The following is a 57,162-nucleotide window of genomic DNA, read 5'->3' as shown; positions in this document are numbered from 1 at the left end:
CGGGCCGCCGCGCCGGTAGGCGGCGGGGCCGGGATTGGCGCCGGCGGAATCCGGCCCGGCGCGGAAACGGCCGGCTTCGTAGTGCAGGATCGAGCCGCCGCCGGCAGCGACGGTATGGATGCGCATCATCGGCGCGCGGATGCGCACGCCGGCGACCTCGGTGTCGAAGGCGCGCTCATACTCGCCGTCAAAATGGGCGACATCGGTGGAGGTGCCGCCCATATCGAAGCCGATGACTTTCTCGAAACCGGCGAGTTTCGCCGTTTCGACCATGCCGACGACACCGCCGGCCGGGCCGGACAGCAGCGCGTCCTTGCCCTGAAACATGTCGGCGGCGGTGAGCCCGCCCGACGACATCATGAACATCAGGCGAGGGTTTTCCCTCCCCCTCGAGGGGAGGGTGGCGGCGGAGCCGCCGGGTGGGGTTGGATCGACCGGGCTCAGCGCATTGGCGGTGCCTTCCGAGAGGACCCCCTCTGGCCGCTTTGCGGACTGCCCTTCGCTATGGCTCCGGGCGTTCGTCGCTGAAAAAGCCAAATCGTTGGCTTTTTCTCGGCCTTTGGCCGACCGCTCCTCACCCTCCAGAAGTGGGGAGATTGGCGTCGCGCCCAGTTCTCCCGCTACTCTTTGCACATAGCGCGACAGGATCGGCGACAGATAGGCATCGACTACGGTGGTGTCGCCGCGGCCGACCAGTTTGATCAGTGGCGAGACTTCATGGCTGACCGAGACTTGGCTGAACCCGATCTTGCGGCAGACTTTCGCCACCGCCTTCTCGTGGTCGGGATATTTCCAGGCATGCATGAAGACGATGGCCACCGCATCGATGCCGTCGGCCTTCGCCTGTTCGATGGCGGGCCGGCAGGCGGCGATGTCGAGCAGGCGCTCGACCTCGCCATTGGCGCGCACACGCTCGTCGATCTCGATGACTCGCTCGTAGAGCTGTTCGGGAAGGATGATCTCCTTGGCGAAGATGTCTGGTCGCGCCTGATAGGCGATCTTCAGCGCATCGCGAAAGCCCTTGGTGATGAGCAAAAGCACACGGTCGCCCTTGCGCTCCAGCAGCGCATTCGTGGCAACGGTGGTACCCATCTTGACGTCACCGACCAGGCCCGGAGGAATAGCGGTGCCGGATTTCAGCCCCAGAAGCTCGCGGATGCCGGCTATGGCGGCGTCGGGATAGGCTTCGGGATTTTCCGACAGGAATTTCCTGGGATGCAAACCGCCTTGCGGATCACGTCCGATCACGTCGGTGAAGGTGCCGCCGCGGTCGATCCAAAAATCCCATTTCTTGTCCACGCAGAACTCCGGCATTTCATTTGGGTCCAGACTGTTAGTTCGGCATCGCCCGGCCCGCAATCGGTAGTGCGCGGATGTTACATCAGGAAACGCAACGTTACGAAACTCATGGCCGTTTGATGCATTTTGCCTTCGACCGTTCACCGCAACGTGAGCGTGTGTTGAAGGAGAGATGTCATGAAAAAGCTCATTCTTGCTTCCGTTTCCGCCCTGGCCCTGTTCGGCGTTGCCGCCTGCAGCGACAGCGCTACGGATAACACCACCACCCAGAGCACCAATCCGCCAGCCGCCGAGCCCATGAAGCCGGCGACGCCGGATGCACCGAAGCCTGCAGAACCGGCTCCGGCAACACCTGCTCCTGCCCCCGCGCAGTAGCAGCAGTCCCGGTCACTTTGACGTGACGAGAGAGGAGGCCGGCTTCGCGCCGGCCTTCCTGCGTTTAGGTCGATTCGGGGCTCAAGGGCCTTGAACCGGCTCTTTCCTACGGTTTGGGATCTGGCGCGTCGTTGCTTGCGTAAATCGATCCACTCTGCGGCGCTGTCTTGGCTTGATAGCAATGGCCGGCGGCCCTAATAAGCGCTCATGTCAATTTGGGATCGCCTCGGCGACTTCATCAACCGCGTTTCATCTTCAGCCACGTCCGGTGTAGCCGATGTGGTCGAGGCCGTGCGCACGGTTTTCTCCGGTGACGCCGATCTGCGCCGGCGCGTCGCCTTCTCTGTGGCAATGATTGCGCTGTCAGCCAAGATGGCCAAGGCCGATGGCATCGTCACCCAGGACGAGGTTCGCGCGTTCCAGGAAATATTTGAGGTGCCGCGAGAACAGACCCGCAATGTGGCGCGGCTTTACGATCTGGCCAAGCGCGACGTCGCCGGGTTCGAGACCTATGCCGAGAGTATGGCGCAGATGTGCGGCTCGGGCCATTCGAACTGCGTCATGCTGGAAGACATACTCGACGGTCTGTTCCACATCGCCAAGGCGGACGGGCTGGTGCATGAGCGCGAAGGCGTTTTCCTGCACCGTATTGCCGAGATTTTTCGCATCGACGAGGTGCACTACGAAGCCATCCTGGCCAGGCACGTCAATCTCGGGGCCGGCGATCCCTATATCGTGCTCGGCATTGAGCGCGGCAAGCCGTTCGAGGAGGTCAGGAAGCGGTACCGCAAGCTGGTCTCCGACAATCATCCGGACCGCCTGATCGCGCGCGGCCTGCCGCAGGAATTCATCAAGATTGCAACGACCAGGGTCGCGGCTATCAACGCGGCCTATGAAATGATCGAGCGGGGCCTCAGGCACGCATGACCGGCTTCTCGCCCGACGAGCCAAGCGCGGAGGTCAGGGTATCGCCGAATTTCGGCCCGCGGCGCGAAACGCTCAGGCCCGATATGATCGTGCTGCACTATACCGGCATGGCGACGGGTGCTGCCGCGGAAGCCTGGTTGTGCAACCCCAAAAGCGAAGTCTCGTCGCACTACCTCGTCCATGAGGATGGCCGCATCATCCAGATGGTGCGCGAAAGCGACCGCGCCTGGCATGCCGGTGCAAGTTCCTGGTTCGGTCGTCGCGACATCAACTCCTGTTCGGTCGGCATCGAAATCGTCAATCCCGGCCATTCGCTCGGCTATTCGGCCTTTCCCAAGCGGCAGGTGGAAGCGGTGATCGGGCTTTGCCTTGGTATCATCGAACGCCATTCCATTACGGCGCAAAGGGTGCTTGCCCATTCCGACATCGCGCCGGGGCGCAAGATCGACCCGGGCGAGAAATTCCCCTGGAATGCGCTGTTTGCGGCCGGGGTCGGCCATCTCGTGCCTGCGGCGCCGGTCCGGCGCGGCGCGGTGCTGAAAGCCGGCGATACCGGCGCCGAGGTCGAGACACTGCAGTCGATGCTGGCGCTCTATGGCTATGGCGTTGAGATATCAGGTGTCTTCGACCGCCAGACCGAAATCGTCGTCGAAGCTTTTCAGCGGCATTTCCGACCGCGCCTGGTGGATGGTGTCGCCGACGGCTCTACGTCTAGCACGCTGCAAAGCCTGCTGACTTCCCTTACGTCAGTTGCCTCTAAATAATCTTTTTCTGATATTCAAGTTACAGCCTGTCACTGAAAGTGAATTGCCTCGCCTTGTTCGACACAAATTCCGCCCTCAAAGGCGGTTCGTGCAAGTTATCGGACCTCCAGCCCCCCGGATGCTCCGATATTGATTAGGCGTTGCTGCGTGAAGATCTTCGCGCGGCCAAACAGAACGGGACCACATGCAGAAATTGACCGTTGTAACGGCAGCTATTGCTGCCGGCGTAATGACTTTTGCCTTCAGCACGGCCGATGCCGCACCACTGAGCCAGAGGGCGGACCAGGGCTTCATCGCCGCACCCGCCAAAGCCACCATGACGAAGGCAAACCCAACAGCAAAAAGGGCAATCACCGCGAAAGGGCGCAAAGCAGCCGTGGTGAAAGCCAGAAAAGCCACGGCCAAGAGGCATTTTAAGCGCAACAGGAAGAGCGTCGACCTGACGACGACCGCATCGATCCGCCCAAGCACCGCTGCGGAGTCGACTGCGGCAGCCGCGCTTGGCGGCCAGTATTCGGCAATCATTGCCCGCTATGCTGCGGCCGAAGGCGTGCCGGTGTCGCTGGCCCAGGCGGTCATCAAGATCGAGAGCAACTACCGGCCGAACATCGTCGGCAGCGCGGGTGAAATCGGCCTGATGCAGATCAAGCCGGCAACGGCGCGGATGATGGGGTATAGCGGCTCCGCCAAGGGTCTGTTCGATCCCGACACCAACATCAAATACGGCATGAAGTACCTTGCCATGGCGCGCAATCTCGGCGGCGGCACCACCTGCGGCACGATCCTGAAATACAATGCCGGCCATGCCGCGACGAGGATGAACCCGGTGTCGGCGGCCTATTGCGGCAAGGTCAAGGTGCAGTTGGCGGCATTGGGATCGCCGGCATAAGTCTGCTTTTTCATTTGCGTTTTGGAACGTGAACCCCTTTATACGCTCTGCCAGCTGGCCGGGCGGCCGCACCCGCAAAGCCGAAAGGCTGCGGGTGAGGAAAGTCCGGGCTCCATGGAAACACGGTGCCGGTTAATGGCCGGCGGGGGCGACCCCAGGGAAAGTGCCACAGAAAGCAAACCGCCACGATTTATCGGGGCAAGGGTGAAAGGGTGGGGTAAGAGCCCACCGCGCGACTGGCAACAGGAGCGGCACGGTAAACCCCACCGGGAGCAAGACCGAATAGGGACGGTGCGAGGGGAAACCTTCAGGGCTGTTTCCGGCTCACCGTCCGGGTAGGTTGCGTGAGGCGCATGGCAACATGCGCCCAAGATGAATGGCCGCCACGTTCTCGCCCCGAAAGGGGCGAGGGCCATACAAAACCCGGCTTACAGGCCAGCTGGCAATTTCTCCCCATATCGCGATTAATCCTTTGGGATCAGCAGTCTGCGCCTTCGGGCGCAGCTGACGATTCAGGTGCTTGAGCGATTGAATCAACTGCACCGGGTGGGTCGAGACAAACGCATTCTTGAAGCTGGTACGATTAATCGTACCATGATCGTCGTGGTTTGATCAGGAGCACGCCATGGGTCATGTCGACAAACGCAGCATCGCGCTTTCGCCGGAACTGGCGGGGGCGGTCGACGACGTCGTGGCCGCCGGCGAATATGCCTCGGCCAGCGAAGTGATCCGTGACGCACTGCGGCAATGAAAAGACCGCCGCGATCTTCTCGGCTACACGGTCGAGGAATTGCGCAGGCTGATTCAGGAGGGGATCGACAGCGGACCGGGACGATTTGCGTCGATGGACGAGATCAAAGCCGAAGCACGTAAGGACAGGTTGTCTGACGACCTTGAGAGCGGGAGGATAGACGGACATCTGTTCATGAAGCGCTTGCAAGCCAAATATGCCGCAGTGACTGAGGCAAGGGACTCGAAGAAGTGAGATCGCTTCAGAGGTTGACGCTGCCCCTCATCCCCCTGCCGGGACCTTCTCCCCGTACAGTGACGGGGAGAAGGGGCAAGCCGCCTCAGATGCCGATCTTGTCCAGCGATGCCTCGATCGCCTGCCAGAGTTCTTCCACCGGCTCGCAGCCCACCGACAGGCGCACGAAGCCGGGCGGAACCGAATCTCCTCGCTTGGCCCGCCGCTCGGCGGAGGTGTGGACACCCCCGAACGACGTTGCCGCCTGCATCAGCGTGCAGTTGTTGATGAAATCCTCGGCCTTCTCCTGGGAAGCGAGTTCGAAGGACACGAGGAAGCCGAAGCGCTCCATCTGCGCCCGGGCAAGGTTGTGCGACGGGTCGCCCTCCAGCCCGGGGTAGCGCAAGCCGCTAACGGCGCGATGGTCTTTCAGGCGCGTCACGATCACCTCGGCAGAAGAACACATGCGGTCGAAGCGTACGTCCAGCGTCTCCAGGCCGCGATGCACCAGCCAAGCCTCGAACGGGCCGGGAATGCCGCCCGCGGTCTCGCGCCAGCCGGTGACGGCCGCGATGATATCTGGATTGCGGCAGGCGACATGGCCGAACAGCACGTCGGAATGCCCGTTGGCCGCCTTGGTGTCGGCAGCAACGACGATGTCGGCGCCGAGATCGAGCGGACGCTGGCCGAACGGCGTCATCGTGGTGTTGTCGACGACGACGATCGCGCCCGCTTGGTGCGCGGCCTCGGTGACGGCTGTGATGTCGCAAATGTCCAATCGCGGATTTGACGGGGTTTCAACGTAGACAAGGCGGTAGCCGTCGAAGCCGCCGTCGAGGAATGTAGCTGTCGGCCGCAGATCATAGGCGACGCCGAAGGGCTTGAGGAAACGTTCGGCCAGCGCGCGTGTGGCATGGTAGCCGTCCGAAGGCAAAAGCACGCGGTCGCCGGATTTCAACAGGCCGAAAAACACCGCCGAGATTGCCGCCATTCCTGAGGGGAAGCCGACGCATGGCGCGTCTTCGAGATGCGCCAGCATGTGCTCGACTGCATCCCAGGTGGCGTTGCTGTAACGGCCGTACTGACTGTAGCCGGCGCCGTCGCCCGGGTTGTGGAAAATAGCGGCCATGGTCAGCGGCAATGGGATGGGGTCGCCTTTGGCAAGTCCGTCGCGACTCAGATGGGCAAGGGAGGCCGCGCGGGACCTGGCTGTTTCGGACATGGATTTCTGACCTTGTTGCTCAGCGAAAAGACTGACGACGCTATTCGCGGCAGTGATGCGCGGCAAGCCGCTTCCGCTTGGGCCAGCCCGCTCTAAACGGTTCGTTAGGCTTAATGGGAGATAAAGACGGGAGTGTTGTCAGAGCTGCTCTCACCGGTTGTGGCGCGCGCGTTTGTGAAGCCTGTTCCCGTTGACGCCCATAGTGCCCCATGATATCCCATTTCGATACCAAAGCCTTCGTTCCGCGTCAGGGTAAAGCGTACGCCAATCGGGCAGCCGCGGCGGCTGTGCGTTTGCGGGGTTTTGCCGCTGGGATCGAAGCGGATTTTCGGCAGGGGACGCGCTTCGGCGCGGACGAAAACATGGAGAGGGGTGCGGCGGCGGAAGCGGCTGCAGCGTGTCATGGACCGGTTTCTGTCAAGCGCGGTGAACAGGATCGATGCGAAGGGGCGGGTCTCCGTTCCGGCGCATTTCCGCGCGGTCGTGCAGAAGCGCGGCTATTCGGAACTCTATGCGCTGCGCGGCCTGGACGTGCCTGCGATGGATGTCGGCGGGCTCGATCTGCTCGACCGCTACGAGCAGCGCATCGCGCTGGAAGACCCTTTTTTGCAGACGGCGGACGATATGTCGTTCTTCTGCCATGGCGACGGGACGTTCCTGAAGCTCGATCAGGATGGCCGCATCACGATGAGCGATTTCATCCGCGAGCATACGGGCATCACGAGCGAAGTGGCCTTTGTCGGCCGTGGCAATTTCTTTCAAGTTTGGGAGCCTGGACGGCTGGCCGCCTATGGGGCGCAGGCGCGGGCTCGGCTTTTGCAGCTTCGGCAGGGGACGAAGGCTCACGAGGCCAAGGCTGGGGAGCGGCCGGAATGATGGCGGATCACGGCGATGATCTCAGCGCCGTTGGCGGACCGGTCCGCCACATTCCGGTCCTCCTCGCCGAAGTGCTGGAGGCGCTCTCACCCAAAGCCGGCGATGTGATCGTCGACGGCACGTTTGGCGCCGGCGGCTACACCAAGGCGATCCTGGCGAGCGGCGCCTCGGTGGTGGCGATCGATCGCGATCCCGATGCGATTGCCGCCGGGCGCGGCTTGGAACAGCAATCCGGCGGCAGGCTAAGGCTGGTGCAGGCGCCATTTTCGACGCTGGACGAGCAGGTCGAAAGCGCCGACGGCGTTGTCCTCGACATCGGCATTTCCTCGATGCAGGTCGACCAGCCCGAGCGCGGCTTTTCGTTCCGCACCGACGGGCCGCTCGACATGCGCATGGCGCAGGCGGGCTTGAGTGCTGCCGACGTCGTCAATTCGTTCAAGATAGGCGACCTTGCCCGCATCTTCGGCTTCCTCGGCGAAGAGCGGAATGCCGGCCGCATTGCCCGCATGATCGAGTCACGCCGCGAAAAACGTCCGTTCGAGCGCACGCTCGATCTCGCCGACGCCATCGAAACGCATATCGGCCGCGCGCCGAAGGACAAGATTCATCCGGCCACCCGCGTCTTCCAGGCGCTGCGCATTTTCGTCAATGACGAGCTGGGCGAATTGGCCAAAGCCCTAATGGCATCCGAGCGGGTATTGAAGCCCGGCGGGCGGCTTGCGGTGGTGACGTTCCATTCGCTGGAAGACCGCATCGTCAAGCGCTTCATCGCCGACCGCGCCGAGGTCGCCACCGGCTCACGTCATTTGCCCGAGGCGCACGCGCGCACTGCGACCTTCCGCAAGGCTGGTGGCGGCGTGACGGCAGGCGATGCCGAGGTCGCTGCCAATCCGCGGGCGCGCTCGGCCAGGCTGCGTACCGCCATCCGCACCGAGGCGCCGGCGCGCGCCGGTGATCTCACCATTTTCGGCCTTCCAAAGCTTCCCGGCATCCAGGCGCCGCGAGAGAGGTGAATACGTGTTTCGAACCAGCGACATAGTCCTGATCGCCGTCATGGTCTCGGCCGCGGCCCTGACCTACAAGGCCAAGCGCGAGGCCGAGGAACAGCTGGCTTCGGTGCAGAAGATCGAGGCGCAGATCCGCTATGAGGAGGACACGATCGACCTGCTCAAGGCCGACTGGAGCCTGCTGACCCAGCCGTCGCGCCTGCAGAAGCTGGCTAAAATCTACAAATCGCAGCTCGCACTCGAGCCGGTCATTGCGCGGCAGATCGTCGGGCTCGACGACCTGCCGGCAAAACCGCTCAACATCGAGGACCTGTCGTCGCAACGGCTTGGCGGCATGGCCGACAATTCCGGCAAAGGACCAGCCGACAAGGATCCCGTGGTCACCGGAGCCATCGTCCAATGATCGCTGGATTTCCAATGCGCGCCAAACTTCCGTCGGTCGGCAAATTGCTGAAGCGCCGCGCACGGACCGGCGAGGACGGCTCCATCGTGGTCGAAGGCGCGCGCAAGGCGACCGGCGGCAAGGCCAAGACCCGCATCGTGATGACGATGGCGGTGTTCTTCGGCATCTATTCGACCATCGCCGGGCGGCTGGTCTATCTCGGTTTCCAGTCCCCCGACATGTCGAATGGGCCGCAAAGCCGGGTGACGGCGTCGCGTCCCGACATCGTCGACCGCAACGGCGAGGTGCTGGCGACCGACATCAAGACGGCATCGCTGTTTGCCGAGCCGCGCCGCATCGTCGATGCCGACGAGGCGATCGAAAAGCTGTCGACCATTCTGCCAGATATCGACCCCGAGCAGACCTATCACAAGCTGAAGAGCGGCGCCGGCTTCGTCTGGCTGCAGCGGCAGCTGACGCCCAAGCAGCAGGCCGACATCATGCAGCTCGGCATTCCCGGAATCGGCTTTCGCACCGAAAAGCGCCGCTTCTATCCGGCCGGCGTGACCTCGTCCTACATTGTCGGCCTCACCAACATCGACAATCAGGGCATCTCCGGCATGGAGAAATACATTGACGAGCAGGGCCTGAGCGACCTGCAGGCCTCAGGCCTTGCGATCGCCAAGGATCTGAAGCCGGTTCAGCTGTCGATCGACCTGCGCGTCCAGCATGTGGTGCGCGACGAGATTGCCGCCGGCCTCGAGCGCTATCGCGCCATGGGCGCCGGCGCCGTCGTGCTCAACATCAAGACCGGCGAAGTGGTGGCGATGGCCTCGGTGCCGGATTTCGATCCGAACAATCCCTTCAATGCGCAGGACAAGGATCGGCTGAACCGCATGTCGGCCGGCCTCTACGAGATGGGCTCGACCTTCAAGAGCTTCACCTCGGCCATGGCGCTCGATTCCGGCAAGGCGAACATGAACAGCCGTTTCGACGCCTCGCACCCAATCCGGGTCGGCCATCAGGCGATCCACGATTTCCATGGCAAGAACCGCGTGCTGTCATTGCCGGAGGTGTTCCTTTACTCCTCCAATATCGGATCGGCCCGTGAGGCCGAAATGGTCGGCATCGAGGGGCACCGCGAGTTCCTGCATCGCCTTGGCCTTCTGGACAGGATGCAGACCGAACTGCCTGAAGTCGCCCGCCCGACCGAACCGAAGGTCTGGAAGCAGGTCAACTCCTTCACCATCGCCTTCGGCCATGGCGTGTCGACGACGCCGCTGCAGGCGGCCGTCGGCTGCGCGGCGCTGATGCAGGGCTACCTGATCCCGCCGACTTTCCTGGTCCGCAGCGAGCAGGATGCCATGGCGGTGGCCAAGAGAGTGGTCAGCGAAAGGACTGTGGAGGGCATGCGCTACCTCTATACGCTCAATGCCGAGAAGGGCTCGGCCAGAAACGCCAGGGCCCCCGGCTACCGCGTTGGCGGCAAGACCGGAACCGCCGAGAAGGTGATCAATGGCCGCTACTCGAAGGAACTGAATTTCAACACCTTCGTCGCTGCCTTCCCGATGGACGATCCGCAATATCTGGTGTTTACGATCGCTGACGCTCCGCACCCGGAAAAGCCCGGGATGACCGACGTCGCCGCCAACAATGCGGGTGTCATGGCCGGAAACATCATCAGGCGGGCAGCCGCCATGCTTGGCGTGAAGCCAGATTTCAGCCATGAAAATGGCGCAACGCTGGTTTCCTATCAGTGATTCTTAGGGCGCGCCGGCAACTGCGCGCCATTTTGTTGAGATAAACGGGGTTCGATGCACCTGAGAGATTTAGCCGGTATCCTGCCTGTCGAGGGAACATCTTCCCGCGATGTGGAGGTAACCGGGATTTCGTCGGATTCCCGCACGGTCAAGACCGGCGTGGTCTTTTTCGCGCTCGCCGGCAGCAAGGCGGATGGTTCGGCCTATGCCGCCGATGCGGCAAAGCGCGGCGCAGCGGCGGTTGTCGTGGGCAAGGCCAGCGCCGTTTCCGGCCTGTCCGTCCCGGTGCTCAGCGTCGACGACCCACGCCTGGCGCTGGCGCTGAGCGCGGCACGTTTCTTCGGCAGCCAGCCGGAGACCATGGTCGCGGTTACCGGCACCGCAGGCAAGACCTCGGTCGCCGCCTTCACCAGGCAGATCTGGGAGCAGGCCGGCTTTGCCGCCGCGTCCATTGGCACCACCGGCGTGGTGGCGCCGGGCCTCAACGATTACGGTTCGTTGACCACACCCGATCCAGTGGCTTTGCACCAGTTGCTCAAGGAATTGGCGGAGGCCGGCGTCACACACGCCTCGATGGAGGCTTCCAGCCATGGTCTCGACCAGCGCCGTCTCGATGGCGTCAAGCTCGCCGCTGGCGGTTTCACCAATCTCGGCCGCGACCATATGGACTATCATCCGACGGTCGAGGACTACCATCGCGCCAAATTGCGCCTGTTCGACACGCTGCTGCCGAAAGGCGCGCCGGCGGTCATCTTTGCCGACGATCCGTGGTCGGCGCCGACCATCCAGGCTGCGCAGGCCGCGGGGCTCAATGTGCTGACTGTCGGCCGCCATGGCGATTTCCTGCGCCTGAAGCGGGTCGAGCACGAGCGCCACCGCCAGCGCGCCGAGGTCGAAGCTGACGGCGTGCTCTACGAGATCGACCTGCCGCTCGCCGGCGACTTCCAGATCGCCAATGCCCTGGTTTCGGCCGGGCTGGCCATTTCCACCGGAACGCCGGTCGCCAAAGCTTTGATGGCGTTGGAGAAACTTCAGGGGGCACCGGGACGGCTCGACCTTGTCGGCGCCACCGCCAATGGCGCGCCCGTCTATGTCGACTATGCCCACAAGCCGGATGCGCTGGAAAATGTGCTGGCCGCGGTGCGCCCGTTCACCACCGGCCGCGTCATCGTCGTGTTCGGCTGCGGCGGCGACCGCGACCGGGGCAAGCGGCCGATCATGGGCGGAATCGCCACGCGGCTGGCCGACGTCGTCATCGTCACCGACGACAATCCGCGCTCGGAAGTGCCGGAAACGATCCGTGCCGCGATCCTGGCAGCCGCGCCCCGCGCGATTGAAATCAGCGACCGCCGCAAGGCGATCCACGAAGCGGTCGCCATGCTCAAAGCGGGCGATACGCTGATCGTTGCCGGGAAGGGCCATGAAGAGGGCCAGACTATCGGCGCCGAGACGTTTCCCTTCTCCGACCACGAGGAAGTCCGCTCGGCGCTGCGGGAGCGGGCCGCATGAGCGTGCTCTGGACTTCCGAGGCGCTGGTCGACGCCATGGGCGGTCGGCCGCTCGGGCCGATGCCGGAGGGAATTTCGGGGATCTCGATCGACAGCCGCAGCCTGCAGCCGGGCGACGCCTTCTTCGCCATCAAGGGCGAGGCGATGGACGGCCATGACTTCGCGACCGCGGCGATCAAGGCCGGCGCCGGCGTGCTGGTCGTTGCTGAGGGCAAGTTGCCGTCGCTCGGGCGGCTGACGGCGCCGATGATCGTCGTGCAGGATGTGCTTGCCGCACTCGAAAAACTGGGCGTCGCCGCACGCGCCCGGTCCAATGCAAAGATCATCGCGGTGACAGGATCGGCCGGCAAGACCACCACCAAGGAGGCGCTGCGCCATGTGCTGTCGGCCGTCGGCACGGTGCATGCCTCGGCGCAGTCCTTCAACAATCATTGGGGCGTGCCGCTGACGCTGGCGCGCATGCCCGGCGATTGCGACTATGCGGTGTTCGAGATCGGCATGAACCATCCGGGCGAGATCCGGCCGCTGGTCAAGATGGTCCGGCCACATGTGGCCATCGTCACGATGATTGCCGCGGCGCATCTCGGCTTCTTTAGAAATCTCGACGAGATCGCCAAGGCCAAGGCTGAGATTTTCGAAGGCATCGAGCCCGGCGGTGCGGCCTTGCTCAACCGCGACGATGCGCGCTGGAAGCTGCTAGACAAGATGGCGCGGGCCGCCGGCGTCGAACATGTCTTTGGCTTCGGCGAGAATACACGGTCGACCTACAAGCTGACCAAATGCGAGCTGCATGCCGATCATTCCGATATCACCGCCAGGATCGGCGGTCAGGATGTCGTTGCCCGGATCGGCGCGCCCGGCCGCCACATGGTGCAGAATGTGCTCGCCGTTCTTGGCGCGGCGCATCTCGTTGAAGCTGACATCGCAAAGGTGGCGGAAGCGCTGGCCGATCTCTCCGCCGAACGCGGCCGTGGCAAGCGCCATATGCTTCGCCACCCCAAGGGACCGATCACACTGATCGACGAGAGCTACAACGCCAATCCGGCCTCGATGGCTGCTGCCATGGCGCTGCTCAACGCGACGCCTGTCACGGGCGAGGGCCGGCGCATCGCCGTGCTCGGCGACATGCTCGAGCTCGGCGACCATTCGGCCAAGCTCCATGCAGCCCTTGCCGAGTTGATCGTCGGCACCGGCACAAACACGGTCTTTCTCGGCGGTCCGGAAATGCGGGCGCTGGCAGACATCCTGCCCGACGAGATCAAAACGGAATACCGCGCCGGCGCCGAGGAATTGAAGCCGCTGCTGTTGTCGACGCTGAAGGCCGGCGACGTGGTGATGATCAAATCGTCGAAAGGCATCGGCTTTTCAAAGCTGGTCGAGGCCTTGCTCGGCAAATATCCGGCGGAAGCCGCAGGCACGAAACAGAACTAGTCCGGGGAACGGAATCGTATGTTTACATTGCTCGTCGATTTTGCGGACAAGGTCTCGGTCTTCAATGTCTTCCGCTACATAACTTTCCGCACCGGCGGTGCGCTGATCACCTCGGCGCTGATCGTCTTCATCTTCGGGCCGACCATCATCAATTCGCTTAGGCTGCGGCAAGGCAAGGGCCAGCCGATCCGCGCCGATGGCCCGCAGACGCATTTCAAGAAGGCCGGCACGCCGACGATGGGCGGGCTGATGATCCTGTGCGGCATCGTCGGCTCGTCGCTTCTATGGGCGAACCTCTCCTCGATCTATGTCTGGGTGGTCCTCTTGGTGACGCTGGGCTTCGGTTCGATCGGCTTTTACGACGACTATCTCAAGGTAACCAAGGAGTCGCATCTCGGCTTTTCCGGCAAGGCGCGGCTGGCGTTGGAATTCGTCATCGCCGGCATCGCCGCCTGGGCGATCATGCATAATGGCCAGGCGCCGTTCTCGTCGTCGCTGACCTTCCCCTTCGCCAAGGAATTCATCATCAATCTCGGCTGGTTCTTCGTGCCGTTCTCCTGCTTCGTCATTGTCGGCGCCGGCAATGCGGTGAATTTGACCGATGGCCTCGACGGGCTGGCGATCGTGCCGATCATGATTGCGGCGGCATCCTTTGGCGTCATCGCCTACCTCTCCGGCAATGCGGTGTTCGCCGAATATCTGCAGATCCATTTCGTGCCCGGCACCGGCGAACTGGCTGTCGTGCTTGGCGCCGTCATCGGCGCCGGCCTCGGCTTCCTCTGGTTCAACGCCCCGCCGGCGGCGATCTTCATGGGCGACACCGGTTCGCTGGCCATGGGTGGCCTGATCGGTACGGTCGCGGTCGCCACCAAGCACGAGATCGTGCTGGTCATCGTCGGCGGATTGTTCGTCGTGGAAATCCTGTCGGTCATCATCCAGGTCGGCTACTTCAAGATGACCGGCAAGCGCGTCTTCCTGATGGCGCCTATCCATCATCATTTCGAAAAGCTCGGCTGGACCGAAAGCCAGGTGGTGATCCGCTTCTGGATCATCGCCGTCATCCTGGCGCTGGTCGGCCTGTCGACCCTCAAGCTGAGATAGGAACCCGCTTGATCCCCGCCGCATCCTTTTCGGGCAAACGCGTTTCGCTCTTCGGGCTCGGTGGCTCGGGGATCGCCACGGCGCGCGCGCTGATCGAGGGCGGCGCCGACGTGCTTGCCTGGGACGACAATCCCGATAGCGTCGCCAAGGCTGCTGACCAAGGCATTGCGACCGCCGATCTGCGCGGCGCCGACTGGTCGAAATTCTCGGCCTTCGTGCTCTCGCCCGGCGTGCCGCTGACGCATCCCAAGCCGCACTGGACGGTGGAGTTGGCGCGTGGCTCCGGCGTCGAGGTGATCGGCGATATCGAATTGTTCTGCCGCGAGCGGATTGCGCGCGCGCCTGATGCGCCGTTCATCGCTATCACCGGCACCAACGGCAAGTCGACGACCACGGCGCTGACCGCGCATATCCTCAAATCGGCAGGGCGCGACACGCAGATGGGCGGCAATATCGGCCGGGCCATCATGACGCTCGATCCACCGCAGGCTGACCGGGACTATGTCGTCGAGTGTTCGTCCTACCAGATCGATCTCGCGCCCTCGATCAACCCGACGGCCGGCATCCTGCTCAACCTGACGCCCGACCATCTCGACCGCCACGGCACTATGCAGCATTACGCTTCGATCAAGGAGCGGCTGGTTGCCGGCAGCGAGACGGCGATCGTCGGCGTTGACGATTCCTGGTGCGCGCAGATCGCTGACCGGCTGGAGAGGGCGGGCCGGGAGGTGATCCGCATCTCCAAGCGGCTGCCGCTGACCGACGGTTATTTCGCAGACGGTTCCGATCTGATGGAAGCCGTCCATGGCCGCTACAGCCGCGTCGCCTTCCTCGAAGGCATCGGTTCGTTGCGCGGCCAGCACAATGCGCAGAATGCGCTTGCCGCTGTTGCCGCCTGCCTCAGGGTCGGCTTGAGCCTGGGCGAGATCCAGGCGGGACTGGAGAGCTTTCCAGGCCTCGCGCATCGCATGGAGCAGGTCGGACGCAAGGACCACGTGCTGTTTGTCAACGATTCCAAGGCGACCAATGCCGATGCGGCGGCACCCGCGCTGTCGAGTTTTTCGCGCATTTACTGGATCGCCGGCGGACTGCCCAAGGAAGGCGGGATCGAGCCGCTGCGCGGTTTCTTCCCGCGCATCGCCAAGGCCTATCTGATCGGCGAGGCGGCGCCCGCATTCTCGGCGACGCTCGGCGAAGCCGTGCCCTATGAAATCTCGGGCACCCTGGCCGCCGCGGTCGACCATGCCGCGAAAGACTCGGCCAAGGATGACAACGGCGAGGTGGTGGTGCTGCTGTCGCCGGCCTGCGCCAGTTTCGACCAGTTCAAGAATTTCGAAGTTCGCGGCGAAGCCTTCAGGCAAGCTGCGAATGCTATCGAGGGTGTCAAACCCATCGGAGGGGCACGATAATGCAAAGCCGTCTCGACAAAAGCCCGGTTGCAACCTGGTGGTGGACGATCGATCGCTGGTTCCTGGCGGCGTTCCTGTCGCTGATGGGGCTTGGCATCGTCTTGTCCTTTGCGGCAAGCCCGGCGGTGGCCGAACGCATCGGCCTCGATAGTTTCCACTTTGCCACCAGGCAGATCATCTTCACCGTGCCGGCGCTCGGCGTGATGCTGGCGGTCTCCTTCCTGGAATCGCGGCAGATCCGGCGCATGGCGCTGATCATCCTGGGCATCATGCTGGTGCTGATGGTGGCCGTGCTCTACATCGGCGTCGAGGTGAAGGGCGCGCGGCGCTGGGTGTCGTTTGTCGGCATGTCGATCCAGCCGTCGGAATTTCTGAAACCCGCCTTCGTCATCGTCTGCGCCTGGCTGTTCGCCGAACACAAGCGCCAGCCCGACATCCCCGGCAATTTGTTTGCCATGCTGCTGCTGATCCTGGTCATCTCGCTTCTGGTGGCGCAGCCCGATCTCGGCCAGACCATGCTGGTGACCGGCACCTGGGGCGTCATGTTCTTCATGGCCGGCCTGCCATGGCTATGGATCATCGCGCTTGGCGCCACCGGCGCCGGCGGCCTGTTTGCCGCCTATACGGTGTTCCCGCACGTCGCCGCCCGCATCGACAAATTCCTAACCGGCGAAGGCGACACGTTCCAGGTCGACATGGGCCGCGAGGCGCTGATCAACGGCCACTGGTTCGGCGTCGGCCCGGGCGAGGGCACCGTCAAGCGCGTCATCCCCGACGCGCATGCCGACTTCGTCTTTTCGGTCGCCGGCGAAGAGTTCGGGCTGATCATGTGCTTCTTCATCATGTCGATCTTCGCCTTCATCGTGCTGCGCGGCCTCAGCACGGCGCTGAAGGAACATGATGATTTCACCCGCTACGCCGTCGGCGGTCTCGTCACCGTGTTCGGCCTGCAGTCGGTCATCAACATGTGCGTCAACCTGCAGCTGATGCCGGCCAAGGGCATGACGCTGCCTTTCATCTCCTATGGCGGCTCCTCGCAGATCGCCATTGCCATCTCGATGGGCATGGTGCTGGCGCTGACGCGCAAGCGACCGGAAAAGCGCAAGCAGATGGGCTTTGCCCTGTCGCAGCGCGCCCTGCCGGCGGAGTGATATGGCGCGGGGTGTCATCCTTCTCGCGGCGGGCGGAACAGGCGGACATTTGTTTCCGGCCGAGGCGCTGGCGCATGAGCTGATCGAGCGCGGCTGGGGCGTGCATCTGGCGACGGACGACCGCGCCGAGCGCTTTGCCGGCCATTTCCCGGCCGCCGCCATCCATCCGATCCAGTCGGCGACGATGGGCTCGAAAAACCCTGTCGCGCTGCTTGGCGCGTTCTGGAAGATCTGGCGCGGCGTGCGCCAGGCCTCCGACGTCATCGCCAGGATCAAGCCTGATGCGGTCGTCGGCTTTGGCGGTTATCCGACCTTGCCACCGCTCTATGCCGCGACGCGGCGCAAGCTGCCGACGCTGATCCATGAGCAGAACGCAGTGATGGGCCGCGCCAACCGGGCGCTGTCCGGGCGCGTCGATGCGATTGCCGGCGGCTTCCTGCCGCAAGATGAAAGTGCCACAGGCGCCAAGACGGTGACGACAGGCAATCCGGTCAGGCCGCCAATCCTGGAGGCGGCAAAGACGCCCTACACCGCATCCAAAGGGGCGGATCCGTTCAGGCTCCTGGTGTTCGGCGGCAGCCAGGGCGCGCAGTTCTTTTCCGACGCCATGCCGACGGCGATCGCACTTCTGCCGGAGGCGCAGCGCAAGCGGCTGGTGATCACCCAGCAGGCCCGCGCCGACGACGTGGCGCGGGTGAAGGTCGGCTATGCGGCACTCGGCGTCCATGTCGAGGTCTCGCCCTTCTTCACCGACATGGCACAGCGCATGGGCGCGGCGCATCTGGTGATCTCGCGCTCCGGCGCCTCGACGGTTTCGGAGATCGCCGTCATCGGCCGGCCGGCGCTGCTGGTGCCTTATCCCTATGCGCTGGATCACGATCAGGCGGCGAACGCAGCCGCCCTTGCCGCGGCGGGCGGCGGCGAGGTGCATCCGCAATCGTCACTGTCGCCGGAGCGCATCGCGGCTCTCATTGGCGGGCTGATGGACACTCCCGAGCGGCTGACGGCCATGGCTGCCGGAGCGAAGTCGGCTGGCCGGCCGAACGCGGCACGGTTGCTCGCTGATCTCACAGAGGCTATTGCGTCCAGAAAAACCGTTTCGGATTTCAGGAAAGGGACGCATTGATGAAGATGCCGCAGACCATCGGCCTTGTGCATTTCATCGGCATTGGCGGCATCGGCATGAGCGGCATCGCCGAGGTTCTGCACAATCTCGGCTACAAGGTGCAGGGTTCGGACCAGGCCGACAGCGCCAATGTGCAGCGGCTGCGCGACAAGGGCATCGAATGCTTTGTCGGCCACAAGGCCGAGAATATCGGCGCGGCCGAAGTGGTGGTCGTCTCCACCGCGATCAAGAAATCCAATCCCGAGCTGAAGGCCGCGCGGGAGAAGTTGCTCCCAATTGTCCGCCGGGCCGAGATGCTGGCCGAACTGATGCGCTTCCGCCAGGCGGTCGCGATCGGTGGCACGCATGGCAAGACCACAACCACGTCGATGGTGGCGACGCTGCTCGATGCCGGCGGGCTCGACCCGACGGTGATCAATGGCGGCATCATCAATGCCTATGGCACCAATGCCCGTATGGGCGATGGCGAGTGGATGGTGGTCGAAGCCGACGAAAGCGACGGCACCTTCCTCAAGCTGCCGGCCGAGATCGCCGTCGTCACCAACATCGATCCCGAGCATCTGGACCATTATGGCAGTTTCGACAAGGTGCGCGAGGCCTTCCGGCAATTCGTCGAGAACGTGCCGTTCTACGGTTTTGGCGTGATGTGCACCGACCATCCGGAAGTACAGGCGCTGGTCAGCCGCATCGAGGACCGCCGCGTCATCACCTATGGCGAGAACGCGCAGGCCGATGTGCGTTTCACCAACCACCGCATGGCCGGTGCCGTCTCGGCATTCGACGTGGTGATCCGCGACCGCAAGACCGGCGGCCAGACGACGATATCGGATCTGCGGCTGCCGATGCCCGGCCGCCACAACGTCTCCAACGCCACCGCCGCAATTGCGGTCGCGCATGAACTCGGCCTGTCGGCCGAAGCGATCAAGAAAGGGCTGTCGTCCTTTGCCGGCGTCAAGCGGCGCTTCACCCACACCGGCTCGTGGAACGGCGTCGACATCTTCGACGATTACGGCCACCACCCGGTCGAGATCACGGCGGTGTTGAAAGCGGCGCGCAGCGCCACCAAGGGCCGCGTCATCGCCATTGCGCAGCCGCACCGCTTCACCCGGCTGCACGATCTGTTCGACGAATTTTCGGTCTGTTTCAACGATGCCGACACGGTGATGGTGGCGCCGGTCTATGCGGCGGGCGAGGAGCCGATCGACGGCGTGACCTCGGAGGCGCTGGTGTCGCGCATCCGCTCCGGGGGCCATCGCGATGCGCGCTACGTCGAAACCCCTGCCGCGATTTCGCCCGTCATCCGCGCGTTGGCGAAACCGGGCGACTTCGTCATCTTCCTGGGCGCCGGCAACATCACCCAATGGGCCTATGCGCTGCCTGGGGAACTCGGCGGTACCGTCTCATGATGCGCGGCCAGGACCTGCTCGACAAACTTGGCGACCGGCTTGCCGGCCTGCGCGGCCGCATCACGCCCAATGCCGAGATGGACAAGATCACCTGGTTCCGCGCCGGCGGTCTGGCGGACGCCCTGTTCCAGCCGGCCGACGAGGAGGATCTGGCTGCCTTCCTGCGCGCCGTGCCGGAGGACATCCCGCTCACCATCGTCGGTGTCGGCTCCAACCTCCTGGTGCGCGACGGCGGCATTCCAGGTTTCGTCATCCGGCTTTCGGCCAAGGGCTTTGGCGAGGCCGAGGTGGTTTCGCCGACCGTCATCAAGGCCGGTGCTGCGACGCCCGACAAGCGCGTCGCGGCCGTCGCTTATGAGGCCGGCATTGGCGGCTTTCATTTCTATCACGGCATTCCCGGCGCCATCGGCGGGGCGCTGAGGATGAATGCCGGCGCCAATGGCGTCGAGACGCGGGAACGTGTCGTCGAGGTTCGGGCGCTCGACCGCAAGGGCAATCTCCACACCCTCAGCAATGAAGACATGGGCTATGCCTATCGTCACTCGGCCGCACCTGCCGGGCTGATCTTCACCTCCGCCGTTTTCGAAGGTGTTCTGGAAGACCAGGAGGCGATCAAGGCGGCCATGGACGCCGTCCAGACGCATCGCGAGACGGTGCAGCCGATCCGCGAGAAGACCGGCGGCTCGACCTTCAAGAATCCGGAAGGCACCTCGGCCTGGAAGGAAATCGACAAGGCCGGCTGCCGCGGGCTGATGATCGGCGGCGCGCAGATGTCGCCGATGCACTGCAACTTCATGATCAACACCGGAACAGCGACCGGATACGACCTCGAATATCTCGGCGAGACGGTGCGCGCCCGCGTGCTTGAAAATTCAGGCATCCGCCTGCAGTGGGAAATCAAGCGGCTCGGCAATTTCCGCCCCGGCCATGCCGTGCAGGAATTCCTCGGACAGCTTCTTTAGCGCAAGCTGAAGTTCATGTGATGCTTGAACTTCAAACGGTCTGAAACAACAGCGCCACCGTTGCTCCAAAGACTCACAACACGCTTTTTCCGGCCGTTTTCGCGGAAAGTGAATCTGTCGGAATCATAAGCACTTGCCAGCGAATCAACTCTCTGATTCTCTGCCTTAAAGCGTTTCCTGATTTGAGTCGTTCGACGCGTCGACCGCGTTTTCCGTCTGGGGGGCAACCTGCCGGGAGACTCGGACTCAATCTGGTCGCTGAATGCGTGGTTGCGGGCCCGCCGTGAGAGGGATGACGGGATATGAAGAACAAGCATGTGGCTGTCCTCCTGGGCGGATTCTCGTCCGAGCGGCCCGTGTCTCTGTCTTCGGGAAAGGCGTGTGCGGATGCGCTTGAGAATGAAGGCTACCAGGTTACCCGCGTCGATGTTGCGCGCGATGTCGGCGCAGTGCTCACCGAACTCAAGCCCGATGTCGTCTTCAACGCACTGCACGGCCCGTTCGGTGAAGACGGCACCATCCAGGGCATCCTCGAATATCTGGCCATTCCCTACACCCATTCGGGCGTGCTCGCCTCGGCGCTCGCCATGAACAAGGAGCAAGCCAAGAAGGTCGCCAAGGCTGCCGGCATCGCGGTGGCGGAATCGAAGGTTGCCAGCCGCTTTGCCATCCAGAACAAGCATCCGATGAAGCCGCCCTACGTGGTCAAGCCGGTCAATGAAGGCTCAAGCTTCGGCGTCGTCATCGTGCATGAAGGGCAGTCGCATCCGCCGCAGGTCATCGGCTCGTCCGAATGGAAATATGGCGAGACCGTCATGGTCGAGCGCTACATCCATGGGCGCGAGCTGACCTGCGCCGTCATGGGCGACGTGGCGCTCGGCGTCTGCGAGATCATTCCGACCGGCCATTCCTTCTACGACTATGATTCAAAATACGTCGCCGGCGGATCAAAACACGAAATCCCTGCTAAAATTTCATCAAATATTTACCAAAAAATACAGACACTGGCACTCAAGGCACATCTGGCTATCGGCTGCCGGGGCGTTTCCCGATCGGACTTCCGCTATGACGACCGTCACTCCGAAAACGGCGAGATTGTCTGGCTCGAGATCAACACTCAGCCGGGCATGACGCCGACGTCTTTGGTGCCTGAAATCGCCGCCCAGGCCGGGCACTCGTTTGGCGAATTGTTGAGTTGGATGGTGGAGGACGCTTCGTGTCTGCGTTGAAATGGGGACAGGACAAGGGCAGGGGCGGCGCCGGGCCGGCGCTGTTCGGCATGCCGTTGTCGTTCGACCATTTCGTGCTGCCGCGCGTGCTGCGCCGGCCGGTGCGCGTGCTGGCGCGCCTGGGCGGCGGCGACTTCGTCGCGCCGCGCTTTTCCGCGGCCATCCTGTCGGCTTCGCTCATTGCATCAAGCAGCCTCTATGGCGCCATTCTCGGCGGTCATGCCGACGACATCGTCCAGAGCATCACCGCCCGGACCGGCTTTGCCGTCGACCAGATCAAGGTGGTCGGCAACCGCCAGACTTCGGAGATCGACATACTGGACCGGCTCGAGCTCGACGGCTGGACGTCACTGATCGGCTTCGATGCCGAGGCCGCGCGTGAACGTATTGATACCTTGCCCTGGGTCGAAGTGGCGGCGGTGCGCAAGGTCTATCCACATACGCTGGAAGTGCGTGTCGAGGAGCGCGAGCCCTTCGCGCTCTGGCAGCAGGGCGCGGAGCTTTCGGTCATCGAACGCTCCGGCGCGGTGATCGCGCCGTTCTCCGGCGGCAAGCAGGCGCTGCTGCCGCTGATCATCGGCACCGGCGCACCGGCCAAGGCGCCCGACTTCGTGGCCAAGATCAAGAAATTTCCCGAGCTCGCGGCTCGGGTCAAAGGCTATATCCGCATCGGCGAACGGCGTTGGGACCTGAAGCTGGAAAACGGCATCACGATCAAGCTGCCCGAGGATGGCGAGGATCAGGCGATTGCCGACCTGGTTCGGATGGACCACGATAACGGGCTTCTGACGCGGGACATCGCCGCCGTCGACATGCGCATCTCCGATCGCCTGGTGGTGCAGCTGACGCCGGAAGCGGCGACGCAGCGCCAGGCCGCGCTCAATGAAAAGCCGCAAAATCTGAAGCGCAAGTCGGGGACGAAGATATGAGCTGGCTTGGCGGCAACAGCGATGCCTCTTCGCGGCGTTCCGGCACGCTCACCGTGCTGGATGTCGGCTCGAGCAAGGTTTGCTGCGTGGTGGCGAAACTGAAGCCGCGCGAGGACGGCAAGCTGTTGCGCGGCCGCTCGCACCGCATCCAGGTGATCGGCATCGGCCACCAGAAATCGCAAGGCGTGAAGTCGGGCGTGGTCGTCGATCTCGACCGCGCGGAGCACGCCATTCGCCTGTCCGTCGACGCCGCCGAACGCATGGCGGGACTGACCGTGGATTCGCTGATCGTCAACATGACGGCCGGCCGGCTGAAGAGCGAAACCTATTCGGCCACCATCAATCTCGGTGGCCATCAGGCCGACGAAGCCGACATCAAGCGCGTGCTTGCCGCCGGCGCCAAGCAGGCGCTCAAGGCCGAACGCGACGTGATCCATTCGCTGCCCGTCGGCTTTTCGCTGGACGCCGAGCGCGGCGTGCGCGATCCGCGCGGCATGGTCGGCGACCAACTCGGCGTCGATATGCATGTGCTGACGGGCGATGCCGCGCCGCTGCGCAATCTGGAGCTCTGCATCAACCGCTCGCATCTTTCGGTCGAGCGCATGGTGGCGACGCCCTATGCCAGCGGGCTTGCGGCCCTGGTCGACGACGAACTGGAAATGGGTGCGGCCTGCATCGACATGGGCGGCGGCACGACGACCATCTCGGTGTTTTCGGAAGGCAAATTCGTCCACGCCGATGCCATTGCCATCGGCGGCAATCATGTGACGCTCGATATGGCCAAGGGCCTGTCGACCTCGCTCGACGCCGCGGAGCGGCTGAAGGTGATGCATGGTTCGGCGCTGCCTGGCAGTGCCGACGATCGCGACCTGGTCTCGATCCAGCCGATCGGCGAAGACGGCGAGATGCCGCTGCAGATCCCGCGCTCGGTGATGACGCGCGTCATCCGCGCCCGCATCGACGAGACGCTGGAACTGTTGCGCGACCGGCTGAACAAGTCGGGCTACGGCAATGCCGTGGGAAAACGCGTCGTGCTGACCGGCGGCGCCAGCCAGCTTGCGGGTCTCCCCGAGGCGGCGCGCCGCATTCTGGGACGCAATGTGCGCATCGGACGCCCGCTCGGCGTGGCGGGCCTGCCGGAAGCTGCCAAGGGGCCGGCTTTCTCGACGGCGGTCGGGCTGCTGATCTATCCGCAGATGGCGAGGTTCGAGAGCCATCCGGCGAAAGGAATTTCCGGTCTCAGGATGACCGGGACGGGCGGAAAACTGCATCGCATGAGTCAGTGGTTGAGAGACAGTTTCTAATTGACGGGGACAGCCCCATAGGCGGCCGCGGCGGCGAAGCGGCGGGAAAGGCAAAGGACGGAGACAATGACGATCAATCTGCAAAAGCCGGACATCACCGAGCTCAAGCCGCGGATCACCGTATTCGGTGTCGGCGGCGGCGGCGGCAATGCCGTCAACAACATGATCACCGCGGGCTTGCGCGGTGTCGAGTTCGTCGTGGCCAACACCGATGCACAGGCGCTGACCATGTCGAAGGCCGAGCGGCTGATCCAGCTCGGCGCGCATGTCACCGAGGGGCTCGGCGCCGGCTCGCAGCCTGAAGTGGGCCGTGCGGCGGCGGAAGAGTGCATCGATGAGATCATCGATCATCTCTCCAACACCCATATGTGCTTCGTCACCGCCGGTATGGGTGGCGGCACCGGAACCGGTGCGGCTCCCGTGGTTGCCCGCGCGGCGCGCGAACGGGGTATCCTCACCGTCGGCGTCGTCACCAAGCCGTTCCATTTCGAAGGCCAGCGCCGCATGAAGACGGCGGATCTCGGCATCGAGGAGCTGCAGAAATGTGTCGATACCCTGATCGTCATCCCCAACCAGAACCTGTTCCGGCTGGCCAATGACAAGACCACCTTTGCCGACGCCTTCGCCATGGCCGACCAGGTGCTCTACTCCGGTGTTGCCTGCATCACCGACCTGATGGTCAAGGAAGGTCTGATCAATCTCGACTTCGCCGACGTGCGTTCGGTGATGCGCGAAATGGGCAAGGCGATGATGGGCACCGGCGAAGCTTCGGGCGAGGGCCGCGCGATGGCCGCCGCCGAGGCGGCGATCGCCAATCCGTTGCTCGACGAGACCTCGATGAGGGGCGCCAAGGGCCTGCTGATCTCGATCACCGGCGGCCGCGACCTAACCCTGTTCGAAGTCGACGAGGCCGCGACCCGCATCCGCGAGGAAGTCGATCAGGACGCCAACATCATCCTCGGCGCCACCTTCGACGAGGAACTCGAAGGCGTCATCCGCGTCTCGGTGGTCGCCACCGGCATCGACAAATCGGCAGCTGAAATTGCCGCGGCGCCGATCTCGATCCGGGCCGTGCCGCCGCAGCAGAAGCCGGTCAGCCGCCCAGCGGCTCCGGGGGCGGAAGGCCGTCCGGCACCGGTCCAGCAGCAGACCTATGAGCAGCGCGCGGCCGATCCGGTGGCCGAGGCGATCCAGCTTGCCGAGGCCAATGCGGCGGCAATGGCTCGTCCGGCGCCGATGGCCCAGGCGGAAGATTTCCGCCCGCAGAGCAAGATCTTCCAGGCCCCGCCTGCCCAGCCGCAGCCTGTCGTGCAGCAGGTGATGCAACCGGCGCCGATGCGGGAAATGCCGCAGCCGGTGGCTGCCGCACCGCAGCGCATGCCGCGGGTGGAGGATTTTCCGCCTGTGGTGCGGGCCGAGGTGGAAGCCAAGGGCCGTCCGGCCGACCATGAAAACAGCGGGCCGATGGGGCTGCTCAAGCGGCTGACCAACGGGCTGACGCGCCGCGAAGAAGAGCCGGCCCGGTTGCAGCCGGCACAGCCGCGCGAACCGAAACTGCGCCAGGCGGCGCCGGAAATGCGCCGCCTTGCCAGCCAGGATCCGCAGCTTTACGCGCCGCGCCGCGGCCAGCTCGACGATCAGGGCCGGTTGACGCCGCAGACCAGGTCGACCCAGGAAGACGACCAGCTGGAGATACCGGCTTTCCTGCGCCGCCAGGCCAACTGAGCCGTTAACGGTATGTAACACTTGTTAACAGGCAGACGAGAGATTGTCTGCCTGTTGACGTTTAAAGGGGTTTAATAACAAGGCGTTACGATGTGACGCTCAAGGTCTGTCGCGGTTACACAGAGTAAGAAACCGTGATTTGGAGTCTCCCTGACAGACCATTATCTTTGCCGCAGCACTTTCGGTGTGCTGGGATTCGGGGAAGTGGCCCTGCCTGCCGATAAAAAAAGAGCCGCGCCTTTTGGGTTAAAGCGGACTTAGGCGTTTGGGCTATGGGGTTTGTCTTGCAAGACTATCAGACGACACTGAAATCGCGTGCAACGCTGACCGGTACCGGCGTTCACAGCGGCAAACCGGTCACCGTCAATTTCCTCCCTGCGGACGCCGACACCGGCGTGCTCTTCCACCTTTCGAACGGAAGCGAGAGCCGCGAGTTCCGCGCGCTGGTTGCTGAAGTCGGCGCGACCGATCTCTGCACCATGCTCGGCGATCCGGCAGGCGAGCATATCGCCACCGTCGAACATCTGATGGCGACGCTTTTCGGGCTCGGCATCGACAACATCGTCATCGAGATCGACGGTCATGAGGTTCCGATCCTCGATGGCAGTGCGGTGGCGTTCGTGGAAGCCATCGACCAGGCCGGCATCGAGACGCTGGCGGTCAAGCGCCGCTACATCAGGGTGGTCAAGCCCGTCCGCATCGAGAATGGCGCGTCCTGGGCCGAGTTCAGGCCCTATAGCGGCACGCGCTTCGAGGTCGAGATCGATTTCGAAAGCCCGGCGATCGGCCGCCAGCTATTCGCCTCCGACATCAACCCCGACATCTTTCGCCAGGATATCGCGCGCGCCCGCACCTTCGGCTTCATGAAGGATGTCGAGCGGCTGTGGGCGGCCGGCTATGCGCTGGGCTCCTCGCTGGAGAACTCGCTGGTGATCGGCGACGACAACCGGGTGATCAACATGGGCGGCCTGCGCTACCCCAATGAGTTCGCTCGTCACAAGACGATGGACGCGATGGGCGATCTGGCGCTGGCCGGCGCCCGTTTCATCGGTTGCTTCCGCTCCTATCGCGGCGGTCACCGGATGAATGCGGCTGCTTTGCGGCGGCTTCTGTCCGACCGTTCGGCCTTCGAGGTCGTCGAGACCACGCGCCGCGAGCGCGGCCGCACCGCCGAGATGAGCGCCGTCACCGGCCCTGTCTTTGCGCCCTGGGTGATCTGATTCTTAACGATTTTCTGGCTTTCTGAACGCTGGCCGGTGTTGCACGAAAGCATCACCGGCCAGTGAAAGTGCGTAGCATTCGGGGCAACACCAAGCCGCCACAAAAATGTGCGATTGGCTAGACATAGCGTTGCTGGGCAAGGCAGTTATGGTTTATGGCTGCTGCCGTCTGTTAGGCGCATGTCGCTCAAAAGTGGGGATCAGTTTTGAGGGAACGCCATGCGAAAGGCATTGAACTAACGCCGAAAGGGCGCAATCCAATCATGTTCTTCAAGCGAGTTGGTCAATCGAAAGCGCCGTATCGGGCTGTTTTCCTGGCGCTTTCGGTGGTTGTGCCATCGCTCTTCCTCTCGGCCTGCATGTCGTCCGAGAAAGACGTCGACCTGTCGACCTATGTCGACCAGACCGAACCGGCCGACGTCCTTTACAATCAAGGCCTTGCCAATCTCAATGCCGGCCGCCTGGATGAGGCGAGCAAGAAGTTCGACGCCGTCGACCGCCAGCACCCCTATTCGGAATTCGCCCGCAAATCGATGGTGATGGGCGCCTTCGCCGACTATCGCGCCGGCCGTTATGACGAAGCGATCGGCTCGGCCAAGCGCTATCTCACGCTTTATCCGTCGACCGACGACGCGGCTTACGCCCAGTATATTATCGGGCTGAGCTACTACAAGCAGATCAAGGACGTCACCCAGGATCAGAAGGAAGCACGCCAGACCGTGCAGACGATGCAGGATCTGGTGACGCGCTGGCCGACGTCGGAATATGTCGACGACGCCAAGGAAAAGATCCGTTTCGCCAACGACCAGCTGGCCGGCAAAGAGATGCAGATCGGCCGCTATTATCTCGAGCGGCGCGAATACATTGCTGCCGTCAAGCGCTTCCGCAACGTGGTCGAGAACTATTCCAACACCCGCCATGTCGAAGAGGCGCTGGCGCGTCTGGCCGAAAGCTATTACGCCATGGGCTTGACCTCGGAAGCGCAAACCGCCGCTGCGGTGCTCGGCACCAATTATCCCGACAGCCAATGGTACAAGGATACCTACAAGCTGTTGCAGAGCAACGGGCTTGAGCCGCGCGAGAATGCCGGATCGTGGATATCCAAGGCCGGCAAGCTGATCACCGGCGCCTGACTCCCGAGCATCGACTGAGGCGGAACGCGCTTTTCGGATTGATCCGACGCTCAAACAAAAAGATAGCGCGGCGCTGCGACTCCATCGGTCGGATGCCGCTTCACAGCGGTTCAGCGGTTTGATTGAGGCGCTGAACCGTCCTAACTTTTTGTTCTACGCAATTCCGGACGGAAAACCGCTACGCACTTTTCCTGGAATTGCTTGAGGTCCGGGTTCTGATGCTTTCCAGACTGTCGATCCGCGATATCGTCCTGATCGAGAAGCTGGATATCGACTTCCAGCCCGGCCTTTCCGTGCTGACCGGTGAAACCGGCGCCGGCAAATCCATCCTGCTCGACGCGCTGTCGCTGGCGCTTGGCGCGCGCGGCGACGCCTCGCTGGTGCGCCACGGCGCGGCACAGGGCCAGGTCATTGCCGTCTTCGATGTGCCGCGCAACCACCCGGTGCGCGCGCTGCTGGCCGAAAACGCCATCGAGGATGACGGCGACATCATCCTGCGCCGGCTGCAGACCGCGGATGGCCGCACCCGTGTCTTCGTCAACGACCAGCCGTCCAGCGTCACCCTGATGCGCGACATCGGCCACGCGCTGGTCGAGATCCACGGCCAGCATGACGAGCGCGCTCTGGTCGATCCCGGCGCGCATCGCGAATTGCTGGACAGTTTTGGCGGCCATCTGGGCGCTGCCCGCGCGACCGGCGAGGCGTGGCGCTATTGGCGCGGCGCCGAGCAGGAGTTCGTCAGGCACCGCGCCAAGGTCGAGGCGGCGGCGCGCGAGGCCGATTATCTCAGGGCCTCGGTGGCGGAACTGGCAAAGCTCGATCCGCAGCCCGGCGAAGAGACGCAACTGGCCGAATTGCGCGCCACGATGATGCGGGCCGAAAAGATCGCCTCGGAAATACACGATGCGCAGGATGTGCTGTCAGGCCCGTCCTCGCCACTGCCGCAACTGGCCAGTTTGCTCAGGCGCCTGCAGCGCAAGGCCAGCGAAGCGCCGGGCCTGCTCGAGGATGTGGTGAAGTCGCTGGATGAGGCGATGCTGTCGCTGGATGCCGCGCAATCGGGCGTCGAGGCGGCATTGCGCGCCACCGAATACGACCCGCAGCGGCTGGAGAAGGCGGAGGAGCGGCTGTTTTCGCTGCGTGCGGCGTCACGCAAGCACAGTGTGGCCGTCGACGATCTGGCGCAACTGCGCGACACCATGTCCGCCGATCTCGCCGATCTCGATGCCGGCGAGGGGCGCCTGCATCTCTTGGAAAAGCAGGCCTCAGCGGCGCGCGAAGCCTACGATATTTCCGCAGCCCAGCTCTCCGCGCTTCGCCACGCCGCGGCGGTCGGTCTGACCAAGGCTGTGATGGCCGAACTGCCGGCGCTGAAGCTCGAACGGGCCGAGTTCATCGTTGAACTGGCCAGCGATGGCGAGAACCGCATGGAAGAAGGCATCGACCAGGTCGAGTTCTGGGTGCGCACCAATCCCGGCACCAGGCCTGGGCCGATGATGAAGGTCGCCTCCGGCGGCGAGCTGTCGCGCTTCCTGCTGGCGCTCAAGGTGGCGCTGGCCGACCGTGGCTCGGCGCCGACATTGGTCTTCGACGAGATCGACACCGGCGTCGGCGGCGCCGTGGCCGATGCGATCGGCCAAAGGCTGGCCAGGCTGTCGAAGCGCGTGCAGGTGCTGTCGGTCACGCATGCTCCGCAAGTGGCGGCACGTGCTGCGACGCATTTCCTGATCTCCAAATCCGGCGGCTCGGACAAGGTCGCCACCGGCATCGCCGAAATGGACCGGGCGGCGCGCCAGGAAGAGATCGCGCGCATGTTGGCCGGCGCTACCATCACCGACGAGGCGCGCGCAGCCGCGGAACGGCTGCTGCGCGAGAATATTGCTGCAGCGTAGTCGTCGCAAGGCTTTCGGGCTGAGTCAGGATATGGCTCCATCCCGCTGTTCAGGAATGCTTTTTCCGAAATCCTGATTTATGGTGTCGCGCCACTGTCCAGGGACCGCTGCATGTCTGAAAAACCAGTCGAATCGTTGAGCGAAAGCGAAGCCGCGGATGAGCTCCAGCGGCTGGCCGAGGAGATCGCCGGTCATGACAGGCGCTATCATGCCGAGGACGCGCCGACGATTACGGACGCGGAATATGACGCGCTGCGGCGGCGCAATCTTGCCATCGAGGAGCGCTTTCCCGGTCTGGTGCGCGAGGATTCGCCCTCGCTGCGGGTCGGCGCCGCGCCGGCGGAAGGCTTTGCCAAGGTGCGCCATGCGGTGCCGATGCTCAGCCTCGCCAAGGCCTATACAGACGAGGACGTCACCGATTTCATCGAGCGTGGCCGGCGCTTCTTCGACCGCGACAAGGATCTCGACATCGCGTTTACGGCCGAGCCGAAGATCGACGGGCTGTCGGCGTCGCTGCGCTATGAACGCGGTGTGTTCGTGCAGGGTGCTACGCGCGGCGACGGCGCTGTCGGCGAGGACATCACCGCCAATCTCAGGACCATCGCCGACATCCCCGCCAAGCTGAAAGGATCGGGCTGGCCCGAGACCATCGAGATCCGCGGCGAAGTCTACATGACCTATGCGGAATTCGAGGCACTGAAGGCCCGCTCGGCGGCGGTGGGGGGCCAGGACTATGTCAATCCGCGCAACACGGCAGCGGGCTCACTGCGACAGAAGGATGCGTCCGTCACCGCCAGCCGCAATCTTAAATTTTTTGCCTATGCCTGGGGCTACACGACAGCGGATCCGGCGCCGACCCAATATGATTCGGTGCAGAAATTCGCCGAATGGGGGTTCAAGGTCAGCCCATTGATGGTGCGGGCGAAGTCGGTCGAGGAGCTGATCGCGCACTACCACAAGATCGAGGAGCTGCGTTCGTCGCTCGGCTACGACATCGACGGTGTCGTCTACAAGGTCGACCAGCTGGAATTGCAGCGTCGCTGGGGCTTTGTCACCGGCGAGCCGCGCTGGGCCGTTGCGCACAAGTTCCCGGCCGAACAGGCGATGACGACGGTGCAGAAGATCGATATCCAGGTCGGTCGTACCGGTACGCTGGCGCCGGTGGCGCGGCTGGCGCCCGTCACGGTCGGCGGCGTGGTGGTCGAAAACGTCACGCTGCACAATGAGGACTACATCAAGGGCTTCGACAGCAACGGCCTGCCGATTCGCGACGGCATCGATGTCCGCATCGGTGACACGGTTGTCATACAACGGGCGGGCGATGTCATTCCGCAGATCGTCAGCGTCGTCGTCGACAAGCGGCCGGCTGATGCGGTGCCTTATGAATTCCCGCACATTTGTCCGGTCTGCGGCTCGCCGGCGACGCGCGAAATCAACGAGAAGACCGGCAAGGAGGATTCGCGCCGGCGCTGCACCGGCGAGCTGATCTGCGCCGCGCAGGCTGTGGAGCGGCTGCGTCATTTCGCGTCGCGCGGCGCGCTCGACATCGAGGGGCTGGGCGCCGAGAATATCGACCTGTTCTTCAATTCGGGACTGGTCAAGACCGCCGCCGATATCTTCACCCTCAGGGATCGCCGCCCGGCCGTCACCAGGGCGCTGGCCGAGCGGCGCGAGGAGCAGGCGCGGCTGCGCGAGGCGGCATCGGGCAAGGCGCGCAAGAATGTGCGCGGTGTCGAGGACCGCAATTATGAAGGTCTCGACAAGCTGTTCGCGGCCATCGATTCGCGCCGCCAGCCGGAGCTCGACCGCTTCATCTTCGCACTCGGCATCCGCCATATCGGCGAAACGACGGCGGCCGTGCTTGCGCGGACGTTTTCGACCATCGAGGAGCTGATCCGCGTCGGCAAGGAAACGGCGGCGGCTGAGGATCCGCACAGCGTCTTCCCCTCCATCAACGGCATTGGCGATACAGTGATCGATGCGTTGCGCGATTTCTTCGGCAATGAACGCAATGACGACGTGCTCGACAGACTGCTCGAACAGGTCAAGCCGAAGCCGTATGTCGTCACCGTGTCGACCGACAGCGAGGTTGCCGGCAAGACCATCGTCTTCACCGGCACGCTGGAAAAGATGACACGCTCCGAAGCCAAGGCGATGGCCGAACGGCTCGGCGCCAAGGTGGCGGGTTCGGTGTCGGCGAAGACCGATCTGCTGGTGGCCGGGCCGGGTGCCGGCTCCAAACTGAAGCAGGCCAGTGAACTCGGCGTCGAAGTCATCGACGAGGACACCTGGCTGCAACGGGTCGGCAAGGCGTGATGGCCGGTTCGTTCAAAGGGTTCGGGCAAAAAGCCATCCCGTTCCTCAAGGCGCTCGACTTCCACCAGAGCCGCGAATCGTTCCAGGAAAACCGCGCGCCTTTACGACAGCGAGTTGCATGAGCCGTTCTGCGATCTGGTCGAGACGCTGACGGAGCGCTTCGCGGCGGCGGGTCTGGGCTTGCGCGGAGACCGCAAGAAGTCACTGTTTCGCATCAACCGCGACGTGCGCTTCGCCAAGGACAAGCGGCCCTACAACCAGCATTTGTCGGCCATGCTGTCGCCGGATGGCACCAAGATGGAGCAGGGCGTGTTCTTCGTCTATGTCGGGATCGACCGCTGCTTTGCCGACGTTGCCTGGTGGAACCCGGAGCCGCCCCTGCTGCTGGCGATGCGCAAGGCGATTATCGCCCGGCCAGCCGAGTTCCGAAAACTGCTTTCAACGCTGAAGAAAAACGGCTTCGAACTCGAAACCGAGGGTCGGTTGAAGCGCACGCCGCGCGGATTCGAGCAGGTCAACGAACCCGATCTTGTCGACGCCATCCGCAACCGGCACTTCTATGTCCAGCACATGATCGATCCGGCCGGCATCCACGCGCCAGCGCTGGTCGACGAGCTTGTCGATTTCACATTGCGCGCCAAGCCGTTGCTCGACTGGGGCAGGGCGATCCAGGGCACGGCACCGCGGAGCTAAATCAGCCCGGCGCACTGCACGGCTACATCCGCATCAAAAGACCGCCGTCGACTGCCAGTTCGATGCCGGTGATGTAGCTTGCCGCATCGGAAAGCAGGAATAGCGCGGCATTGGCCATGTCCTGCGGCGTGCCGATGCGGCCGAGCGGCGCATAATTGGCAACGGCCGCGCGTTTCTCCTCGGTGTCCCAGCGCGCCTGCAGCGGCGTCAACGCCATTCCCGGGCAGATCGAATTGGAGCGGATGCCATCGCCCGCCAACTGCATGGCGAGCGACTTCGACAGCGCACAGACGCCGGCCTTCGATGCCTGGTAGGCATCCTGCGGGGTCGGATCGCCGCGATACCACTGGATGGTGGAGAAGTGCACCATGGCGCCGCCGCGTCCGCCGGCCCGCATATGCGGAACCACCGCCCGCGCGGTGTGGACGAAGGATTTCAGATTGATGTTGAAGACCTGATCCCAGACATCGAGGTCCATCTCGAGGGCCGATTTGTCGCGACCGAACCAGAGCACGCCTGCGACATTGGCGAGATAATCGATGCCGCCGCGCTCGCGGCCCGCGGCATTGATGGTCTGCTCGACGAAGGCGGCGTCGGTGAGGTCGCCCTGGGCAAAGGTGAGCCGGTCGTCATAGGCGGCAAGCGACGCCGGACGCGGCTTGACGTCGATGGCGGTGACCGAGGCGCCGGCATCGAGCAGCGCCAGCGAGATCGCCTCGCCCATACCGCCACCGGCGCCGGTGACGACCGCGTGCCTGCCGGTGAAGTCATAAGCGATCATCCGAACCCCCTCATTTGTTTTTACAACATCAGTTTCGCTGATTTGTTGGCTCAAGCGAATTCGTCTGACTTTTCAAACGCCGGCTCCTACATAGCAGCGCGAGATGGGAATGTGACATGTCGGCAGAGACCTTAAGCGAAAATTCCGTGGCCAGCGACTTCTGGGACGGCGTGCGGCTGTCGATGCCGGTGGTTGTCGCCGCGGCGCCATTTGGGCTGCTGTTCGGCGCCATCGCCGTCGACAACGGCTTTTCCGTTCTCGAAGCTTTCTTGATGAGCGCGCTGATCTTCGGCGGCGCCAGCCAGATGGTCGGCATCGAATTGTTCGGCCAGCATGTCGCGCCATGGCTGATCGTGCTGTCGATCTTCGCCGTAAACTTCCGTCACGTGCTTTACTCCGCCAGCATCGGCCGGCGAATCGCGCACTGGCCGGTTATCAGCCAAGCGCTGGGCTATTTCGTGCTCACCGATCCGCAATTCGCGGTGGCCGAGCGTAAGGCCGAAGCCGGCGAGACCGTTGGCTTTGCCTGGTACATGGGGCTTGGCCTGCCGGTCTATGTGTTCTGGGGGATCGAGAGCGCGCTGGGCGCGGTGTTCGGCAAGCTGATCCCGGACACGCATGCGCTCGGCATCGACTTCCTGCTGCCGATCTATTTCCTCGGGCTGGTCATGGGCTTTCGCAACCGGCCACTGTGGCTGCCGGTGGTGATCGCCAGCGCCGCGGCGTCGATCATTGCCTACAAAACTGTGGGATCGCCATGGCACGTCTCCATCGGCGCCATTGCAGGCGTGCTTCTGGCCGTCATCCTGCCGCCGCACCATAGCGGTGTGGAGGCAAAACGATGAGCGCGACCTTGTGGATCATCATTGCCGGCGCGATCGCCACCTATCTCACCCGCGTCGGCGGCCATCTGGTGATCTCGCGCTTCGACCACATCCATCCACGCGTCGAGGCGGGTTTGAATGCCGTGCCGGCCGCAGTGTTGACGACGCTGGTGGCGCCCGCCGCACTTAGCGCCGGACCGGCGGAATGGGCGGCGCTGGTCGTCGCCGCTGTGGTCTCGCTGCGCGGCGGCCTGATGGCGATGTTTCTGGCCGGGGCGGTGGTGCTGGTCCTCGCGCGGCAGTTTGTGGCATAGGGCGCCTGCGCGCGGAACAGTTTCGAACTGTCGGCGCCGCCGCTCATTGCCCTGGCGGGCGTTCGTCACTCGAAAAGCCAAGCAATTGGCTTTTCGTCCGCTTCGCGGACCGCTCCTCACCTCCCCGTATAGTGACGGGGAGAAAGAAGCTCATTTCAGATCTTGGCGTCGTGCGGCAGCGGCGCTGTTGCCTTCTCCAGCCAGGCCAGCGTCTCGCCGTCGAGCATCGGGCCGATCTCGGCCAGCACCCAGGCATGGTAAGTATCCAGCCAGTGCAACTCCTCGCGCGTCAGCAGGTCGGTGCGGATCAGCCTGATATCGATCGGCGCCAGTGTCAGCGTCTCGAAACCGTGCATGGCGATGTCGCCGCCCTCCACCTGTTCAGCCGGTGTCACCAGGATCAGGTTCTCGATGCGGATGCCGTAGGAGCCTTCCTTGTAATAGCCGGGCTCGTTGGAGAGCATCATGCCGGCCAGCAGCTTTTCGGTGCCGGTGCGGGCGATGCGCTGCGGCCCTTCATGCACGGCCAGATACGAGCCGACACCATGGCCGGTGCCATGGGCAAAGTCGCAGCCATGCTTCCACAGCGCCATGCGCGCCACCGCGTCGATTTCCGAGCCGCGCGTGCCGGCGGGAAAGCGCAGCGTCGAAATGCCGATCATGCCCTTCAACACCAGCGTGAAGCGCTCGCGCATCTCCTCGGTCGGCTGGCCGATCGGCACGGTGCGGGTGATGTCGGTGGTGCCATCCTGATACTGGGCACCGGAATCGAGCAGGAACAGCTCGCCCTTTGCCAGCTTGCGATTGGTGGCGCGCGAGACGCGGTAGTGCATGATGGCGCCGTTCGGCCCGGCGCCGGAAATGGTGTCGAAGGAGACATCGCGCAGCGGCATCTGCGTTTCCTCGCCGGTCTGCCGGCGCGTTTCCTCCAGCTTGGTGACAACGGTTATTTCGTCGAGCGTGCCCGGCTCCTGCCGTTCCAGCCAGCACAGCAGTTTCGCCACCGCCGCGCCGTCCCGGCGGTGCGCGGCGCGGCTGCCGGCGATTTCCGCCTGGTTCTTGGTGGCGCGCGGAATGCGGGCGGGATCGGCCGCTGAAACAAATGCGCCGCCATTGTCCTCGACCAGCATTTTGAGCTTTTCCGCCGCCAGCACCGGATCGAGCCCGATCTTGGCGCCGCCCTTGGCAAGGGCTGCGACCGCCGCCTCGAATTCGCCGGGCTCGTGCAGATCGGCGAGTTGGGTGAGATAGGCGGCGACCGTGCGCGAAAACTTGCGGCTGTCCATGAACAGCTGATGCTTGCCGTCGGCGGCGAGGATCGCAAAGCCGAGCGCCAGCGGCGTGTGCGGCACGTCACCGCCACGGATGTTGAAGGCCCAGGCGATCGAGGAGGGGTCGGTGAGCACGGCGTGCGTCGCGCCCTCCTTGCCGATTGCCGCCGCCAGCCGCGCCAGCTTGTCCTTGGCGAGTTCCCCGGCAAAGCCGATCGGGTGGATTTCGACCGGCGCCACGGGCGGCGCCGGCTGATCCTTCCAGATGATGTCGATCGGGTTCCTGTCGAGCGGCACCAGCGTCGCGCCGGATTGCTCGGCCGAGGTTTTCAGCGCCTTGACCTCAGCGATCGTGTGCAGCCACGGGTCGAAGCCAAGCCTGGCGCCCTTGCCGAGATTGTCCTTGATCCAGGAGGCCGGCGGGTTGTCGACGAGACTCTCGATCGCAAAAATGTCGAGATCGACCTCGTGGCGCACTTGCAAGGTATAGCGGCCATCGACGAACATGAAGGCGCGGTCACGCTGCACAAGTGCTACGCCGGCCGAGCCGCTGAATCCGGTCAACCATTTCAGCCGCGCCGAGCGATCGGCGACATACTCGCCCTGGTGCTCGTCGGCGCGCGGCACCAGGAAACCGTCGAGGCCATTATCCGCCAGCCATCGCCGCAGCAACGTCACGCGCGGCTTGCCGACGCTGGGGTCGCCTGCGGAATCGAAGGTCTGGAACATGGTATGCCTCCTGTATCGGGCGCGACCGTAGCGCATGACCCGGAAAACCGGAATCGATTTTCGCCAATCGCAACAGGCTCGGATGGTCCAAAGCGCGTTGCGTCTCAGTGCTTCAGGTGGATCGTCACCCAGCCTTCGCGATGCAAGGTCCTGACATGCCGGAAATTCTGGCCGACATAGGCCGAGATCACCGCATTGCATTGGCGCTCGAGGATGCCGGACAACACGATCGAGCCGCCGAGGCTGATGTGCCTGGCCATCTCAGGCGCCAGCCGCATCAGCGGCCGCGCCAATATGTTGGCGACGATGAGGTCGAAAGGCGCGCGCTTGCCGAAGATCGGGTGGTGGAAACCGGGCGCCGTCACCGTTTCGACCAGCGCCTTGACGTGGTTGAGGCGGGCATTGGCGGCGGCGACCCTGACGGCGATCGGATCGATGTCGGTCGCCAGCACCGGAATATGCGCCAGTTTGGCGACGGCGATCGCCAGCACCGCGCTGCCGGTGCCGAGGTCGAGGGCATTCCTGGGACGTTCGCGGCGCACGACCCGCTCCAGCATTTCGAGGCAGCCGGCCGTGGTGCCGTGATGGCCGGTGCCGAAGGCAAGGCCGGCCTCGATCTCGATGGCCAGTTCGCCGCTGTGGCGCTTCCTGCGGTCATGCGCGCCATGGACGACGAAACGTCCAGCGCGCACCGGCTTCAGTCCCTCCAGCGAGCGCGCCACCCAGTCGATGTCGGGCAAAACCTCGCGCTCGATCGGCTTCGACAGGGACAGTCCGGCAAGGCTGTCCCTTAGCCGCGCCTCAACCGCGTCGACATTGCCGTCGGTGTAGAGCGAAACCTCATAGATGTCGCGGTCTTCATCGACTTCGAGCACGGCGATCGGCAGGCCTTCATCCTCGAAAGCCGGCTCGAGCGCGGCAAAGATGCGGTCGGCCTCGATCTTCCCAGCGATGAAGTGGAGCCTGGTCTGACCCATCAGTTGGTCTCTTGCTTGAGCATGATCTCTGGACAACACTTTTCTGTCCGAGAAAACCGGAATCCACGTTTCGGGATCATGCCTAGCCTGCCGCCAGCCGCTTCAGCTTGGCGATAGCGGTATCGGCGCTTTCGCCATAGGCTATGGTGCCCGAAAACTCGCCCTTGGCGTTGAGCAGCAGCGCGGAGGCGGTGTGGTCCATCGTGTAATCGCCGTCGCCGGTGTCGACCTTCTTCCAGTAGATGTTGAAGGACTTCGCCATGGCGTGCACCTTGTCGGGATCGCCCGATATGCCGACGATGCGGTCGGAGAAATTGCTGACGTAAGTGTTCATCACAGGCGGCGTGTCGCGCTCTGGATCGACGGTAACGAAGTAGGCGTTGAGGTTCTTGCCGTCGTCGCCCAGCGTCTTCAGCCAGCCGGCCATTTCGAACAAAGTGGTCGGGCAGACTTCCGGGCAATGGGTGAAGCCGAAGAAGACGATGCTGGGTTTTCCCCGGAAGGCGGCTTCGGTGATTGGCGCGCCTTTCTGGTCGACCAGCGTGAATGGCGCGCCATACGGTTCGCCACCATAGTGGCCGCGATAGAAGTCAAAGGTGAGCCAGCCGATGCCCGCCGCCATCAGAACGAGAATGCCGACCAGAATTGAACGCATCATCAGGAATTGTCCGTAGCAGAAATCATCGAGCGCCGGATCGGCGCCTCTCTGCCGGCAGTCTTAGCCGGTCGCAGGGGGCAAGGCAAAGATGCCGCGTTGCCGCAACCGGGCTGGGCGCTACCTTGCAAACAGCTGGCCCTTATCCCACCTGAGACCGGCAAACTGAACCTGAGGAGGCTCCCTTGCAAAGACGGACTGGGCAGAGACGGATTGGGCAGAAACTGATCGGCGGCGCGCTGGCCGCATGCATTGCCCTTGGCGCCGGTGCCGCAGCGGCAGAGGAAGTCGGCAAGGTCGGCGTCGATTGGGTCGGCAACGACATCATCGTCGAGGCGATCAAGGATCCCAAGATCGACGGCGTGACCTGCCATGTCTCCTATTTCGACCGCAGCGTCATCGACCGGCTGCACAAGGGCAACTGGTTCGAGGATCCGTCTGATTCCTCGATCTCCTGCCGCCAGACCGGGCCGATCACCATCGGCGACATCGACATGAGCGAGGGCGGCGAAGAGGTGTTCAAGCAAGGCATCAGCCTGATCTGGAAGAAGCAGGTGGTGAACCGCATCTACGACAAGAAGAACGAGACGCTGATCTATCTCTCGCATTCGCGCCAAGTGCAGGACGGCTCGGCGAAAATGTCGGTGACGACCGTGCCGCTGTTCGGCCAGAACGTGGTGTGGACCGGCGGCAAGCCGAAATAACGATCCTCCGGGCGCAACGCGACAATTGCTTCCGCAATTGCGCGGGGGTAAATCCGCCAGATGGACCGTACCGAAAACCTCGTCCTGAAAGATCCCGAGCCGCGCATCCATTCGACCGCGGAGCTGAAAGCGTGCAAGCTTGGCCGCTATGCCTCGATCGGCGAACGGGTGGTGCTGCGCGAGGTCAATGTCGGCGATTTCTCCTATTTCGAGCGCCACGCCGAGGCGATCTACACGACGATCGGAAAATTCTGCTCGATCGCCGCCAACAGCCGCATCAATGCCTTGGAGCATCCGATCGAGCGGATCACGCAGCACAAGCTCAGCTACCGGCCGAACGAGTATTTCCGCTGGCTGGGCGTCGACGCGGCGTTCCGCGCGCGGCGGCAGGCCAAGGCGGTCGGCATCGGCAATGATGTCTGGATCGGCCATGGCGCCGTCATCATGCCCGAGATCAGCATCGGCAATGGCGCCATCATCGGCGCCAATTCGGTGGTGACGCGGGATGTGCCGGCCTACACAATCGTCGCCGGCGTACCGGCGAAGCCGTTGCGCATGCGCTTTCCCTCCGAGATCGCGGCGCGGATCGAAAGCCTTGCCTGGTGGGACTGGCCGCCGGAGAAACTCGCCAAAGCGGTTCCCGACATGCAGGCCTTGCCGATTGAGGATTTCCTCGATCGTTGGGAGCAAGAGCATTCCTGAGAGCTCGCCGCGCGTGCGCGGTTTCATCGACTGGCTGGCCGAAATCCTGGCGCCAAAATTCTGAACGGCACGTGTCGGGAAGAGTTCCGCCGGTCTGCGGCAACGCAACGGACCCCTTCCGCCATGCGGGGGTGGCGCAGCGGAAGGGGCTTGGAGACAAATCCGCCGTGAAGCGGAAGGAACAGGTTTTGGCCTGCATGGTGACTAATGGCAACAAACCGATAAGGCGGCTTTTCACGGCGCTGCGCCTTTGGCGTGCATACAATTGCACCAGCGATGCCCTCTGCGACAGGGAACCGGAAGCGGCTGCCGGTTGTTTATTGTTGGAGCGATGAATGCGGCCTTGGTCAGCTCGTCGCGCTTTGAACGGTTGAGGATGTGAATGATCGAAAAGCTGTTTACCAGAATCGCCAACACCGTTTCGCACTTGGCGGGCCTGCCGCCGACTTTCATCGCCTGTTGCGCCATCGTTATCGTCTGGGCGGTAAGCGGGCCATTCTTCGGCTTCTCCGATACGTGGCAGCTCGTCATCAACACGGGAACGACGATCATCACCTTTTTGATGGTGTTCCTGATTCAGAACACCCAGAACCGCGACGGCGCCGCGGTTCAGGCCAAGCTCGACGAACTGATCCGCGTCAGCGAGGGCCACAATCATTTCATCGGCATCGAGCACCTGACCGAATCCGAGGTCGAGGAGATCAGAGACAAATGCGAGCGGGCGGCAAAACGCCATGACCACGAGCTCGCCGAACTGGCGGGCAAGAAGGCCGTCGCGCAAAAGCGCACCGCGAAAAAACGCGCGCCCGCCTGAGTCTCGGCTTTGGCTGAGTTCGACGATCAGTTTCCCATAAAGGCCGCGAAAGCGTCCTTATGGTCGGGGTGCCAGCGCGAGAGAGCAGGCCGGTTCTCGATGATGTCGCCGATCGCCCAGGCCATGCGCTTTTCATCGGTCGGCCGCATCACCTCATTGTCGGGGCACAGGATGTAGAAGTCCCCGCGCGCCAGCGAAGCCAGCATGAAGTCGACCACCTGCTCGCCGGTCCAGGCGCCAGCGGGTTTTTCGACCGCTCCTTCGGTGAGGCCGGTGAAGGTGAAGCCGGGAATGAGAAGATGCGCCGCGACCTTCGCGCCCGGCTCGTTGCGCAATGCGTGCGCCAGGCCTTCGGTGAACGTCTTCAATGCCGATTTGGATACGTTGTAGGCGAGATTGCCGGGTGGCGTGGTGATGCCTTGCTTGGAGCCGGTGTTGATGATCAGGCCCGGCTCTCCGGAGGCCAGCATGGCCGGCGCAAAGGCCTCGACGCCATGTACGACGCCCCAGAAATTGATGTCGATCAGCCGCTTCCAGGCGTCGCCGTTCTCCCACGGTTTTCCCGGATTGTTGCCGACGCCGGCATTGTTCATCAGCAGCGATACGGCGCCGAAAGCGGCATGCGTCTTTTCCGCCAGCCGGCCGAGTTCGTCGGCCTTCGAGACGTCTGTGGCGACCGCAAGCACGGCATTCTCGCCGGCGATCGCGGCGACTGCCTGGCGGGCCGCATCGAGGCGCGCGCCGCCAATGTCGGCCAGCACCAGTCTCATGCCCATAGCCGCCAGCCTTTTGGCGGCGGCAAGCCCGATGCCGCTGGCGCCCCCGGTGATGACGGCGACGTTGCCTCGGCTGAGGGCGGGCAAAGCGGATTGGATTTCGGCGTCGGAGGTCATGATCTTTTTCCTAGGGTTCGGGTGGCGCCGAACTTAGCGCGGGACGCGCATCGTGCAAGGCCGTCCCGCGTGTTCGGGTTGACCGCATCAACGGCGGCTGTGCATGCTGCGGCTGAACAGGAGACTGCCGATTGACCGACTGGGTTGCGATCCTGAAGGAGCAGACCGCCACCGGCGACCAGATGGGCCGCGAGGTGCCACAGATGCTTGCCAATCCGGACATAAGCGAAGCGCAGGTGAAGACCTTGTTTTCGGCACTCGAAAAACAGGCCGAGTTCGTCGAGAAATTGCGCATGGCGCTGGAAAAATTCGGCCATGATTTTTCGATCATCAAGGCGGCCGAGCGGCTGGAGGAGCGCTATGCCGACCTTGCGGCGTCGGTTGCCGAAAAGCTGAAGGCGATGCGCAAGTAGAGACGTCCTACGCTACTTTTCCAGCACCCGCGAAAAACGCGTGTCCGGCACGAACCAGACGGCGGCCACCAGCACGAAGATCGCAACGCCGATCCATTGGTTGACGAAGGCAAGCGGGACGGCTGCGGCGTAGAGGGCCACCGAGATCTTGCCCTTGCGGTCATTGCCCAGCGCCTTGGCGAAGGCGGTGTCGTTGCCGTGCAAATGGTGCAGCTTGGTGGCGAGAAAGGTGTAGGCGACCGCGCACAGCACCAGGTCGATGCCATAGACCGCGACGGGGACGGGCGCGAAATGGTTCTCGCCCATGAAGGCCGTCGTTGCCGGCATCAGCGACAACCAGAACAGAAGGTTGAGGTTGGCCCACAGCACGCGGCCGTCGACCCTTTGGACGGTGTGGAACATGTTGTGCAGATTGTTCCAGTAGATGCCGACATTGATGAACGACAAGACATAGCTGAAAAAGATCGGCCACAGCGGCAGAAGCGCTGAAAAATCCTGGCCATGCGGCACTTTCAGCTCCAGCACCATGATGGTGATGATGATGGCGACCACCCCATCGGTGAATGCCTCGACTCTACCTTTTCCCATGGATTCTCCCTCTCGATGGAAAGACGTTAAGCGAGGATTTCGGGCAAGACCATCCTGACAAGGTTGTCAGGATGAAGTTCGGCGCGTGGAACGGCCATCCTTACATGGACGTTGGGGCGCAATTGGGCGTTGGGCGATTGGCCGGAGGTTGCCATGACCAGCTATGCCGAGACCACGACGCGCGACAACGGACTCGATGGCCGGCCCGCGATGGCCGCGGTTGCCGCCATGATCGCCGCGCTGTTCGCCGGCAGCACGGTGCTGACGCCGCTTTACGTCATCTACAAGCAGGCCTTCGGTTTCTCGCAGATCACGCTGACGCTGGTCTACGCCGTCTATGTCGTCGGCAATCTCGGCGCATTGCTGATGTTCGGGCGCTTGTCCGACGGCATTGGCCGCCGTCCTGCGGCGCTGGCGTCGATGGCCATAGCGGTGGTCAGCGCGGTGGTGTTCCTGCTGGCCGAGAATGTCGCATGGCTCGATGTCGCCCGCATATTGAGCGGCCTTGGCATCGGCGTCGGCGCGGGAACCGGCACGGCCTGGCTTGCCGAGTTGATCGAGGGTAAGGACAAATCGCGCGCGGCAATCATCGCCACCAGCACCAACTTCGTTGGCCTTGGCCTCGGCGCGCTGGCATCGGGCCTGCTCGCCGAATATGCGCCCTGGCCGTTGAGACTAACGTTTGCGGTCTATCTTGCCTTGCTCGTGGTGGTGACGCTGTTGATCTGGCGCACCAGGGAAACCGTTTCGCGGCCGGGAAGGCTGGCCGATGTTTCGCTGCGGCCGCGGCTGTCGGTGCCCGCTGATATCCGCGCCGCTTTCGTGGCGCCGGCCGTCACCGGCTTCGGCGCCATGGCGCTGGTCGGCTTCTATGCAGCCCTGGCGCCGAGCATCCTGGCGCAGCAGCTGCATGTGGCCAACCATGCCGAGGCTGGCGGGCTGTTCTTTGAACTGTCGATCGTTGCGGCCGCGACCATTCTGGCCACGACCCGACTGTCCAGTCGCGCCGGCATGCTGGCCGCGCTGGCGCTGATGATCCCGGCCGTAGGGCTGATGGTTGCTGCTCAGTTTTTCGCGTCGATGTCCCTGATGGTTGCCGCCACCGCTGTGTGCGGCGTGGCGGCGGCGCTCGGCTATCGCGGCGGCCTGCAGGTGGTGAGCCAGATCGCACCTGCCGAGCGTCGCGCCGAATTGGTGTCGGCGTTCTTCATCTGCTGCTTCTGCGGCAATGCGCTGCCGGTGATCGGCATTGGGCTGCTGTCGAGTTGGGCCACTCCGACGACGGCAAGCCTGGCCTTCGCCGGTATGATCACGCTGTTCTCTGTCGTAGCGCTGGGGTTCGGCGTCAAATACGCGCGCTGAGCCTCACCCGCTTGGCGTCCCGGGCGCCATGTTTGCCCGTCCGCGCGGGATGCCGAGGCCGGTGTCGGGCGGCTCGCCGGCGGCCGGCCGGTCCTCGATCATGTGCATGGTGCGCCAGCGGCCGAAGCGATAATAGGCGGCGGCCAGCACCAGCGAGGTGATCGATCCCGCCGGAAAACTCCACCACAGCGCTTCCTCGCCGATGTAGCTCCTGAAGAAGTAGGCAAAGCCGGTACGCACGACCATCACGGAAATCACCAGAATGATCAGCGGCGGCATCACGGCACCGGTGGCGCGCACGGTCGCGAACAGCACGATGGTGACGCCGAACAGGATGAACGACCAGGACGCCACCTTGTTGATGTGGGCTGCAATGTCGATTGCGGTGCTGTCCCCGCTAAGGAACAGGCCGAGTACCGGCCTGTCGAAGAAGAACAGCAGCGCCACCAGGGCGCCGGTGAGCACCAGGTTGAAGCCGACGCCGGACGCCGCGATCCGACCGATGCGGTCCCACCGCCCTGCGCCGACATTCTGGGCCGCCATCGACGAGACTGCGGCGCCGATCGCCAGTGCAGGCATCTGGATATAGGTCCACAGCTGCGCCGCGATGCCATAGGCGGCGGCGACCTGCGAGCCGTAGGAGTTGACGATGCCCATCACGGTCAGCGCCGCCGCCGAAATGACGATCATCTGCAGGCCCATCGGCACGCCCTTGAAGACGACGATCCTGAGCAGCGCCGGATCCGGCCGCAGCAGAGCGAGGTTCGCGCCGGCGAGCCGCAACGGATGCTTTCTGGCATAAAGCACGACGAGGATGGCGATCACGCTCACCGTCTGGCCGATCAGCGTCGAGGTGGCGGAGCCGGCGATGCCGAGCTCGGGGAAGGGGCCGATTCCGCGAATGAGCAGCGGATTGAGGATGATGTCGAGCACGACGGCGAGCGCCATGAAGAAGAATGGCGTGCGCGAATCACCCGCACCGCGCAGCACCGTCATGACGAAGGACAGAAGATTCATCATCGGCACGGCGACGAAGATGATGCGCAGATAGGAGCGCGCCAGCGGCAGCGCATCGGGCGGGGTGCCCAGTGTGTTGAGGATGGCGTCGACCCAGATCCAGCCGCAGACGGCGAAGATAGCCGAGACGAGGAAGAAGAAGCTGGCGCTGGTGCCGACGATGCGCCGCGCCTCGGGCAGGTCGCGGGCGCCGACCGATTGCGCCACCAGGATGGTGGCGGCCATGCCGATGCCGAACACGGTGCCAAGAATCAGGAACAGCACCAGATTGGCGTTTGAGGTCGCCGTCAGCGCCGATTCACCGAGGAAGCGGCCGACCCAGACGGCGTTGATCGAACCGTTGAGCGACTGCAGCACATTGGAACCGAGCACCGGAAGCGCGAACAACAGCAGCGTGCGAGGGATTGGGCCGCTGGTGAGATCGCCGGTGCGCCGGCGCGGTAGTATTTTTTCGTCCATGGGCTGTTCGGCGAAGGTTCATCTCAAAGTCCGCCCGGCAATGATCGCCGATTTAACGGACAAGGTCGATGCGGCATTGGAACATGCCACCTGGCGGCTTCACGCTAATCAGTTCTCAAAACATTCGGAATGGGATATGGGTCGTCGCCGCGTGGGGTCGCATATCCTGTTGGATATGATGAATAGGCTGGGGGGATCATGTCCGACAATCCGCTTTTTTCCGAGCGCCTGAACCGGCGCGCGTTTCTTGGAATATCCGCTTTGGGTGCCGCTTCCATGGCGCTTTCAGCCTGCACCACGACCGACGTCGTGGTGCCGCCAACGCCCGCTCCGGCGCCCGAACCGGCTCTGGGCGATGCCGCCACCATGTATTCGGCGCGCGTCGATGAGGGCTTTTCATTGCCGGCAATCCCCGTGGCCAAGCTCGATCCGAAGTTCGTGCGCCAGATCGTGGACGATCCGACCGGCGAAAAACCCGGCACGATCGTCGTCGATACATCCGAGCATTTTCTCTATCTGGTGCGCGATGGCGGCAAGGCAATGCGCTATGGCGTAAGCCTCGGCAAGGCCGGGTTTGGCTGGACCGGCAGCGCCGTGATCCAGGCGCGCAAGAAATGGCCGGTGTGGACGCCGCCGCCGGAAATGATCCAGCGCCGGCCGGAACTGGCGAAATACAAGGACGGCATGCCGCCCGGACCGCAGAGCCCGCTCGGCGCGCGCGCGCTCTATCTGTTCCGCGACGGCAAGGACACGATGTACCGGCTGCACGGCACGCCGGAATGGGATTCCATCGGCAAGAACGCGTCGTCGGGCTGCGTGCGCTTCATGAACCAGGACATCATCGACCTCTACAGCCGGGTCAACGGCGTAGCCCAGGTCTATGTGCGCCCGAACCTGTCGGCCGCGGGCAAGATCATGGCTGTGTCGAGCCGGACCGCCGAGCCGATCGATGCCGGCGTGCCAAGGGATGCGGAGATTTTGAAATAGGTGCCTTCACGGCATCGCTGATCGCCGACAAACGGTTAGAGGCGGACGCGCCGGGCGCGTCCGCCTCTCCGTATACGGCTACTTCTTGGCGAGGCCCGGAAGCGTGACCTGATAGACCAGGAACATGGTGTCGACATCGGCGCCGTCTTCGGCCTTGTAGGGCGCGCCGACCTGAAAACCGTCCTCGGTGAGAAAGTCGTTATCGTTGCCGACGAACAGGAAATAGTCGTCGGGCAGCGCCGGATCGAGCACGCTGACCACCGACATTGCTTCCCACTTCTCCGACAGATTGTTCTTGTCGTTGGGCTTGCCGTCATGCAGGCCGAAACGGCCGAGTTCCTTGTTGTCGTTGATGTCGATGAACGGCGTCAGCTTGGCCGGCGTCACCGAGGGGTCGAGCACGCCCTTGGGCGCCAGCGGCTTGTCGGCGGCATCGAAGGCGCCGCCGGCAATGTCGGTGGCGCCAGAGACGTCGACGACGAAAATCTGGCGCAGCAGCGAAGTATCGCCCTTCACCCCCTGGCCGTTTCCGCTGTCGCGCGCCAGCATCAGGAAGGTCTTGTCGGACAGCGCCACGATTTCGCTCTGCGCGGCGACCTTGGTCTTGTCCTTGGCGTCCTTGAACACCGGCAGCGGCACGGCATATTCATGCACCAGCTTGAGATGGGCCGGGTCGGAGGCGTCGTAGACCAGCGCGCGGGTGTTCTGGCGCGTCGCGGGCGAATCGCCGCCATCCTGGCGGGGCGCCGACTGCAGCACAGTAATCAGCGACTTGCCGTCCGGCGTCAGCGCCATGCCTTCGAGGCCTTGATTGTTCTGGCGGCCGGTTTCGGGATCCTTCGGATCGGGTTCGGCTGCACCGGGGCCCGGATTGTCGGAGGCGAAGTTCGGCGCGCCCTTGCGCATCGGCACCAAAGCGGCGGGCGGCTGCGTTGCCGACAACAGATGGCCGTCGGCCGAGAAGCGGTAGATGTTGGGGCCGTATTCGTCAGAGATGAACATGGTGCCGTCGGGCAGCCGCGCGATCGCCTCATTGTCGAGCGCCAGCTTGCCATTGGCCTCGGGCAGGATCGGCAGGTCGCCATTGGCCGCGCGCAAGCCGTTGAGCGGATCGAGACCGGTGGCGTCTGCGCCCTTGTCGTCGGTGAGCAGCAGGGAATCGGCTAGCGTCGCCTTGACGCCGGTCCTTTCCTGGCCGGCGGTGGGCGTGGCGCCCAGTGCGGTCGGCGTGAACTCGATGCGAATAGTGTTGAGCCGCGGCCGGTAGTCGGTGGTGCCGACGACATTGTAGCCGCGATCCGGCAGCAGCCACAGCGAACCCTTGTAGCCATCCGCGCCATGGGTCCAGCTTGCGGCGTCGATCGACATGCCGGAGCCGGAGCCGAAGGTCTCGCCGAACTTGTCCTTCTGATCGGCCGGAATGCGGCCGACGCCGACCAGGCCCTTGTTGACGAAGCCGCCAACGGTGGCGGTGCTGTCGGCAAGGGCAGGGGTCAGGGCGCTAAACAGCGCCAATGCGGCGCCGAGCGACACGGTTCGGTGCAGATTTTTCATGGGATAACCTCTTTGTGACGGAACGGGCCGGAACGGCCGGATGACGAAGCCGCCGCAATCGACGATGCCGCGCCCACCGATGAGCGGTCTAGGACGCGAAGATGATAGTTGCGTGACAGACCGTGTCGCACGCGCTCCGGAACCATTTTCCAGCCTGATCCGTTGCACGCGAGCCCAAGCGTCGCCTGCGATGGCCGGTCGAGCCCCGGGCCCAGGAGGGATAAATGGGTTTCGATCAGTATCACGAGCCACCGGAAGAACTGACGCAGGAGGTGCGGACCTTTGCCCGCATGATCACCTCGTTGATCGAAGAGGCCGAGGCGATCAGCTGGTACGAACAGCGCATGTCGGTCGAGAAAGACCCTCAGGCCAAGGCGATCATGAAGAACGCGCAAGGCGAGGAGTTCAAGCATTTCGGCATGGATCTGGAATTCCTGCTGCGCCAGAAGAAAGACTGGCGCACGGAACTGAAGGAAATCCTGTTCACCACCGGCGACATCGTCAAGGCCGGCGAGCGGGGCGAGAAGAAGGTGGATTGAGGCCCGCCGGCCTTCCTCCGCGGCGGATCAATCGCTGTCGCGGGCGATCAGCTCCAGCGGCCAGACTTCGCGGATGATGCGCGGACCTTCCGGGCCGGCAAAGGCGGGAAGCGAGGCCAGCAGCATTTCGGCCAGCCGCCGGCCCATCGGCTCCAGCGACGGACGGAAGGCGGTCAGCGCCGGCGAGAAATAACGGCAGAGCGGCGTGTCGACGATGACGATCACCGCGATGTCGTGGCCGGGCCTGATGCCCATCTCGGCCAGTGCCTTGCAGCCGCCGAGCGCCATTGCGTCATTGTTGAAGATGATGGCTGTGGGCCGGTCCTTGGAGAGCATCACGCGCGGCGTCACCTGGTAGCCTCCGGCCTCGTTGATGAAGCCGTCGGCGATCAGGCCGGGGTCGACTTCGATGCCATGCCGCCCCAGCGCCTTGCGGTAGCCGTCGAGGAACAGGTAGCCGAAGTTGAGATCCAGCGAAGGGCGGATGGCGGCAATGCGGCGGTGGCCGCGCGCGACCAGCCGGTCGACGGCTTCATCACCCGCCCTCTCGAAATCGATATCGAGCGAAGGATAGGTGTCGTCGCCGGATTGACTTCGGCCAAGCGTGGCGAAGGGAAAGCCAGCCTTGCTGAGATAGTCGATCCGATCGTCTTCCCGCCGTGTATTGGCCAACACGACCGCGTCGGCCCGGCGCGTCTCAACCACGCGGCGCAGCCTCTCCTGCTGATATTGGCCGGGCTCGCCCATGACGACCATCAGATCCAGGTCATCCTCGGCCAGTCGGCCCTGCAGACCGATCAGGAACGGGATGAAGAACGGTTCGCCATATTGCTGGTCGCCCGGATGCGGCTGCAGCATGAAGGCGATCGAATGGGTGGTGCCTTGCCGCAGACTGCGGCCGGACTGGTTGGGCGAATAGTTCAATTGCTTGGCGGCGGCGAGCACGCGCTGGCGGGTGTCGGCATTGACGTCGGCGCGGCCGTTCAGCGCCCGCGACACGGTGCCGATCGAAATGTTCAGGTGACGCGCAAGGTCATGGATGCTGGACGCCAAGGACAGTTCTCCCCCTGTCTTGGCTAGCACCGGCTGCCGCCCAGGCCAAGGCTTCGGGATGATTTTCGCTGGCAGCCGATTGACATTCTACGCCATCGGGTGTGTTCTCGTAAACGTTTACGGAGAAACGTTTACGGTGATGCCGGAAATGCCGTGACATTCGGTCTGGAGGGACCGGACGGGAGGAATGCCGGATGATGAATGCCGTCCTCGTCGGCTGTGGTGCGATGAGCAAGGCCTGGCTCGATGCCGCGAGGCAGATCGACGGGCTCGCCATTGTCGGCCTTGTCGATCTCGACGCCGAACGGGCGCGGGCGAGGGCACGCGAATACGGGCTCGATAGCGTCGTCATCGGCACCAGCCTCGATCAGGTTCTCGACCAGACCAAACCGCAAGCGGTGTTCGATGTCGTGGTTCCCGCCGCCCGCCGCGACGTCGCCTTTTCCGCCTTTGCCCATCATTGCCATCTGCTCACCGAAAAGCCGCTCGCCGATACTCCGGAAAATGCCCGCGCCATTGTCGACGCGGCGCGCCAGGCAGGGCGCGTTCATGCCGTGGTGCAGAACCGCCGCTACGTCGCCAATGTCCGGCGCATCAGGCGCTTTCTCGACTCCGGCGCCATCGGCAAGCCAACCAGCATCCATGCCGATTTCTTCGTCGCGCCGCATTTCGGCGGCTTCCGCGAGGAGATGGCGCATGTGCTTTTGCTCGACATGGCGATCCATACTTTCGACGCCGCCCGCTACATGGTCGGCGGCGATCCCGCCGGCGTCTTTTGCCAGGAATGGGAGCCGGCGAATTCCTGGTACCGGCAGGGATCGTCGGCCAGCGCTATCTTCGATCTCGGCGGCGGCAAGGTGTTCACCTATGCAGGCTCCTGGTGCGCGGCGGGCTTCCGCACCAGTTGGGAGAGCACATGGCGCATCGTCGCCGAGCACGGCAGCCTGCTCTGGGACGGCGAGGACGGGCTGAAGGCCGAGGTTGTGTTGTCGGTCCGCGACGGCCTGTTCGACCTGACCCAACCCATCACAGTGCCGCCGCTCGATCCCGCCGACCGCATCGGCGGTCATCTCGGCATCATCAAGGATTTCATCCACGCCATCGAGACCGGCAGCGAGCCGGAAACGCGTGGCAGCGACAACATCAAAAGCCTGGCCATGGTTTTTGGCGCCATCGAAAGCGCCGAGACCGGACGGCGCGTCGCAATCACACAGGAAGCATCATGATGCCAAACCCGCTTCTCGACATCCGGATCGGCACCATGGTGCGGGCCAATCTCGAAGACCCGGCCGCCTACATCAAAGAGATTCTGCCGCTCGGCTTCGAGAGCATCCAGCCCTTCTTCTGGCAGACGCTGGGCGGCAAGGATTTGCCGCGGCTCGCCGGCGAGATCCGCGAGGCGATCGGCGATGCCGATGTCGTCGTGTCGTCGATCGGTGTGTTCGGCAATCCGCTGGAGGATGGCGAGGTCGATCGCGGCGTGCTCGCGGCCTGGGAAACGGTGATCGACAATGCGCATCTGTTCGGCGCCTCGACGGTCAGCGGCTTCACCGGCCGCCTGCGCGGCAAGAAGCTGACCGACAGCCTGCCGCGCTTCCGTGAGGTCTGGGGGCCGCTGGCCAAACGCGCCGCCGACAAGGGCGTGCGCATTGCCTTCGAAAATTGCGCCATGGACGGCAACTGGGCGGCCGGTGACTGGAACATCGCCCACAATCCGGACGCCTGGGAGCTGATGTTCAACGAATTGCCCGACGAGAATCTCGGCCTGGAATGGGAGCCCTGCCATCAGCTGGTCTACCTCATCGATCCGATGCCGCAGATCCGCAAATGGGCGCCGCGCATCTTCCATGTCCATGGCAAGGACGCGACGGTGCGCTGGGATGTCATCCGCGAGCACGGCGTGTTCGGCAAGCTGCCCTTCGTGCAGATGCGCACGCCCGGTTTTGGCGACAGCGACTGGACGCGGGTGATCAGCGAATTGCGGCTGGCCGGTTACAAGGGCGCCATCGACATCGAGGGCTGGCACGACCCGGTCTATCGCGGCGACCTCGAAATCACAGGTCAGGTGCGCGGGCTGGAATACCTCAAGCAATGCCGGGGAGGAGCGACCTACCTGCCGAACCCGGCGTGACCGAGGGCCGGTGGGAGGAGCCGGCCTGACAGATTGCCAAGCACTGCCGACAAGCACTGCCGACAGGCGAATGACGAAACCCCTCGGCTCACCGAGGACAAAAGGGAGGAACGTGCATGAGCATCGCAATGAGAACGACACTTCTGCGCTCGACCGTCGTGGCCGCCGCCACGGCGCTATGCGCCGCCATCTCCACTCTGCCGGCGCAGGCGCTCGACGCCCAGTGGTGCAAGGATGTCCACATCCGCTTTTTCGTCGGCGGCGCCGAGGGCGACGCTTTCGGCACCATCGTCTATAATGGCGCCAAGCAGGCGGCGGCCGATCTCGGACCCAAGGTCGACTACATCTTCTCGCAGTGGGACGTCGAGAAGATGGTTCAGCAATTGCGCGAGGCCGTCGCCGTGAAGCCCAACGGCATTGCCATGATGGGCCATCCCGGCGACGCCGCGATCATGCCGCTGGCCGAACAGGCGCACAAGGACGGTATCAAGATGATGTACCAGAACGTGCCGGTGCCGACGGTGGTGGCTGCGTTCGGCGGCGGCTATGTCGGCGCCCAGCAGGAGCAGCAGGGCCGCGCGCTCGGCACTGAGGCGTTCAAGCTCGGGAAGCTCAAGTCCGGCGACAAGGCAATCATGATCGGTCCGTTCGAGAACGAGGCCCGCGGCGCGCGCGAGCGCGGCACGGTGGCAGCACTCAAGGAAGCCGGCGTCGAGGTCATCCAGCTGTCGTCGCCGCCGAGCGGCGAATGGGCGTCCGACCCCAATCTGGCGATACCGGTGATCACCGCGGCCCTGCTCAACAATCCCGACGTCAAGGCGGTCGGCTATCCCGGCGGCCAGATGCTGGGCAACGTCGCCACCTACATGCAGGCGGCGGGACGCAAGCCCGGCGACATCTTCAACTTCGGCTTCGATACCAGCCCGCAGATCGTCGAGGCGTTCAAGGGCGGCTGGGTGCAGCTGACGGCCGATCAGCAGCCGTTCCTGCAAGGCTATCTGCCGATCCTCAGCCTTTGCCAGCAGGTGGTGCTGGGCCTGGCGCCGATGAATGTCGACACCGGCGCCGGTTTCGTGACGCCGCAAAATTACGAGATCGTCGCCGAGCTCGCCAAGCAGGCGCTGCGCTGACCTCCCAAACTGCCGGCTGGGCGCAAGCCCGGCCGGCAGGACCGCCGGCACCAGGCCGGGATGATACCACAGGAGCGAGGATCGCCATGGCCGAACGCATCATCGAACTGCGCGACATCAGCAAATCCTATGGCCAGGTCTATGCGCTGGGCGGGGTCAATCTCTCGGTCGACCGCGGCGAGGTGGTTGGCCTGATCGGCGACAATGGCGCCGGCAAATCGACGCTGATCAAGATCCTGTCCGGCGTCGTCAAGCCGACCAGCGGCGAGATCCTGGTGCGCGGCAAGCCGGTGACCGGCTGGAGTGCGGCACGCTCGCGCGACGCCGGCATCGAGACGGTCTTCCAGGATCGGGCGCTGGCCGTGCAGCAGACCATTGTGCGCAACATCTTCATGGGCCGCGAACTCACCGGCTTCATGGGCTTTCTGAAGGTCAATAAAGAGATAGAGGAGGCGAGCCGGCTGATGCGCGAGATCGGCTTCACCTCGAAGGTGTTCACGCCGCACTCGATCGTCGGCCAGCTCTCGGGCGGCGAGCGCCAGGGCGTGGCGATCGCGCGCGCCATCTACAAGCAGGCGGAGCTGATCATCCTCGACGAGCCGACGACGGCGCTGTCGCTGACCGAGACCGCCAAGGTCTTCCATTTCGTGCGCCAGGTGCGGGCGAGCGGGCGCTCGATCCTGTTCATCGGCCACAACATCCATCACGTCTTCGACATCGCCGACCGCTTCGTTGTGATTGACCGCGGCAAGGTGGCGCTGACCGCCGATCGCACCGAGGTCAAGTCGGCCGAAGAGCTGATCAACTTCATGGAAGACGTTGCGCATCCCGGCGGATTGCCGGGGCTGCACGAGGCCGGCGACGCGGAGAGGGCAGCACGATGAGCAAGACCATGGAACCCGATCTGCAGAGCCCTCTTGGCGGCAAGGCGGCCCGACCTGAGTGGAAGCACCCGTCCGACCACTGGCTGCGCGGTTTCGTCATCGACAACCGCGCAGCGCTCGGCACGCTCGCCGTGTTCATCATCATGATGGCGGCGTTCCTGATCGCCAACCCAACCGTGTTCACCACCTGGTATCTCTACAGATCCGTGCTGACCACGCTGCCCGTTGCGCTGTTCGTGGTGGTGCCGCTGGTCTTCGTCGTCACCTGCGGCGAGATCGACCTGTCGTTTCCCGCAACCATGGGCTTTGCCTCCTGGGTGTTCGCGCTGGTGGTGCAGGCCGGCTACGATCCGTTTCTCGGCATCGCAGCGGCGATTCTCACCGGCACGCTGCTCGGCTTTCTCGTCGGATCCCTGGTCGTTTATGGCGGGCTGTCGTCGCTGATCGCCACCCTCGGCATGAATTTCCTGCTGCGGGGACTGATCCAGATCATCAACGAGGGCAGATCGACGGCATTGACCGGTCTCAGCGACAGCTGGGCGTACACCATCTTCTCCGGTCAGGTGGGGGGTTTTCCGGTACAGGTCTTCTGGGCACTCGCCTTCGTAATTTTGTCGGCAATGCTCTACAACCGGCACCGCTTCGGCGCGCAGGTGAGGGTCGTCGGCGACAACCCCGACAGCGCCCAGCAGATGGGCATCGACGTCAAGCGTGTGCGGGTGAAAGTGTTCATCTTCACCGGCATCGGGGCCGCGATCGCCGGCACGTTTTCGGTGATGATCAACTTCACCTGGTGGCCGACCGCGGGCGACGGCTATCTCTTGCCGGTGCTGGCTTCGGTGTTCGTCGGCGGCACGCCGACCTGGGGCGGCATCGGTACGGTTGCCGGTGGAGCGATCGGCGCGGTCACCGTGTCGTTCATCCAGACCGGCGTCGTGGCGGCGGGCCTGAGCGGCTTCTACGTCCAGTTCTTCAACGGGCTGATCATCATCCTGTCGCTGCTGGGGCACAAGTGGAACCAGGCGCGGTACAGGTGAGGGGCGGGCTAAATTGACGGGGACGCTCATGTTGCGGACCGCATGCCCCGACGACTGGGCAGACGCCCGTCGCTTCGTCATTCTAGGGCGGAGCAGGAGCGAAGCTCCGTCGCGTAGACCCTGGAATCCATTCCGCGACCTTGGAGTGCAGCTGCGCAGGATTCCGCACCGTGGCAACGCGTTGAAGACGCGGGATGGATCCTCGGGTCTACGCTGCGTCGCTACGCTCCTTGCTCCGCCCGTGGATGACGAGGCGGGGAGGGCTCCGCCAGACTACAACAATGTGGTCGCTTGTAGGACAACAGGACAAGCGGGCGCTCACACCGCCGCGACGAACCCGTCGAGCACGCGTTTCTGGCCGGCCTTGTCGAAGTCGATGGTCAGCTTGTTGCCTTCGATGTTGGAGATGTTGCCGTTGCCGAATTTCTGGTGGAAGACGCGGTCGCCGACGCTGAAGGGCGACGGCGTGTCGGCGACGGATTTGGCGACCAGTTCGCCGTCGATGGTGCGGCCTTTGACCGAGGTACGGCCGGCGCCGTAGCCGCTGTCGGTCTCGCCATAGCCGATGCGCTCGACCTGGTGGCCGGAGCGCGAGCCCCAGTTGCGGTCGGTCGCCTCGGTGCGGTTGGCCTGCGCGCGCTGCCAGCCCGGCGTCGCATAGGTGTTGGAAAAGGCGCCGGATTTTTCCGCACCGACATTGTCGAAGCGCGAGGCGCCGTAAGGGTTCTGCCGTCCTGCGCCCTGGCCGCCACGGCCCGACGCGAAAGAACCGCCGCCATAGGAATTGCCGTAGCCGCCATAGGAGTTGCCGCTTTCGGCGACCTCGACATGGGCTTCCGGCAGTTCGTCCAGAAAGCGCGACGGGATGGTCGATTGCCACAGGCCGTGGATGCGGCGGTTGGAGACGAACCACAGATGCAGGTTCTTCTTGGCCCGGGTCAGGCCGACATAGGCGAGACGGCGCTCTTCCTCCAGGCCGGAGCGGCCGCCTTCGTCCAGCGCGCGCTGGTGCGGAAACAGGCCTTCCTCCCAGCCGGGGAGGAACACGGTCTCGAATTCGAGGCCCTTGGCCGAATGCAGCGTCATGATGTTGACGGCGTCAAGCTCGGCGTTCTGCTCGGCGTCCATGACCAGCGCGACATGCTCGAGGAAGGAGCGCAGCGATTCATATTCCTCCATCGAGCGGATCAGCTCTTTCAGGTTTTCCAGCCGGCCCGGCGCCTCGACCGAACGGTCGTTCTTCCACATGTCGGTGTAGCCGCTCTCCTCCAGAATGGTCTCGGCGAGCTCGGTGTGTGGCGTGGTTTCCAGCGCCTTCTGCCAGCGCTCGAAATTGGCCGCCACTTCGCGCAAGGCCGCGCGCGGCTTGGGCTTCAGCTCATCGCTTTCCGCGAGCTTGGCCGCGGCCTCCAGCATCGGGATGCGCAAGCTCCGCGCCGTGTCGTGGATCTGCCGGATGGTGGCTTCACCCAGGCCGCGCTTGGGGACATTGACGATGCGCTCGAAGGCGAGGTCGTCGGCGCCCTGCGCGACGACGCGGAAGAAGGCCAGCGCATCGCGGATTTCCATGCGCTCATAAAAACGCGGGCCGCCGATGACGCGGTAATTGAGGCCGAGCGTGACGAAGCGGTCTTCGAATTCGCGCATCTGGAAGGAGGCGCGGACCAGGATGGCCATGTCGTTGAGATTGTGCTTGGCACGCTGGTAGGTCTCGATGGTTTCGCCGACGGCGCGCGCTTCCTCCTCGGAATCCCAAGCGGCGTGGACATGCACCTTCTCGTCGTCCTCGGCGACCTTCTCGGTGAACAGCGTCTTGCCGAAGCGACCCTCATTGTGGGCGATGAGGTGCGAGGCGGTGCCGAGGATGTGCGCCGTCGAGCGGTAGTTGCGTTCCAGCCGGATGATGGTGGCGCCCGGGAAATCCTTGTCGAAGCGCAGGATGTTGTCGACCTCGGCGCCACGCCAGCCATAGATCGATTGGTCGTCGTCGCCGACGCAGCAGATGTTGACTTTGTTTTCGCTCACGGGCCGTTCCGCGCCTGCCGGCGCAGGCCCTCCGCCCCCTCTTTTTTGCGCGCCTTCGGCGTCGCGGGAGTCGCCTCGCAACGGCTCGGATGCCCGGTCGGGCTTGCGGCCTTCGGCCGATCGCGCTTTACCCTCCCCTGGATGGGGAGGGTCGCCGCGAAGCGGCGGGGAGGGGTGACTGGCGCCGGCGCTGCCCCCCCCCCCCCGCGGGGGGGGGGGGGGGGGGGGGGGGGGGGGCCCGCGCCAGGGGGGGGAGGACCTATGGAGGCCAGCCCAGAAAAGAACTCAGAGGAGTCATCGGCGGCGTGCGAGTGGAAGA

General features: G+C 63.9%; 49 protein-coding genes, 1 other RNA gene and 3 pseudogenes (1 of these 53 only partly in view). 41 read left to right on the top strand and 12 right to left on the bottom strand.

Going from position 1 to position 57,162, the window contains the following annotated elements:
- Positions 1-1,299: the 5' end (the start) of a hydantoinase B/oxoprolinase family protein gene (locus NKI46_RS29305; protein WP_352749300.1), read on the bottom strand. 2,661 nt of this gene lie to the left of the window's left edge; only the first 1,299 of its 3,960 coding nucleotides appear in the window; the start codon lies at positions 1,297-1,299; its stop codon lies off the left edge, out of view.
- Between the two features lie 177 nt (positions 1,300-1,476).
- Between NKI46_RS29305 and NKI46_RS29300 the strand changes: the two genes are divergently transcribed.
- The 6 genes and pseudogenes from NKI46_RS29300 (at position 1,477) to NKI46_RS29275 (ending at position 5,239) form a co-directional block, all read left to right on the top strand.
- Positions 1,477-1,674 carry a hypothetical protein gene (locus NKI46_RS29300; protein ID WP_023729355.1) on the top strand — a complete coding sequence of 66 codons (198 nt, stop codon included), beginning with the start codon at positions 1,477-1,479 and terminating at the stop codon, positions 1,672-1,674.
- Positions 1,675-1,881: 207 nt separating this feature from the next.
- Positions 1,882-2,601: a J domain-containing protein gene (locus tag NKI46_RS29295; protein ID WP_023739868.1), complete on the top strand. Its 720-nt coding sequence runs from the start codon at positions 1,882-1,884 to the stop codon at positions 2,599-2,601.
- Positions 2,598-3,365: an N-acetylmuramoyl-L-alanine amidase gene (locus tag NKI46_RS29290; protein WP_023739867.1), complete on the top strand. Its 768-nt coding sequence runs from the start codon at positions 2,598-2,600 to the stop codon at positions 3,363-3,365. The genes NKI46_RS29295 and NKI46_RS29290 overlap by 4 nt, the downstream gene beginning before the upstream one ends.
- Before the next feature lie 184 nt (positions 3,366-3,549).
- Positions 3,550-4,254: a lytic transglycosylase domain-containing protein gene (locus NKI46_RS29285; RefSeq protein ID WP_023739866.1), complete on the top strand. Its 705-nt coding sequence runs from the start codon at positions 3,550-3,552 to the stop codon at positions 4,252-4,254.
- A 50-nt stretch (positions 4,255-4,304) separates the two neighbouring features.
- Positions 4,305-4,701, top strand: an RNA gene (gene rnpB, locus NKI46_RS29280) — RNase P RNA component class A.
- 178 nt (positions 4,702-4,879) lie between these two features.
- Positions 4,880-5,239: pseudogene (locus tag NKI46_RS29275) on the top strand (type II toxin-antitoxin system ParD family antitoxin).
- Between the two features lie 85 nt (positions 5,240-5,324).
- Here the strand turns inward: NKI46_RS29275 and NKI46_RS29270 are convergent.
- A complete protein-coding gene (locus NKI46_RS29270) occupies positions 5,325-6,440 on the bottom strand; it encodes a cystathionine gamma-lyase (RefSeq protein WP_352749296.1) in 1,116 nt (371 codons plus the stop codon).
- A gap of 402 nt (positions 6,441-6,842) precedes the next feature.
- Here NKI46_RS29270 and mraZ point away from each other — a divergent pair, with 402 nt between their 5' ends.
- From mraZ to NKI46_RS29165, 21 genes and pseudogenes are all read left to right on the top strand, one after another.
- A complete protein-coding gene (gene mraZ / locus NKI46_RS29265; protein ID WP_023682144.1) occupies positions 6,843-7,316 on the top strand; it encodes a division/cell wall cluster transcriptional repressor MraZ in 474 nt (157 codons plus the stop codon).
- Positions 7,313-8,329, top strand: coding sequence for a 16S rRNA (cytosine(1402)-N(4))-methyltransferase RsmH (gene rsmH, locus NKI46_RS29260; RefSeq protein WP_352749293.1), 1,017 nt, complete (start codon positions 7,313-7,315; stop codon positions 8,327-8,329). Before mraZ ends, rsmH begins: the two co-directional genes overlap by 4 nt.
- A gap of 4 nt (positions 8,330-8,333) precedes the next feature.
- The gene (ftsL, locus tag NKI46_RS29255) at positions 8,334-8,726 is read left to right on the top strand and encodes a cell division protein FtsL (protein WP_352749290.1); all 393 of its coding nucleotides are present in this window, start codon (positions 8,334-8,336) and stop codon (positions 8,724-8,726) included.
- A 14-nt stretch (positions 8,727-8,740) separates the two neighbouring features.
- Positions 8,741-10,465 (top strand): peptidoglycan D,D-transpeptidase FtsI family protein, encoded by a 1,725-nt coding sequence (locus NKI46_RS29250; RefSeq protein ID WP_023829244.1) that lies wholly within the window; start codon positions 8,741-8,743, stop codon positions 10,463-10,465.
- Between the two features lie 54 nt (positions 10,466-10,519).
- The gene (locus NKI46_RS29245) at positions 10,520-11,974 is read left to right on the top strand and encodes a UDP-N-acetylmuramoyl-L-alanyl-D-glutamate--2,6-diaminopimelate ligase (protein ID WP_352749287.1); all 1,455 of its coding nucleotides are present in this window, start codon (positions 10,520-10,522) and stop codon (positions 11,972-11,974) included.
- On the top strand, positions 11,971-13,404 hold the full coding sequence (locus NKI46_RS29240; RefSeq protein ID WP_023682139.1) for a UDP-N-acetylmuramoylalanyl-D-glutamyl-2,6-diaminopimelate--D-alanyl-D-alanine ligase: 1,434 nt from the start codon (positions 11,971-11,973) through the stop codon (positions 13,402-13,404). The genes NKI46_RS29245 and NKI46_RS29240 overlap by 4 nt, the downstream gene beginning before the upstream one ends.
- Before the next feature lie 18 nt (positions 13,405-13,422).
- The gene (gene mraY, locus NKI46_RS29235) at positions 13,423-14,505 is read left to right on the top strand and encodes a phospho-N-acetylmuramoyl-pentapeptide-transferase (RefSeq protein WP_023682138.1); all 1,083 of its coding nucleotides are present in this window, start codon (positions 13,423-13,425) and stop codon (positions 14,503-14,505) included.
- Between the two features lie 8 nt (positions 14,506-14,513).
- A complete protein-coding gene (gene murD, locus NKI46_RS29230) occupies positions 14,514-15,914 on the top strand; it encodes a UDP-N-acetylmuramoyl-L-alanine--D-glutamate ligase (RefSeq protein ID WP_023712435.1) in 1,401 nt (466 codons plus the stop codon).
- A complete protein-coding gene (ftsW, locus tag NKI46_RS29225) occupies positions 15,914-17,065 on the top strand; it encodes a putative lipid II flippase FtsW (protein ID WP_023668275.1) in 1,152 nt (383 codons plus the stop codon). The genes murD and ftsW overlap by 1 nt, the downstream gene beginning before the upstream one ends.
- A 1-nt stretch (position 17,066) precedes the next feature.
- On the top strand, positions 17,067-18,191 hold the full coding sequence (gene murG / locus NKI46_RS29220) for an undecaprenyldiphospho-muramoylpentapeptide beta-N-acetylglucosaminyltransferase (protein ID WP_352749282.1): 1,125 nt from the start codon (positions 17,067-17,069) through the stop codon (positions 18,189-18,191).
- Positions 18,191-19,597 carry a UDP-N-acetylmuramate--L-alanine ligase gene (murC, locus tag NKI46_RS29215; protein WP_023668277.1) on the top strand — a complete coding sequence of 469 codons (1,407 nt, stop codon included), beginning with the start codon at positions 18,191-18,193 and terminating at the stop codon, positions 19,595-19,597. The genes murG and murC overlap by 1 nt, the downstream gene beginning before the upstream one ends.
- Positions 19,594-20,559: a UDP-N-acetylmuramate dehydrogenase gene (murB, locus tag NKI46_RS29210; RefSeq protein WP_027050618.1), complete on the top strand. Its 966-nt coding sequence runs from the start codon at positions 19,594-19,596 to the stop codon at positions 20,557-20,559. The genes murC and murB overlap by 4 nt, the downstream gene beginning before the upstream one ends.
- A gap of 302 nt (positions 20,560-20,861) precedes the next feature.
- The gene (locus NKI46_RS29205) at positions 20,862-21,788 is read left to right on the top strand and encodes a D-alanine--D-alanine ligase (protein WP_023668279.1); all 927 of its coding nucleotides are present in this window, start codon (positions 20,862-20,864) and stop codon (positions 21,786-21,788) included.
- The gene (locus tag NKI46_RS29200; protein WP_023725356.1) at positions 21,776-22,717 is read left to right on the top strand and encodes a cell division protein FtsQ/DivIB; all 942 of its coding nucleotides are present in this window, start codon (positions 21,776-21,778) and stop codon (positions 22,715-22,717) included. The genes NKI46_RS29205 and NKI46_RS29200 overlap by 13 nt, the downstream gene beginning before the upstream one ends.
- Complete coding sequence (gene ftsA, locus NKI46_RS29195; protein WP_352562482.1) at positions 22,714-24,021, top strand: cell division protein FtsA; 1,308 nt, start codon at positions 22,714-22,716, stop codon at positions 24,019-24,021. Before NKI46_RS29200 ends, ftsA begins: the two co-directional genes overlap by 4 nt.
- A gap of 66 nt (positions 24,022-24,087) precedes the next feature.
- On the top strand, positions 24,088-25,746 hold the full coding sequence (ftsZ, locus tag NKI46_RS29190; RefSeq protein WP_023705548.1) for a cell division protein FtsZ: 1,659 nt from the start codon (positions 24,088-24,090) through the stop codon (positions 25,744-25,746).
- A gap of 272 nt (positions 25,747-26,018) precedes the next feature.
- Entirely contained in the window at positions 26,019-26,966 is a 948-nt protein-coding gene (gene lpxC, locus NKI46_RS29185) for a UDP-3-O-acyl-N-acetylglucosamine deacetylase (RefSeq protein ID WP_023668283.1), read from the top strand.
- A gap of 263 nt (positions 26,967-27,229) precedes the next feature.
- Positions 27,230-28,099, top strand: coding sequence for an outer membrane protein assembly factor BamD (locus tag NKI46_RS29180; RefSeq protein WP_023668284.1), 870 nt, complete (start codon positions 27,230-27,232; stop codon positions 28,097-28,099).
- A 218-nt stretch (positions 28,100-28,317) separates the two neighbouring features.
- Positions 28,318-29,991 carry a DNA repair protein RecN gene (gene recN / locus NKI46_RS29175; RefSeq protein ID WP_352460237.1) on the top strand — a complete coding sequence of 558 codons (1,674 nt, stop codon included), beginning with the start codon at positions 28,318-28,320 and terminating at the stop codon, positions 29,989-29,991.
- Positions 29,992-30,102: 111 nt separating this feature from the next.
- A complete protein-coding gene (ligA, locus tag NKI46_RS29170) occupies positions 30,103-32,307 on the top strand; it encodes an NAD-dependent DNA ligase LigA (RefSeq protein ID WP_352460238.1) in 2,205 nt (734 codons plus the stop codon).
- Positions 32,307-33,000: pseudogene (locus NKI46_RS29165) on the top strand (DUF2461 domain-containing protein). Before ligA ends, NKI46_RS29165 begins: the two are co-directional and overlap by 1 nt.
- Before the next feature lie 22 nt (positions 33,001-33,022).
- On the opposite strand, the gene NKI46_RS29160 reads toward NKI46_RS29165, so the two are convergent.
- A complete protein-coding gene (locus NKI46_RS29160) occupies positions 33,023-33,781 on the bottom strand; it encodes an SDR family NAD(P)-dependent oxidoreductase (protein ID WP_023682129.1) in 759 nt (252 codons plus the stop codon).
- A 116-nt stretch (positions 33,782-33,897) separates the two neighbouring features.
- On the opposite strand from NKI46_RS29160, the gene NKI46_RS29155 reads away from it, so the two are divergent.
- Positions 33,898-34,626, top strand: coding sequence for an AzlC family ABC transporter permease (locus NKI46_RS29155; RefSeq protein WP_352460239.1), 729 nt, complete (start codon positions 33,898-33,900; stop codon positions 34,624-34,626).
- Complete coding sequence (locus NKI46_RS29150; protein WP_023741691.1) at positions 34,623-34,919, top strand: AzlD family protein; 297 nt, start codon at positions 34,623-34,625, stop codon at positions 34,917-34,919. Before NKI46_RS29155 ends, NKI46_RS29150 begins: the two co-directional genes overlap by 4 nt.
- A 155-nt stretch (positions 34,920-35,074) precedes the next feature.
- On the opposite strand, the gene NKI46_RS29145 is transcribed toward NKI46_RS29150, so the two are convergent.
- The 3 genes from NKI46_RS29145 to NKI46_RS29135 form a co-directional block, all read right to left on the bottom strand.
- Complete coding sequence (locus NKI46_RS29145; RefSeq protein WP_352460240.1) at positions 35,075-36,919, bottom strand: aminopeptidase P family protein; 1,845 nt, start codon at positions 36,917-36,919, stop codon at positions 35,075-35,077.
- A 104-nt stretch (positions 36,920-37,023) separates the two neighbouring features.
- Positions 37,024-37,896 carry a 50S ribosomal protein L11 methyltransferase gene (locus NKI46_RS29140; protein ID WP_352460241.1) on the bottom strand — a complete coding sequence of 291 codons (873 nt, stop codon included), beginning with the start codon at positions 37,894-37,896 and terminating at the stop codon, positions 37,024-37,026.
- 82 nt (positions 37,897-37,978) lie between these two features.
- Positions 37,979-38,554 carry an SCO family protein gene (locus NKI46_RS29135; RefSeq protein WP_023697009.1) on the bottom strand — a complete coding sequence of 192 codons (576 nt, stop codon included), beginning with the start codon at positions 38,552-38,554 and terminating at the stop codon, positions 37,979-37,981.
- Positions 38,555-38,736: 182 nt separating this feature from the next.
- Between NKI46_RS29135 and NKI46_RS29130 the strand changes: the two genes are divergently transcribed.
- The 3 genes from NKI46_RS29130 (at position 38,737) to NKI46_RS29120 (ending at position 40,771) form a co-directional block, all read left to right on the top strand.
- On the top strand, positions 38,737-39,255 hold the full coding sequence (locus tag NKI46_RS29130) for a CreA family protein (RefSeq protein ID WP_023753104.1): 519 nt from the start codon (positions 38,737-38,739) through the stop codon (positions 39,253-39,255).
- A 60-nt stretch (positions 39,256-39,315) separates the two neighbouring features.
- Positions 39,316-39,957: an LbetaH domain-containing protein gene (locus NKI46_RS29125; RefSeq protein ID WP_023733062.1), complete on the top strand. Its 642-nt coding sequence runs from the start codon at positions 39,316-39,318 to the stop codon at positions 39,955-39,957.
- 382 nt (positions 39,958-40,339) lie between these two features.
- Positions 40,340-40,771: a low affinity iron permease family protein gene (locus tag NKI46_RS29120; RefSeq protein WP_023750938.1), complete on the top strand. Its 432-nt coding sequence runs from the start codon at positions 40,340-40,342 to the stop codon at positions 40,769-40,771.
- A 26-nt stretch (positions 40,772-40,797) separates the two neighbouring features.
- On the opposite strand, the gene NKI46_RS29115 is transcribed toward NKI46_RS29120, so the two are convergent.
- Entirely contained in the window at positions 40,798-41,664 is an 867-nt protein-coding gene (locus NKI46_RS29115; protein WP_023682121.1) for an SDR family NAD(P)-dependent oxidoreductase, read from the bottom strand.
- A gap of 131 nt (positions 41,665-41,795) precedes the next feature.
- Between NKI46_RS29115 and NKI46_RS29110 the strand changes: the two genes are divergently transcribed.
- Positions 41,796-42,077 carry a hypothetical protein gene (locus NKI46_RS29110; protein WP_023668298.1) on the top strand — a complete coding sequence of 94 codons (282 nt, stop codon included), beginning with the start codon at positions 41,796-41,798 and terminating at the stop codon, positions 42,075-42,077.
- Positions 42,078-42,089: 12 nt separating this feature from the next.
- Here NKI46_RS29110 and NKI46_RS29105 read toward each other — a convergent pair whose 3' ends face one another.
- Positions 42,090-42,665, bottom strand: coding sequence for a TMEM175 family protein (locus NKI46_RS29105; protein ID WP_023668299.1), 576 nt, complete (start codon positions 42,663-42,665; stop codon positions 42,090-42,092).
- A 153-nt stretch (positions 42,666-42,818) separates the two neighbouring features.
- Between NKI46_RS29105 and NKI46_RS29100 the strand changes: the two genes are divergently transcribed.
- Positions 42,819-44,027 (top strand): MFS transporter, encoded by a 1,209-nt coding sequence (locus tag NKI46_RS29100; RefSeq protein ID WP_352460243.1) that lies wholly within the window; start codon positions 42,819-42,821, stop codon positions 44,025-44,027.
- A gap of 3 nt (positions 44,028-44,030) precedes the next feature.
- Here NKI46_RS29100 and NKI46_RS29095 read toward each other — a convergent pair whose 3' ends face one another.
- Positions 44,031-45,503, bottom strand: coding sequence for an MATE family efflux transporter (locus NKI46_RS29095; RefSeq protein WP_023739847.1), 1,473 nt, complete (start codon positions 45,501-45,503; stop codon positions 44,031-44,033).
- A 198-nt stretch (positions 45,504-45,701) separates the two neighbouring features.
- Here NKI46_RS29095 and NKI46_RS29090 point away from each other — a divergent pair, with 198 nt between their 5' ends.
- Complete coding sequence (locus tag NKI46_RS29090; RefSeq protein ID WP_023668302.1) at positions 45,702-46,490, top strand: L,D-transpeptidase; 789 nt, start codon at positions 45,702-45,704, stop codon at positions 46,488-46,490.
- Between the two features lie 78 nt (positions 46,491-46,568).
- Here the strand turns inward: NKI46_RS29090 and NKI46_RS29085 are convergent, their stop codons facing one another.
- Positions 46,569-48,044, bottom strand: coding sequence for an esterase-like activity of phytase family protein (locus tag NKI46_RS29085; protein WP_352749274.1), 1,476 nt, complete (start codon positions 48,042-48,044; stop codon positions 46,569-46,571).
- Positions 48,045-48,268: 224 nt separating this feature from the next.
- Between NKI46_RS29085 and NKI46_RS29080 the strand changes: the two genes are divergently transcribed.
- Positions 48,269-48,583 (top strand): ferritin family protein, encoded by a 315-nt coding sequence (locus tag NKI46_RS29080; RefSeq protein WP_023712452.1) that lies wholly within the window; start codon positions 48,269-48,271, stop codon positions 48,581-48,583.
- 27 nt (positions 48,584-48,610) lie between these two features.
- On the opposite strand, the gene NKI46_RS29075 is transcribed toward NKI46_RS29080, so the two are convergent.
- Positions 48,611-49,636 carry a LacI family DNA-binding transcriptional regulator gene (locus NKI46_RS29075; protein ID WP_023697001.1) on the bottom strand — a complete coding sequence of 342 codons (1,026 nt, stop codon included), beginning with the start codon at positions 49,634-49,636 and terminating at the stop codon, positions 48,611-48,613.
- 194 nt (positions 49,637-49,830) lie between these two features.
- On the opposite strand from NKI46_RS29075, the gene NKI46_RS29070 reads away from it, so the two are divergent.
- From NKI46_RS29070 to NKI46_RS29050, 5 genes are all read left to right on the top strand, one after another.
- Positions 49,831-50,862 carry a Gfo/Idh/MocA family protein gene (locus NKI46_RS29070; protein WP_352749270.1) on the top strand — a complete coding sequence of 344 codons (1,032 nt, stop codon included), beginning with the start codon at positions 49,831-49,833 and terminating at the stop codon, positions 50,860-50,862.
- Entirely contained in the window at positions 50,859-51,767 is a 909-nt protein-coding gene (locus NKI46_RS29065; RefSeq protein ID WP_352741291.1) for a sugar phosphate isomerase/epimerase family protein, read from the top strand. Before NKI46_RS29070 ends, NKI46_RS29065 begins: the two co-directional genes overlap by 4 nt.
- 116 nt (positions 51,768-51,883) lie before the next feature.
- Positions 51,884-52,897, top strand: a complete 1,014-nt coding sequence (locus NKI46_RS29060) for a substrate-binding domain-containing protein (protein ID WP_352749268.1) — start codon at positions 51,884-51,886, stop codon at positions 52,895-52,897.
- A gap of 86 nt (positions 52,898-52,983) precedes the next feature.
- Complete coding sequence (locus NKI46_RS29055) at positions 52,984-53,781, top strand: ATP-binding cassette domain-containing protein (RefSeq protein WP_023668308.1); 798 nt, start codon at positions 52,984-52,986, stop codon at positions 53,779-53,781.
- Positions 53,778-54,818 (top strand): ABC transporter permease, encoded by a 1,041-nt coding sequence (locus NKI46_RS29050; RefSeq protein ID WP_352749265.1) that lies wholly within the window; start codon positions 53,778-53,780, stop codon positions 54,816-54,818. Before NKI46_RS29055 ends, NKI46_RS29050 begins: the two co-directional genes overlap by 4 nt.
- 318 nt (positions 54,819-55,136) lie before the next feature.
- On the opposite strand, the pseudogene NKI46_RS29045 reads toward NKI46_RS29050, so the two are convergent.
- Positions 55,137-56,977, bottom strand: a pseudogene (locus tag NKI46_RS29045) (ATP-dependent helicase); the annotation flags it as partial.
- Positions 56,978-57,162 lie beyond the last annotated feature (185 nt).

It is taken from the genome of Mesorhizobium sp. M0615, assembly GCF_040320805.1.
GTDB lineage: Bacteria > Pseudomonadota > Alphaproteobacteria > Rhizobiales > Rhizobiaceae > Mesorhizobium.
This window is presented reverse-complemented; position numbering and strand designations above follow the sequence as displayed.

Bases quoted from the DNA above. Each gene is read 5' to 3' on its own strand.
- NKI46_RS29135 (WP_023697009.1), bottom strand. From the start codon at position 38,554: ATGATGCGTTCAATTCTGGTCGGCATTCTCGTTCTGATGGCGGCGGGC.
- NKI46_RS29300 (WP_023729355.1), top strand. From the start codon at position 1,477: ATGAAAAAGCTCATTCTTGCTTCCGTTTCCGCCCTGGCCCTGTTCGGC.
- NKI46_RS29125 (WP_023733062.1), top strand. From the start codon at position 39,316: ATGGACCGTACCGAAAACCTCGTCCTGAAAGATCCCGAGCCGCGCATC.
- NKI46_RS29115 (WP_023682121.1), bottom strand. From the start codon at position 41,664: ATGACCTCCGACGCCGAAATCCAATCCGCTTTGCCCGCCCTCAGCCGA.
- ftsZ (WP_023705548.1), top strand. From the start codon at position 24,088: ATGACGATCAATCTGCAAAAGCCGGACATCACCGAGCTCAAGCCGCGG.
- NKI46_RS29285 (WP_023739866.1), top strand. From the start codon at position 3,550: ATGCAGAAATTGACCGTTGTAACGGCAGCTATTGCTGCCGGCGTAATG.
- NKI46_RS29145 (WP_352460240.1), bottom strand. From the start codon at position 36,919: ATGTTCCAGACCTTCGATTCCGCAGGCGACCCCAGCGTCGGCAAGCCG.
- NKI46_RS29120 (WP_023750938.1), top strand. From the start codon at position 40,340: ATGATCGAAAAGCTGTTTACCAGAATCGCCAACACCGTTTCGCACTTG.
- NKI46_RS29205 (WP_023668279.1), top strand. From the start codon at position 20,862: ATGAAGAACAAGCATGTGGCTGTCCTCCTGGGCGGATTCTCGTCCGAG.
- ligA (WP_352460238.1), top strand. From the start codon at position 30,103: ATGTCTGAAAAACCAGTCGAATCGTTGAGCGAAAGCGAAGCCGCGGAT.
- rsmH (WP_352749293.1), top strand. From the start codon at position 7,313: ATGATGGCGGATCACGGCGATGATCTCAGCGCCGTTGGCGGACCGGTC.
- lpxC (WP_023668283.1), top strand. From the start codon at position 26,019: ATGGGGTTTGTCTTGCAAGACTATCAGACGACACTGAAATCGCGTGCA.
- NKI46_RS29245 (WP_352749287.1), top strand. From the start codon at position 10,520: ATGCACCTGAGAGATTTAGCCGGTATCCTGCCTGTCGAGGGAACATCT.
- murB (WP_027050618.1), top strand. From the start codon at position 19,594: ATGATGCGCGGCCAGGACCTGCTCGACAAACTTGGCGACCGGCTTGCC.
- NKI46_RS29070 (WP_352749270.1), top strand. From the start codon at position 49,831: ATGATGAATGCCGTCCTCGTCGGCTGTGGTGCGATGAGCAAGGCCTGG.
- NKI46_RS29055 (WP_023668308.1), top strand. From the start codon at position 52,984: ATGGCCGAACGCATCATCGAACTGCGCGACATCAGCAAATCCTATGGC.
- NKI46_RS29050 (WP_352749265.1), top strand. From the start codon at position 53,778: ATGAGCAAGACCATGGAACCCGATCTGCAGAGCCCTCTTGGCGGCAAG.
- ftsA (WP_352562482.1), top strand. From the start codon at position 22,714: ATGAGCTGGCTTGGCGGCAACAGCGATGCCTCTTCGCGGCGTTCCGGC.
- NKI46_RS29150 (WP_023741691.1), top strand. From the start codon at position 34,623: ATGAGCGCGACCTTGTGGATCATCATTGCCGGCGCGATCGCCACCTAT.
- NKI46_RS29140 (WP_352460241.1), bottom strand. From the start codon at position 37,896: ATGGGTCAGACCAGGCTCCACTTCATCGCTGGGAAGATCGAGGCCGAC.
- NKI46_RS29090 (WP_023668302.1), top strand. From the start codon at position 45,702: ATGTCCGACAATCCGCTTTTTTCCGAGCGCCTGAACCGGCGCGCGTTT.
- ftsW (WP_023668275.1), top strand. From the start codon at position 15,914: ATGCAAAGCCGTCTCGACAAAAGCCCGGTTGCAACCTGGTGGTGGACG.
- mraY (WP_023682138.1), top strand. From the start codon at position 13,423: ATGTTTACATTGCTCGTCGATTTTGCGGACAAGGTCTCGGTCTTCAAT.
- NKI46_RS29240 (WP_023682139.1), top strand. From the start codon at position 11,971: ATGAGCGTGCTCTGGACTTCCGAGGCGCTGGTCGACGCCATGGGCGGT.
- NKI46_RS29270 (WP_352749296.1), bottom strand. From the start codon at position 6,440: ATGTCCGAAACAGCCAGGTCCCGCGCGGCCTCCCTTGCCCATCTGAGT.
- NKI46_RS29295 (WP_023739868.1), top strand. From the start codon at position 1,882: ATGTCAATTTGGGATCGCCTCGGCGACTTCATCAACCGCGTTTCATCT.
- NKI46_RS29095 (WP_023739847.1), bottom strand. From the start codon at position 45,503: ATGGACGAAAAAATACTACCGCGCCGGCGCACCGGCGATCTCACCAGC.
- NKI46_RS29180 (WP_023668284.1), top strand. From the start codon at position 27,230: ATGTTCTTCAAGCGAGTTGGTCAATCGAAAGCGCCGTATCGGGCTGTT.
- NKI46_RS29250 (WP_023829244.1), top strand. From the start codon at position 8,741: ATGCGCGCCAAACTTCCGTCGGTCGGCAAATTGCTGAAGCGCCGCGCA.
- NKI46_RS29290 (WP_023739867.1), top strand. From the start codon at position 2,598: ATGACCGGCTTCTCGCCCGACGAGCCAAGCGCGGAGGTCAGGGTATCG.
- NKI46_RS29160 (WP_023682129.1), bottom strand. From the start codon at position 33,781: ATGATCGCTTATGACTTCACCGGCAGGCACGCGGTCGTCACCGGCGCC.
- NKI46_RS29105 (WP_023668299.1), bottom strand. From the start codon at position 42,665: ATGGGAAAAGGTAGAGTCGAGGCATTCACCGATGGGGTGGTCGCCATC.
- NKI46_RS29060 (WP_352749268.1), top strand. From the start codon at position 51,884: ATGAGCATCGCAATGAGAACGACACTTCTGCGCTCGACCGTCGTGGCC.
- NKI46_RS29065 (WP_352741291.1), top strand. From the start codon at position 50,859: ATGATGCCAAACCCGCTTCTCGACATCCGGATCGGCACCATGGTGCGG.
- NKI46_RS29155 (WP_352460239.1), top strand. From the start codon at position 33,898: ATGTCGGCAGAGACCTTAAGCGAAAATTCCGTGGCCAGCGACTTCTGG.
- NKI46_RS29100 (WP_352460243.1), top strand. From the start codon at position 42,819: ATGACCAGCTATGCCGAGACCACGACGCGCGACAACGGACTCGATGGC.
- murC (WP_023668277.1), top strand. From the start codon at position 18,191: ATGAAGATGCCGCAGACCATCGGCCTTGTGCATTTCATCGGCATTGGC.
- NKI46_RS29080 (WP_023712452.1), top strand. From the start codon at position 48,269: ATGGGTTTCGATCAGTATCACGAGCCACCGGAAGAACTGACGCAGGAG.
- murG (WP_352749282.1), top strand. From the start codon at position 17,067: ATGGCGCGGGGTGTCATCCTTCTCGCGGCGGGCGGAACAGGCGGACAT.
- recN (WP_352460237.1), top strand. From the start codon at position 28,318: ATGCTTTCCAGACTGTCGATCCGCGATATCGTCCTGATCGAGAAGCTG.
- mraZ (WP_023682144.1), top strand. From the start codon at position 6,843: ATGGACCGGTTTCTGTCAAGCGCGGTGAACAGGATCGATGCGAAGGGG.
- NKI46_RS29085 (WP_352749274.1), bottom strand. From the start codon at position 48,044: ATGAAAAATCTGCACCGAACCGTGTCGCTCGGCGCCGCATTGGCGCTG.